Annotated in this window: 50 protein-coding genes, 3 pseudogenes and 1 riboswitch (1 of these 54 running past the window's edge); of the genes and pseudogenes, 28 read left to right on the top strand and 25 right to left on the bottom strand. The window is 69.4% G+C overall.

The annotated features are described in order from the left end of the window. Positions 1-382, bottom strand: the 5' portion of a protein-coding gene (locus ABZ396_RS37910) for an ABC transporter substrate-binding protein (RefSeq protein WP_358924484.1). The gene continues 1,409 nt to the left of window position 1, outside the view; the window shows 382 of its 1,791 coding nt (coding positions 1-382); its start codon is at positions 380-382; the stop codon falls past the left edge of the window. A gap of 70 nt (positions 383-452) precedes the next feature. Then, positions 453-1,460: an ABC transporter permease gene (locus ABZ396_RS37905; protein ID WP_358924511.1), complete on the bottom strand. Its 1,008-nt coding sequence runs from the start codon at positions 1,458-1,460 to the stop codon at positions 453-455. Between the two features lie 544 nt (positions 1,461-2,004). Between ABZ396_RS37905 and ABZ396_RS37900 the strand changes: the two genes are divergently transcribed. Further along, positions 2,005-2,196 carry a hypothetical protein gene (locus ABZ396_RS37900; RefSeq protein WP_358924482.1) on the top strand — a complete coding sequence of 64 codons (192 nt, stop codon included), beginning with the start codon at positions 2,005-2,007 and terminating at the stop codon, positions 2,194-2,196. Continuing rightward, positions 2,186-2,374 carry a hypothetical protein gene (locus ABZ396_RS37895; protein WP_358924480.1) on the top strand — a complete coding sequence of 63 codons (189 nt, stop codon included), beginning with the start codon at positions 2,186-2,188 and terminating at the stop codon, positions 2,372-2,374. Before ABZ396_RS37900 ends, ABZ396_RS37895 begins: the two co-directional genes overlap by 11 nt. Positions 2,375-2,442: 68 nt before the next feature. Here ABZ396_RS37895 and ABZ396_RS37890 read toward each other — a convergent pair whose 3' ends face one another. From ABZ396_RS37890 to ABZ396_RS37880, 3 genes are all read right to left on the bottom strand, one after another. Then, positions 2,443-3,240, bottom strand: a complete 798-nt coding sequence (locus tag ABZ396_RS37890) for an enhanced serine sensitivity protein SseB C-terminal domain-containing protein (protein ID WP_358924478.1) — start codon at positions 3,238-3,240, stop codon at positions 2,443-2,445. A gap of 161 nt (positions 3,241-3,401) precedes the next feature. After that, positions 3,402-4,193, bottom strand: coding sequence for an enhanced serine sensitivity protein SseB (locus ABZ396_RS37885; protein ID WP_358924476.1), 792 nt, complete (start codon positions 4,191-4,193; stop codon positions 3,402-3,404). 69 nt (positions 4,194-4,262) lie between these two features. Then, positions 4,263-4,955, bottom strand: a complete 693-nt coding sequence (locus ABZ396_RS37880) for an AAA family ATPase (protein WP_358924510.1) — start codon at positions 4,953-4,955, stop codon at positions 4,263-4,265. A gap of 155 nt (positions 4,956-5,110) precedes the next feature. Further along, positions 5,111-5,208, top strand: a riboswitch (glycine riboswitch). A 157-nt stretch (positions 5,209-5,365) separates the two neighbouring features. On the opposite strand from ABZ396_RS37880, the gene gcvT reads away from it, so the two are divergent. The 4 genes from gcvT to ABZ396_RS37860 all read left to right on the top strand — a co-directional run bounded on the left by gcvT (position 5,366) and on the right by ABZ396_RS37860 (position 9,737). Next, positions 5,366-6,493: a glycine cleavage system aminomethyltransferase GcvT gene (gene gcvT / locus ABZ396_RS37875; RefSeq protein WP_358924474.1), complete on the top strand. Its 1,128-nt coding sequence runs from the start codon at positions 5,366-5,368 to the stop codon at positions 6,491-6,493. Between the two features lie 126 nt (positions 6,494-6,619). Beyond that, a complete protein-coding gene (gene gcvH / locus ABZ396_RS37870) occupies positions 6,620-6,997 on the top strand; it encodes a glycine cleavage system protein GcvH (RefSeq protein WP_358924472.1) in 378 nt (125 codons plus the stop codon). 53 nt (positions 6,998-7,050) lie between these two features. Then, entirely contained in the window at positions 7,051-8,313 is a 1,263-nt protein-coding gene (glyA, locus tag ABZ396_RS37865) for a serine hydroxymethyltransferase (RefSeq protein WP_358924471.1), read from the top strand. Between the two features lie 56 nt (positions 8,314-8,369). Then, positions 8,370-9,737 (top strand): L-serine ammonia-lyase, encoded by a 1,368-nt coding sequence (locus ABZ396_RS37860; RefSeq protein WP_358924469.1) that lies wholly within the window; start codon positions 8,370-8,372, stop codon positions 9,735-9,737. A gap of 789 nt (positions 9,738-10,526) precedes the next feature. Here ABZ396_RS37860 and ABZ396_RS37855 read toward each other — a convergent pair. From ABZ396_RS37855 to ABZ396_RS37830, 6 genes are all read right to left on the bottom strand, one after another. After that, the gene (locus ABZ396_RS37855) at positions 10,527-11,435 is read right to left on the bottom strand and encodes an IS110 family transposase (protein WP_358924467.1); all 909 of its coding nucleotides are present in this window, start codon (positions 11,433-11,435) and stop codon (positions 10,527-10,529) included. Between the two features lie 384 nt (positions 11,436-11,819). Next, the gene (locus ABZ396_RS37850; protein WP_358924465.1) at positions 11,820-12,116 is read right to left on the bottom strand and encodes a hypothetical protein; all 297 of its coding nucleotides are present in this window, start codon (positions 12,114-12,116) and stop codon (positions 11,820-11,822) included. Positions 12,117-12,130: 14 nt separating this feature from the next. After that, positions 12,131-12,316 carry a hypothetical protein gene (locus tag ABZ396_RS37845; RefSeq protein ID WP_358924464.1) on the bottom strand — a complete coding sequence of 62 codons (186 nt, stop codon included), beginning with the start codon at positions 12,314-12,316 and terminating at the stop codon, positions 12,131-12,133. A 74-nt stretch (positions 12,317-12,390) separates the two neighbouring features. Further along, positions 12,391-16,746, bottom strand: coding sequence for a hypothetical protein (locus ABZ396_RS37840; protein ID WP_358924462.1), 4,356 nt, complete (start codon positions 16,744-16,746; stop codon positions 12,391-12,393). A 724-nt stretch (positions 16,747-17,470) separates the two neighbouring features. Further along, on the bottom strand, positions 17,471-18,427 hold the full coding sequence (locus ABZ396_RS37835) for a hypothetical protein (protein WP_358924461.1): 957 nt from the start codon (positions 18,425-18,427) through the stop codon (positions 17,471-17,473). 3 nt (positions 18,428-18,430) lie between these two features. Then, positions 18,431-18,889 (bottom strand): hypothetical protein, encoded by a 459-nt coding sequence (locus tag ABZ396_RS37830; protein ID WP_358924459.1) that lies wholly within the window; start codon positions 18,887-18,889, stop codon positions 18,431-18,433. Between the two features lie 466 nt (positions 18,890-19,355). On the opposite strand from ABZ396_RS37830, the gene ABZ396_RS37825 reads away from it, so the two are divergent. The 3 genes from ABZ396_RS37825 (at position 19,356) to ABZ396_RS37815 (ending at position 20,943) form a co-directional block, all read left to right on the top strand. Then, complete coding sequence (locus ABZ396_RS37825; protein WP_358924458.1) at positions 19,356-19,718, top strand: hypothetical protein; 363 nt, start codon at positions 19,356-19,358, stop codon at positions 19,716-19,718. A gap of 118 nt (positions 19,719-19,836) precedes the next feature. Then, the gene (locus ABZ396_RS37820) at positions 19,837-19,992 is read left to right on the top strand and encodes a hypothetical protein (protein WP_358924457.1); all 156 of its coding nucleotides are present in this window, start codon (positions 19,837-19,839) and stop codon (positions 19,990-19,992) included. A 786-nt stretch (positions 19,993-20,778) separates the two neighbouring features. Next, the gene (locus ABZ396_RS37815) at positions 20,779-20,943 is read left to right on the top strand and encodes a hypothetical protein (RefSeq protein WP_358924513.1); all 165 of its coding nucleotides are present in this window, start codon (positions 20,779-20,781) and stop codon (positions 20,941-20,943) included. 55 nt (positions 20,944-20,998) lie between these two features. Here the strand turns inward: ABZ396_RS37815 and ABZ396_RS37810 are convergent. Both ABZ396_RS37810 and ABZ396_RS37805 read right to left on the bottom strand, forming a co-directional pair. After that, positions 20,999-21,154 (bottom strand): annotated as a pseudogene (locus ABZ396_RS37810) (transposase); the annotation flags it as partial. A 197-nt stretch (positions 21,155-21,351) separates the two neighbouring features. After that, entirely contained in the window at positions 21,352-21,546 is a 195-nt protein-coding gene (locus ABZ396_RS37805; RefSeq protein ID WP_358924455.1) for a DUF2795 domain-containing protein, read from the bottom strand. Between the two features lie 708 nt (positions 21,547-22,254). Between ABZ396_RS37805 and ABZ396_RS37800 the strand changes: the two genes are divergently transcribed. Next, on the top strand, positions 22,255-22,458 hold the full coding sequence (locus ABZ396_RS37800; RefSeq protein WP_358924453.1) for a cold-shock protein: 204 nt from the start codon (positions 22,255-22,257) through the stop codon (positions 22,456-22,458). Positions 22,459-23,263: 805 nt separating this feature from the next. Here the strand turns inward: ABZ396_RS37800 and ABZ396_RS37795 are convergent. After that, positions 23,264-24,151, bottom strand: a complete 888-nt coding sequence (locus tag ABZ396_RS37795; RefSeq protein ID WP_358924452.1) for a polysaccharide pyruvyl transferase family protein — start codon at positions 24,149-24,151, stop codon at positions 23,264-23,266. A 356-nt stretch (positions 24,152-24,507) separates the two neighbouring features. Between ABZ396_RS37795 and ABZ396_RS37790 the strand changes: the two genes are divergently transcribed. The 4 genes and pseudogenes from ABZ396_RS37790 (at position 24,508) to ABZ396_RS37775 (ending at position 26,899) form a co-directional block, all read left to right on the top strand. Beyond that, positions 24,508-24,837 carry a hypothetical protein gene (locus ABZ396_RS37790; protein ID WP_358924451.1) on the top strand — a complete coding sequence of 110 codons (330 nt, stop codon included), beginning with the start codon at positions 24,508-24,510 and terminating at the stop codon, positions 24,835-24,837. Positions 24,838-25,059: 222 nt separating this feature from the next. Beyond that, the gene (locus ABZ396_RS37785) at positions 25,060-25,968 is read left to right on the top strand and encodes a glycosyltransferase (RefSeq protein ID WP_358924449.1); all 909 of its coding nucleotides are present in this window, start codon (positions 25,060-25,062) and stop codon (positions 25,966-25,968) included. A 5-nt stretch (positions 25,969-25,973) separates the two neighbouring features. Beyond that, positions 25,974-26,072: pseudogene (locus ABZ396_RS37780) on the top strand (transcriptional regulator); the annotation flags it as partial. Positions 26,073-26,101: 29 nt separating this feature from the next. After that, positions 26,102-26,899 carry a winged helix DNA-binding domain-containing protein gene (locus tag ABZ396_RS37775; protein ID WP_358924508.1) on the top strand — a complete coding sequence of 266 codons (798 nt, stop codon included), beginning with the start codon at positions 26,102-26,104 and terminating at the stop codon, positions 26,897-26,899. A gap of 17 nt (positions 26,900-26,916) precedes the next feature. Here ABZ396_RS37775 and ABZ396_RS37770 read toward each other — a convergent pair whose 3' ends face one another. Then, on the bottom strand, positions 26,917-27,201 hold the full coding sequence (locus ABZ396_RS37770; RefSeq protein WP_358924448.1) for a nuclear transport factor 2 family protein: 285 nt from the start codon (positions 27,199-27,201) through the stop codon (positions 26,917-26,919). A 4-nt stretch (positions 27,202-27,205) separates the two neighbouring features. On the opposite strand from ABZ396_RS37770, the gene ABZ396_RS37765 reads away from it, so the two are divergent. The 3 genes from ABZ396_RS37765 (at position 27,206) to ABZ396_RS37755 (ending at position 29,055) form a co-directional block, all read left to right on the top strand. After that, positions 27,206-27,571 carry a hypothetical protein gene (locus ABZ396_RS37765; protein ID WP_358924446.1) on the top strand — a complete coding sequence of 122 codons (366 nt, stop codon included), beginning with the start codon at positions 27,206-27,208 and terminating at the stop codon, positions 27,569-27,571. Positions 27,572-28,211: 640 nt separating this feature from the next. Continuing rightward, a complete protein-coding gene (locus ABZ396_RS37760) occupies positions 28,212-28,772 on the top strand; it encodes a glycoside hydrolase family 25 protein (protein WP_358924506.1) in 561 nt (186 codons plus the stop codon). 70 nt (positions 28,773-28,842) lie between these two features. Further along, the gene (locus ABZ396_RS37755) at positions 28,843-29,055 is read left to right on the top strand and encodes a hypothetical protein (RefSeq protein WP_358924445.1); all 213 of its coding nucleotides are present in this window, start codon (positions 28,843-28,845) and stop codon (positions 29,053-29,055) included. Between the two features lie 92 nt (positions 29,056-29,147). Here the strand turns inward: ABZ396_RS37755 and ABZ396_RS37750 are convergent, their stop codons facing one another. The 3 genes from ABZ396_RS37750 to ABZ396_RS37740 all read right to left on the bottom strand — a co-directional run bounded on the left by ABZ396_RS37750 (position 29,148) and on the right by ABZ396_RS37740 (position 31,465). Further along, positions 29,148-29,846, bottom strand: coding sequence for an NAD(P)-binding domain-containing protein (locus ABZ396_RS37750; RefSeq protein ID WP_358924504.1), 699 nt, complete (start codon positions 29,844-29,846; stop codon positions 29,148-29,150). A gap of 402 nt (positions 29,847-30,248) precedes the next feature. Then, positions 30,249-30,461 (bottom strand): EF-hand domain-containing protein, encoded by a 213-nt coding sequence (locus ABZ396_RS37745; protein WP_358924443.1) that lies wholly within the window; start codon positions 30,459-30,461, stop codon positions 30,249-30,251. Positions 30,462-30,520: 59 nt separating this feature from the next. Then, positions 30,521-31,465, bottom strand: coding sequence for a MerR family transcriptional regulator (locus tag ABZ396_RS37740; protein ID WP_358924442.1), 945 nt, complete (start codon positions 31,463-31,465; stop codon positions 30,521-30,523). Positions 31,466-31,518: 53 nt separating this feature from the next. On the opposite strand from ABZ396_RS37740, the gene ABZ396_RS37735 reads away from it, so the two are divergent. Beyond that, positions 31,519-32,151 carry a GNAT family N-acetyltransferase gene (locus ABZ396_RS37735; RefSeq protein ID WP_358924441.1) on the top strand — a complete coding sequence of 211 codons (633 nt, stop codon included), beginning with the start codon at positions 31,519-31,521 and terminating at the stop codon, positions 32,149-32,151. A 159-nt stretch (positions 32,152-32,310) separates the two neighbouring features. On the opposite strand, the gene ABZ396_RS37730 is transcribed toward ABZ396_RS37735, so the two are convergent. From ABZ396_RS37730 to ABZ396_RS37705, 6 genes are all read right to left on the bottom strand, one after another. After that, on the bottom strand, positions 32,311-33,504 hold the full coding sequence (locus ABZ396_RS37730; protein ID WP_358924440.1) for a hypothetical protein: 1,194 nt from the start codon (positions 33,502-33,504) through the stop codon (positions 32,311-32,313). Next, a complete protein-coding gene (locus ABZ396_RS37725) occupies positions 33,504-34,319 on the bottom strand; it encodes a polysaccharide deacetylase family protein (RefSeq protein WP_358924502.1) in 816 nt (271 codons plus the stop codon). The genes ABZ396_RS37730 and ABZ396_RS37725 overlap by 1 nt, the downstream gene beginning before the upstream one ends. Positions 34,320-34,377: 58 nt before the next feature. After that, complete coding sequence (locus ABZ396_RS37720; protein WP_358924439.1) at positions 34,378-34,881, bottom strand: ATP-binding protein; 504 nt, start codon at positions 34,879-34,881, stop codon at positions 34,378-34,380. A 290-nt stretch (positions 34,882-35,171) separates the two neighbouring features. Next, positions 35,172-35,939 (bottom strand): enoyl-CoA hydratase-related protein, encoded by a 768-nt coding sequence (locus ABZ396_RS37715; RefSeq protein WP_358924437.1) that lies wholly within the window; start codon positions 35,937-35,939, stop codon positions 35,172-35,174. A gap of 72 nt (positions 35,940-36,011) precedes the next feature. Beyond that, a complete protein-coding gene (locus ABZ396_RS37710; protein WP_358924436.1) occupies positions 36,012-37,238 on the bottom strand; it encodes an Ig-like domain-containing protein in 1,227 nt (408 codons plus the stop codon). A 178-nt stretch (positions 37,239-37,416) separates the two neighbouring features. After that, complete coding sequence (locus ABZ396_RS37705; RefSeq protein WP_358924434.1) at positions 37,417-38,652, bottom strand: Ig-like domain-containing protein; 1,236 nt, start codon at positions 38,650-38,652, stop codon at positions 37,417-37,419. Between the two features lie 306 nt (positions 38,653-38,958). Between ABZ396_RS37705 and glgX the strand changes: the two genes are divergently transcribed. From glgX to ABZ396_RS37665, 8 genes are all read left to right on the top strand, one after another. Next, entirely contained in the window at positions 38,959-41,127 is a 2,169-nt protein-coding gene (glgX, locus tag ABZ396_RS37700) for a glycogen debranching protein GlgX (RefSeq protein ID WP_358924500.1), read from the top strand. 195 nt (positions 41,128-41,322) lie between these two features. Next, positions 41,323-43,185, top strand: a complete 1,863-nt coding sequence (locus ABZ396_RS37695; protein ID WP_358924432.1) for an ABC transporter ATP-binding protein — start codon at positions 41,323-41,325, stop codon at positions 43,183-43,185. Then, positions 43,182-45,041, top strand: coding sequence for an ABC transporter ATP-binding protein (locus ABZ396_RS37690; RefSeq protein ID WP_358924431.1), 1,860 nt, complete (start codon positions 43,182-43,184; stop codon positions 45,039-45,041). Before ABZ396_RS37695 ends, ABZ396_RS37690 begins: the two co-directional genes overlap by 4 nt. A 225-nt stretch (positions 45,042-45,266) precedes the next feature. Then, a complete protein-coding gene (locus tag ABZ396_RS37685) occupies positions 45,267-47,054 on the top strand; it encodes an ABC transporter ATP-binding protein (protein ID WP_358926709.1) in 1,788 nt (595 codons plus the stop codon). Next, complete coding sequence (locus ABZ396_RS37680; protein ID WP_358926708.1) at positions 47,051-48,799, top strand: ABC transporter ATP-binding protein; 1,749 nt, start codon at positions 47,051-47,053, stop codon at positions 48,797-48,799. The genes ABZ396_RS37685 and ABZ396_RS37680 overlap by 4 nt, the downstream gene beginning before the upstream one ends. Positions 48,800-49,090: 291 nt before the next feature. After that, a complete protein-coding gene (locus tag ABZ396_RS37675; protein WP_358926707.1) occupies positions 49,091-51,124 on the top strand; it encodes a M4 family metallopeptidase in 2,034 nt (677 codons plus the stop codon). Between the two features lie 260 nt (positions 51,125-51,384). Then, on the top strand, positions 51,385-53,028 hold the full coding sequence (locus ABZ396_RS37670) for a M4 family metallopeptidase (protein WP_358926706.1): 1,644 nt from the start codon (positions 51,385-51,387) through the stop codon (positions 53,026-53,028). A gap of 67 nt (positions 53,029-53,095) precedes the next feature. Then, positions 53,096-53,611 (top strand): DUF1990 domain-containing protein, encoded by a 516-nt coding sequence (locus ABZ396_RS37665; RefSeq protein ID WP_358926705.1) that lies wholly within the window; start codon positions 53,096-53,098, stop codon positions 53,609-53,611. A 68-nt stretch (positions 53,612-53,679) separates the two neighbouring features. Here the strand turns inward: ABZ396_RS37665 and ABZ396_RS37660 are convergent, their stop codons facing one another. Then, a complete protein-coding gene (locus tag ABZ396_RS37660) occupies positions 53,680-56,304 on the bottom strand; it encodes a glycosyltransferase family 1 protein (RefSeq protein ID WP_358926715.1) in 2,625 nt (874 codons plus the stop codon). Between the two features lie 132 nt (positions 56,305-56,436). Here ABZ396_RS37660 and ABZ396_RS37655 point away from each other — a divergent pair. Both ABZ396_RS37655 and ABZ396_RS37650 read left to right on the top strand, forming a co-directional pair. Further along, positions 56,437-56,616, top strand: a pseudogene (locus ABZ396_RS37655) (protease inhibitor I9 family protein); the annotation flags it as partial. 363 nt (positions 56,617-56,979) lie between these two features. Next, the coding region (locus ABZ396_RS37650) for a maltotransferase domain-containing protein (RefSeq protein WP_359186865.1) at positions 56,980-57,671 on the top strand (692 nt) is incomplete at its 3' end.

The raw sequence follows: 57,671 nt of genomic DNA, 5'->3' as shown, positions 1-57,671 counted from the left end.
ACGTCTTGCCGTCGGCCGACACCTTGCCCTCGTCCGTGGCGAGGTCCGGCGTGACCTCGGCGCCCTTGGCGCCCGGCTCGGTCTTGTACGTGAGCAGCTGACGGCTGTAGTAGCGCGAGAAGTCCCACATGAAGCCGTAGTAACCACGCGTGGTGTCCCACGAGTCGGCGTCCTGGGTGGTGACGAACTTCAGCTCGCCGCCCTTCTTGACCTGCGAGGCCTGGGCGACCTTGTTGTTCGCCGCGTCGAAGCCGGCCGCGCCGTCCTTCGAACCGCCGTTGTCGTTGCCGCCGCCGCACGCCGCCATGGTCAGCATGCCGGCGACCGCGGCGGCAGCGGCCAAAGCCTGCTTACGCCGCCCTGAGGTGCGTTGGGTAGTCACGATCTCGGATCCTCCGGATTTGATGAGAGACCCCGTGGAGGTGCTCACGGGACGCTTGAGGTACGGCAGTTCAGCGGGCGCCCTTCGGGTCGAGCGCGTCCCGCACGCCGTCGCCGAAGAGATTGAAGGCCAGAACGGTGATGAAGATCGCCACGCCCGGAACCACCATGAACATGGGGTCCGAGTCGTAGTAGTCGATCGCAGTCGAGAGCATCTGCCCCCACGAGGACGTGGGCGGCTTGACGCCCACACCCAGGAAGCTGAGTGCCGCCTCGGTGAGGATGTTGGTCGGGATCATCATCGTCGTGTACACGATGATGGGCGCGACGAGGTTGGGCAGCAGCTCCTTGAACAGGATGTAGAAGCGCCCGCCGCCCAGCGATCGGGCGGCCTCGACGTACTCGCGCTCGCGCAGCGAAAGTGTCTGGCCGCGTACCACGCGTCCGATGTAGGGCCAGCCGAAGAAACCGATGACCAGGATCATCACGAACACGCGCACGCTGGAGCCGGTCAGTCCCAGCATTTCGTTCGGCATGACGGAGACCAGAGCGATGATGAAGAGCAGCTGCGGGAAGGCCAGCAGACCGTCCATCACGCGGCTGATGACCGAATCGACCCAGCCGCCGAAGAAGCCGGCCAGAACGCCCAGGATCGTGCCGAGCACGACGGCGACGATCGCGGACAGGAAGCCGACGAGGAGCGAGATCCGGGCGCCGTAGAGGATGCGCGCGAGGATGTCGCGGCCGTTGACCGGCTCGACGCCCAGCAGGTGGTCGCCGCTGATGCCGCCCAGGGACCCCTTGGGCGTGCCGAAGAGCGGGTCGATCAGGCTCTCGTGGTAGGCGTCGGGATCCTGCCCGATCAGGTTCGTGAGCACCGGTGCCAGCAGGGCGATCACGATGAGGACGAGCACGACGATGCCGCCCGCCAGAGCGAGCCTGTCCCGCTTGAGGCGCTCCCAGGCGATCCGGCCCAGGGAACGTCCCTGAACGGCCTTAGCGCCGGCGGTCGCGGCCGCCGCTTCCTCGGCCGCGCCCGGGGCCGCTTCCGCGGTCGGCTCGTGCAATGGTGCCGTCATCTGGCAGGGACCCCTCTCAACCGGCTGTAGCCGGCTTGCACTTGCCGCTGGTAGCGGCATGATCACTCTCTCCTGGGCAGGGGTGAACACCCCTTGGGGCGCGAGTCTTCAACGGTGTGGCGACCGGTTGCCAGAGTTGACGGTGAATGGATGCGCAACCGTGATATGAGCATGAGATTTCGTTATCCGAACGACGGGTAACATCTGCCGGACAAGGGCAATCCCGACAAGACGTCACATCAGCGGACCAAAGCCTCTGATCTACACGCGGAGACCCGACCGTGGACAGACTCTCACCCCGGGACCATCGAGCGCCGCGTGACCTGGATGGCAGCATGCCGCAGGCTTGTCCCGCCTTGCTCGGCCATGAGCGATTCCGCCCCGTCCCGCAGAAAAGACAATCGCGGCATTCGGCACGCGCAACACCCCTGTCCGTAAACCGAATTGAGGATGCCTTGAGGCTCGGAAATCGGCCCCTTGGAATCCCCTTGAAGCGCACCCACCGCAGCAGTGGCTTCATCCCGTCATCGCAACACCGCCGAAAATGGTGCTGCCCATCCCGGCCACCGCCTCCGAGATCGGCACGAAGAACTGCGACGGGCACTTCTACAACGTCGACCCGGTGGGCGGCCGGTACTACCAGTCGTCAGGCGGCACCGTGGGTGAGTACAACGACAGCACGAAGGCCGCGACGCTCGGGAATTTCGGTAGAGCACGACCTCAATGTGCCCGGTAAGCGTTACGGCTGCGTGACACCCAAGGTGGAATTCCAGAGATTCCACATCGACAAGGCATACTACGGCGCCCACTGCACGGTGGTCGTCGACAAGGAATACGGCGTATGCCACGCTGTCACCGCGAAGCTCTTCTACTCCACGTGCATGGCGAAGCACCAGGGCAGCCCGAAGCCGTAACCCTGTAACAGCCGCAGCATGACAGCGCTGTGTCCGCCTCTCCTCGGCGAGAGGCGGACACAGCGCTGTCAGTAGCCGCCGGGCGCGGGCGGATACCCATACCCCGCCGCCGGCGCCGGAGGCAGCGCCGCGTGCGCCTCCCGGTCGTAGAACGGCCGCGCGGTCGCCCGCATCCACATCACCACCGGGTCGTACTCGTCGGTCATGGCCACCGTCGACACCGGCAACCCGTCCGGCACCGCCCCGATCGACTGCTGCATCATCGCCCGCACCGAGTCCACGGCCGGCGGCGAGGTGTCGTACACGTCGAGCCCGATCGCGAGATACGGCGCCCCGAGCGCCGGCTGCACCCAGGCGCGCCGCAGTGAGCGGATCGCGGGCGTGCGGTGGGCGTTCTGCGACAGCAGGGCGTAGAACTGCGGGATCTCGATGGCCGGTTCGGACAGGCTCAGCGGCCCCGCGGGCTGGCGGTCCAGGCCGGTCGCGATCCGGCGCAGATCCAGCCAGGGAACGCCGACGCCGCCGCCCGGGGCATGCGGGTTGAGCCACAGGCCGTAGTGGTCGGGATAGAGCGTGCGGGCCACGTCGAGGCCGTCGACCACTTCGTACGAACGGTTCCAGCCGCTCGCCGACAGCTCCTGGGCCGAGGTCACGCAGGGGGCGTAGCCGTGACCGTCGACCTCCATGTTCCCGTACTGGGCGTCGGGGGAGCCGGCCTGGCCGTGCCAGAGCAGCATCCAGATCTGGCCGGAGGAGGGCGCGGCGAGGGCGCGGAGGAGTGCCTCGTAGGCGTCGTAGCGCCCGGGGGTTACCTGGCGCAGCATGTGCTCGACCTGTCCGGTCGCCGCGGTGCCGCTGGCGCTCACGTGTTACCGCCCCTTCATTGAGTTGCCCCGCGTATGGAGGTCGCCCCGCGTTTGGAGACAGCTTAAGCGCCAAGGGGGGTGGCGCCGATTGTCCGTCAGCGAGTGCGGGTTCGCGGTGGCCGCCGCGGCCTCGGCTGCCTCGGCTGCCTCCGCGTCGGCTTCTAGTGGCCGTACTGATAGAAGGGGCGGACGTTCTCCCTCATCCAGTGGCCCACCGGGTCGTCGGCCACGTCCAGCAGGACCAGGTTCACCGGCCACTTCACCGGGACCCTGCCGAGGGCCTTGCCCAGCGCCTCCAGGGGCAGCGCCCTGATGTCGCCCTCCCACTGGGAGAGTTCGACGCCCACGAACATCACCGGGTCCGCCGTCTCGATCGCGGCCAGGCAGCGGCGGGCCGTGGCGACCACACCGATCTGCGCGAACTCGGCGGAGGCCGCGGCCAGGAAGTCCATCGGGTCGTCCTGCCAGTCCGGCTCGAAGAGGCGCACCCGGCCGCCCGAGCCAGGGCCGTCCAGTTCGGAGTGGCCGGACCTGCACAGCTCGGCGACCGCCTCCGGCGGCAGCGGGACGCCCACCACTCCCCCGGGGTTCACGGCGATGCCGACCTGCGGGGGCAGGCCGCGGGCGAACTCGACGGCCGGGGCGATCGTGTACGACAGATGGGCGCCGACGACCTGACGGAACTGCTCCTCGGAGCTGAAGACCGGGACGTACACCTGGCCCTCGATCTCCGTGGTGGGCAGGTCCAGCGGACCGCTGTGCGGGCCGCCGCCCTCCGGCAGCGGGATCCACAGGAGACTCCGGCCCAGTACCTCAAGGAGCCGGCCCGCCGCCGCGGGGACGCCGAGGGAGGCCGACAGGACCTCCTCCAGCTCGTTGCCGGGCCATCCCCCGTGCGGGTGGGGGTGCGCCTGTGCCGGGAAGTCCGCGGGAATGTCCGCCGGGAAGTCCATCTGCCTACCGCCTGCTGGAAACCGCTGCTGTTGAGGCTGAAAAGGCTAGCGGGTGACTGTGACAAAGCCTCATCCCGTGAGCCGCTCCGCCTTCTCGAAGGCGATCCGGCACAGCACGTCCGCCGCGTCCCGGTCGAGGAGCACCGCCGAGCCGACGCCCTGCGGCACCGCACCCTTCTCCACCGCGCGCACCAGGCGGGCGGCGGCGTGGCGGTGGCGCAGGAAGGCGTACCGGGAGACGCCCCGGCCGCGCTCGCGCTGGCCGTCCAGTGCCGTGCCGGGCGTGACGTCCAGGAGCAGCAGGTGCAAGGTGCCGCCGCGGCGGCGGGCCTCGCGGGCCAGCCAGTCGCGCACCCAGGCCTGGGTGCCGCAGTCGTGCACGACCACGCCCTCGCCGGTGCGCAGCGCGCGGCGCAGTCCGGCGTAGTGGGCGAGGCGGACCAGCGGGCGGTAGAGGGCGTACGGCAGGAAGCGGGCCAGCCGGGCGTCCCAGCGGTCGCGGGTGTCCTGGGAGTCGACCCTTATGCCCTGGACGGTGCGGTGCATCAGGGTGGACTTGCCGCTGCCGGGCAGACCGGTGACCACGACCAGGTCACGGGGGCCGAAGAGCAGACCGTGCGGGCTGTGGCCGGCCCGGTCGCGCAGATCGCGGACGACCGGCGCTGGGCGCTCGCCGCACCGCTCGCGGGCCGGGGCCGTCGGCTGCTCGGGCAGGGCGATGCCCGTCGTCGTCGCGTATGCCGTGGTCCTTGTCACCGTGATCGTCCTCCCTGGGGTTCAGGAAAGTTTCTCCCCACTTAACGTAAAGAGAAGGTAATGCACGATGTCTCGCGGTAGCGTCCGCTCCCCGCCACAGCCCTGTTACAAAGCTCCGCCCGGCATGCAATGATGAGCCCGCCAACTGCATACCGGCCGCTTGAATCCGCGCGGGAGAGTCCCCGGCAGTCTTCGCCGGGGCGCCGAAGGAGCAAGTCCCTCCCTTGAATCTCTCAGGCCCCCTTACCGCGCGGGCGAGGCACATCTGAAAAGCGGGCCGCTGTGTCAGTGGCTCCACCCAAGGTGCAAGCCGTGATCACTCGGTGGTCAGGGCGAACCTCTCAGGTTCCGATGACAGATGGGGAGGACAGACCTCGCCTGTCATGCCCTTGGGACCTTTGGGAGACGACCGACCGATGAGCAGTACCGATTCCGCTGGACTCCGCCGTACCGCGCTCGATGCCCGGCATCGCTCGCTCGGCGCGACCATGACCGACTTCGCCGGCTGGGACATGCCCCTGCGCTACGGATCCGAGCGCGACGAGCATGTCGCCGTACGGTCCAGGGCCGGGCTCTTCGACCTCTCCCACATGGGCGAGCTCACCGTGACCGGCACCCAGGCCGCCGCCCTGCTGAACTACGCCCTGGTCGGCAACATCGCCTCCGTCGGCGTCGGGCGCGCCCGCTACACCATGATCTGCAGGGCCGACGGCGGCATCCTCGACGACCTGATCGTCTACCGGCTGGCCGACACCGAGTACATGGTCGTGGCCAATGCCTCCAACGCCCAGGTGGTCCTCGGCGCGCTGACGGAGCGTTCCGCCGGGTTCGACGCCGAGGTACGCGACGACCGGGACGCCTACGCGCTGATCGCCGTCCAGGGACCCGAGTCCCCCGGGATCCTGAAGTCGCTGACCGACGCCGACCTGGACGGCCTGAAGTACTACGCCGGGCTGCCCGGCACCGTCGCCGGGGTCCCGGCGCTGATCGCGCGCACCGGCTACACCGGCGAGGACGGCTTCGAGCTGTTCGTGAAGCCGGAGCACGCGGTGGAGCTGTGGCAGGCGCTGACCGGGGCGGGCGAGCCGGTGGGGCTGGTCCCGTGCGGGCTGTCCTGCCGGGACACCCTGCGTCTGGAGGCCGGCATGCCGCTCTACGGGCATGAGCTGACCACCTCGCTCACCCCCTTCGACGCCGGGCTCGGCCGGGTGGTGAAGTTCGAGAAGGAGGGCGACTTCGTGGGACGCGAGGCGCTCCAGGAGGCCGCCGACCGTGCCGCCGCCCGGCCGCCGCGGGTGCTCGTCGGCCTGGTCGCCGAGGGCCGCCGGGTGCCGCGCGCCGGGTACCCGGTGGTCGCCGGCGGCGAGGTGATCGGCGAGGTCACCTCCGGTGCCCCCTCCCCCACGCTGGGCAGGCCGATCGCCATGGCGTACGTCGACGCGGCGCACTCGGCGCCGGGCACGGCGGGCGTCGGCGTGGACATCCGGGGCAGCCACGAACCGTACGAGGTCGTGGCGCTGCCGTTCTACAAGCGCCAGAAGTAGACCCACAATCAGACCCGGAATCGGACACTGAGCGCGGTGCGCGCGTGACCCTGCGCACCGCGCTCACGCCCCCTTCCAGCAGTCCTCTTTCACCAGCACTTCCCCGCGTACAGGAGAATTCAGGCCATGAGCAACCCCCAGCAGCTGCGTTACAGCAAGGAGCACGAGTGGCTGTCGGCCGCCGCGGACGGCGTCTCGACGGTCGGCATCACGGAGCACGCGGCCAACGCGCTCGGTGATGTCGTCTTCGTCCAGCTCCCGGAGGTCGGCGACACGGTGACCGCGGGCGAGTCCTGCGGCGAACTGGAGTCGACCAAGTCGGTGTCCGACCTGTACTCGCCGGTCACGGGTGAGGTCACCGAGGTCAACGAGGACGTCTCGAACGACCCGTCCCTGGTGAACTCGGCCCCCTTCGAAGGCGGCTGGCTGTTCAAGGTGCGCGTCGCGGACGAGCCGGCCGACCTGCTCTCCGCCGACGAGTACACCGCCTTCACCGCCGGCTGAGAGCCGTGGAGATACCGGCCGCAGAGACATCGGCTTAGGAGTCGTAGAAACAGATGTCCGTTCTGAACACCCCCCTGCACGAGCTCGACCCGGAGGTCGCCGCCGCGGTCGACGCCGAGCTGGAGCGCCAGCAGTCCACCCTGGAGATGATCGCCTCGGAGAACTTCGCTCCGGTCGCGGTCATGGAGGCGCAGGGCTCGGTACTCACCAACAAGTACGCCGAGGGCTACCCGGGCCGCCGCTACTACGGCGGCTGCGAGCACGTCGACGTCACCGAGCAGATCGCCATCGACCGGGTGAAGGAGCTGTTCGGCGCCGAGTACGCCAACGTGCAGCCGCACTCCGGTGCCTCCGCCAACCAGGCGGCCCTGTTCGCGCTGGCCCAGCCCGGCGACACCATCCTGGGTCTCGACCTGGCCCACGGCGGCCACCTGACCCACGGCATGCGCCTGAACTTCTCCGGCAAGCAGTTCGACGTCGTGGCCTACCACGTCGACGACTCCGGTCTCGTCGACATGGCCGAGGTGGAGCGGCTCGCCAAGGAGCACCGGCCGAAGGTGATCATCGCCGGCTGGTCGGCGTACCCGCGCCAGCTGGACTTCGCGGAGTTCCGGCGGATCGCCGACGAGGTCGAGGCGTACCTGTGGGTCGACATGGCCCACTTCGCCGGCCTGGTCGCGGCGGGCCTGCACGAGAACCCGGTGCCGTACGCCGATGTGGTCACCTCCACCACGCACAAGACGCTGGGCGGCCCCCGCGGCGGGATCATCCTCGCCAAGAAGGACTTCGCGAAGAAGCTGAACTCGTCCGTCTTCCCGGGCTTCCAGGGCGGTCCCCTGGAGCATGTGATCGCGGCGAAGGCGGTCTCCTTCAAGGTCGCGGCCTCGGAGGACTTCAAGGAGCGCCAGCGTCGTACGGTGGAGGGCGCGCGCATCCTCGCTGAGCGGCTCACCGCGCCCGACGCCCGCGAGGCCGGCGTGAACGTCCTGTCCGGAGGTACGGACGTCCACCTGATCCTCGTCGACCTGCGCGAGTCCGAGCTGGACGGGCAGCAGGCCGAGGACCGCCTCCACGAGGTCGGCATCACGGTCAACCGGAACGCCGTCCCGAACGACCCGCGACCGCCGATGGTCACCTCGGGTCTGCGGATCGGCACCCCGGCGCTGGCCACGCGCGGCTTCACGGCCGAGGACTTCACCGAGGTCGCGGACGTGATCGCCGAGACGCTGAAGCCGTTGTACGACGCGGGAACGCTGAAGGCCCGGGTCAAGGCCCTGACCGACAAGCACCCGCTGTACCCCGGCCTGAACAAGTAGTTCCCCGGTGGGGGCACCCGACGGCGTGTGCCCCCACCCTCCTAGGAGGAGTTCCCGTGGCCATCTCGGTCTTCGACCTGTTCTCGATCGGCATCGGCCCGTCGAGCTCCCACACCGTCGGGCCGATGCGCGCGGCCGGCCTGTTCGCACGACGCCTGCGCAACGAGGGGCTGCTGGAGTCCGTCGCGTCGATACGCTCCGAGCTGTACGGGTCGCTCGGTGCGACCGGCCACGGCCACGGCACCCCGAAGGCGGTGCTGCTCGGTCTGGAGGGCGCCTCGCCGCGCACGGTCGACGTGGAGACGGCGGACGACCGGGTCGAGGCGATCAAGGCCACGAAGCGCCTGTCGCTCCTTGGCGAGCACGAGATCGCGTTCTCCTTCGACGACGACCTGAAACTGCACCGCCGCAAAGCGCTCCCGTACCACGCGAACGGCATGACCCTCTGGGCGTACGACGCGTCCGGGGCGGAGCTGCTGAACAGGACGTACTACTCGGTCGGCGGCGGGTTCGTCGTCGACGAGGAGGCGGTCGGCGCCGACCGCATCAAGCTGGACGACACGGTCCTGAAGTACCCCTTCCGCACGGGCGACGAGCTGCTGCGGCTGACGAAGGAGACGGGTCTGTCGATCTCCGCGCTGATGCTGGAGAACGAGCGGGCCTGGCGCACCGAGGAGGAGATCCGCGAGGGTCTGCTGGACATCTGGCGGGTGATGCGGGCGTGTGTCTCGAGCGGGATGTCACGGGAGGGCATCCTGCCGGGCGGCCTGCGCGTACGCCGCCGTGCCGCTGTCTCCGCGCGCCAACTGCGCGCCGAGGGCGACCCGTTGGCGCACGCGATGGAGTGGATCACGCTCTACGCGATGGCCGTGAACGAGGAGAACGCGGCAGGCGGCCGGGTCGTGACCGCGCCCACGAACGGCGCGGCGGGCATCATCCCGGCCGTCCTGCACTACTACATCAATTTCGTCCCGGGCGCCGACGAGGACGGAGTCGTCCGCTTCCTCCTCGCCGCCGGCGCGATCGGCATGCTCTTCAAGGAGAACGCGTCCATCTCCGGCGCCGAGGTCGGCTGCCAGGGCGAGGTCGGCTCCGCCTGCTCGATGGCGGCGGGCGCGCTGGCCGAGGTCCTGGGCGGCTCCCCGGAACAGGTCGAGAACGCGGCCGAGATCGGCATGGAGCACAACCTCGGGCTCACCTGTGACCCGGTCGGCGGGCTGGTCCAGATCCCCTGCATCGAACGCAACGGCATGGCCGCGGTCAAGGCGGTCACCGCGGCCCGCATGGCCATGCGCGGCGACGGCTCCCACAAGGTGTCCCTGGACAAGGTCATCAAGACCATGAAGGACACGGGCGCCGACATGAGCGTGAAGTACAAGGAGACGGCCCGGGGCGGGCTGGCGGTGAACATCATCGAGTGCTGAGGGGGTGGGCCCTGACCTGCGCGTTCGTATCTTTCAGCGGTTTCGGGGCCTTCCCTGCTTACGCGGCGGAAAGTCCCCGGAATGTCCCTGAGACAGACTTGAAAGTCCCCGAAAAGTCCCCGGTAAGTCCCCATGGAGGGGGCTCTTGACCTGCGGATTCGCGGCACATGGTCAACACTGTGTACGCCGCTCGCCCCCCACTGGATGTATCAAATCGGTCCCCTGAGCCCGCCCGAGGGGTGCCATTCGAGATATGGACGCGGCGGAAGACTCGCGCTTGGAGCAGCGGCTGGCCTGCCTCTCCCCCACATTCACGACGGCGCAGGCACGTCAGGCCCTGCTTTCCCCTCGCGATCTGGCGCGCTTGGTCACGGAAGCGAAGACGAACGAACTGTCCCGCGGGGTGTACCGGCGGGCAGACGCCCCGGAGACGGCGCACGCGGATCTGCTGGCCGTGTGCACACGGGCTCCTGGCGCCGTCCTGTGCGGTGGATCCGCCCTGGCCTTGCATGAGCTGATCGACGACATCCTCGCAGCAGTACACATCACCGTGCCGCTCGGTACACGCCGCCCGACGATTTCCTACCGCCGACCGTGGTGGCGCAGTACGCCGCGAAGACCTTCGACCTCGGTATCGAACGGCAGCCCCGGGAGAGACCATCCCCATGTACAACGCAGCCCGCAGCGTCGTCGACGCGATGCGCCACCGCAGCCGCATCGGCGAGACCCTCGCCCTGTCCGCGCTCGGCCGCTACCTGCGCCGGAGCGGACGCGGCGGGGTCGGCGAACTCAGGCGGACTCGTTGTTTCCCGGGCACATCCCCGCCCAGGAGGCGAGGTGGCCGGCGGTAGCGAACCTGCTCATGTCCACCCCGATCTCCGCGATGATCACCTGAGCCAGGACCAGGCTGACGCCGGGGATCGCGGTCAGCAGCTCGGCCTGGCGCTGCAGCGGCTGCAGTTGACGAGCGATCTCCTGGCTCAGTTGAGCGATCAGGGCGTCTGCCTGGTCGATCGCCCGCAGCATCGCCGCGACCATGAACGCGTGGTGGTCGGTGAAGCTGTTGGTCAGCGCGCGGTTCAGCAGCGGCACCTTCTCCAGCATGCGGCCCAGCACCATCCCCGCCAGCACTTGCGGATCACGCTCCCCGGCGACCAGGGCATCGAGCATGCTCCGGGCGGACCGGCCGGTGATGTCGGAGACCACCGCGCTGAGCTTGATGCCTGCGTCTTCCAGGAACATCGCCAGCCGGTTGACGTCCCTGGCACGGTCCCGGACGGTCTCGGTGCGATAGCGGGTCAGATCCCGCAACTGCCGGATGTCGCACGGCGGTACGAAACTGGGCCTCACCAGCCCGTGCTCGACCAGGCGGCAGATCAACTCGCAGTCCCTGACGTCGGTCTTGCGCCCCGGTACGGTCTTGATGTGCTGGGCGTTCAGCAGCCACGGCTCGATGCCTTCAGTGGCTTCGAGCAGGTAGTACAGAGGCTTCCAGTACGACGCGGTGGCCTCCATGCCCACCCTGGTGATCTCGTTCGCCAGCAGCCAGTCCCGCAGTTCCGGCAGGCCGTCGCACATCGTCGAGAACGTACGCACCTCGCGACGGCTCCGCTTTCCCTTCCCCGGAACCCGGATGCATACCTTGCACTCGATCTTGCCCAGGTCGACCCGGGCGCAGCGTTCCTCGAACACGTCCATAGCCGCCTCCTGACGACCGGTTCGGTCGGCTGGCGGTGCCCGCCCTTCCGAGGCCACAGGATTCGAAGAAGCTCTCTTGCGTGCTCATGGCAACATCACCGGACTCCTACACACGGTCCCTGCGTCCGACTTCGTTTCGGGCTCAAGACTCGGCGCCAAGCTCCATCGACGTCCTCCGGACGAGCACCACCCGAATTTCCCGGCCACGGGGCGGGCCCGCCAGGGACCGGGGCGACTTCGTTGCGTGCGTGGCGGCCCGCCACCCCATCGTCACGATGCCGTGACCAGCACGGATCGTCGATCGGCAAGACTTTGAAACCGCCTTGCCAAGGAACCACCGAACTGAAAGCTACGAGTTAAACATCTGCACGCCCTCATCAGCGTTCACTCCACTGGTGCTGTGTGCCGCTTCCGCCACGCGTTGCGAGGCTTCTCCAATATGCCCGCGGCTTCGGCGATTACTCGAACGAAGGAGGTGAGTATGGCCGCTTCGAAGAATGCTCCGATATTGAAATGCGAGTAGTGTGGTCCGATTCCGAAGAACACTCCGACGGCGCAACAGTAGAGTGCTGCCCACAAGCCGCGCCGCCGGTTCATCGGGTAGATGAGCAGCGGAATCGCGGGCCATGCGTAGGCTGCACACAGGAATACCGTGGACAGTGTGATGATGAGGATCTTCATCTTCTCCCTGCCCCTTACAAGGCGCCGGCATCGTACATGCCGGCGACGGTGAGGACACCAGCGGGCAGAAAAATGAGAACCGTCGCGAACAGCAACCCCATTTTCCAGGAGTTTTTCTCTGCGATTTTCACACACAGCAGTGCGACCAGCGTAACATAGAAGAACAGCGGGATGAATATAAATGTGATACCCGACCCCATGCGTTTTCTCCGTTGTCGTGACCCAGGGGCCGCCCCCGCACGGGAACGGCTCCTGGGAATTCAATGACCCACTGTCAGGGCGTCAGGCTATCAGTGAACTTCGTACCCGAGTCATCGCAGTGAACGACGCTCGTGGGCCGGTTGCCGGGGCCGTCCCCGATGAAAGGAACCGGCGGCGCGACGTCCCAGGGATTCCCACCGCTGCCCCGGTCACTTGTGTCGCACGAACCGTAGGCATGGCCCTTCGTGGGCGGGATAGGGAGGTTCGAGAAGTTCCTCCAGTCTCCTCCCCTGATTCTGGTGCTCGAAGGGTGGCCCAGATTGTCGGTCATTTTGTCGTCGACGTAGAGGTACAGATCGGGCATGTAACTCTGGAAGACGATGCCGTTGGAAGGTGTGGCGTCACGGTCGTCCTGCAGATGTGTCGACTTGACCGTGCCGTCCGCGCAGAATGCAGCCGCGATGTCCTGCCAGATCGGCGGGGCATTGCCGATCAAAGTGCCCCACATGTTGTTGTTCCAGTCACCGGAGTTCTTGAAGAACATCGAGTAGACATCTCCGGCGAAGTTGCGCACGGAGTAGTTGGTGTCGGGGCTGGCATTGATCTTGTCAACCCACGCCTTGACGTTGTCGTTGATGTACTTGTTGGCGATCATGGCTCTGTAGCCGTGCACCCCGCCGCCGATCGCCCGGAAATCCACGCACGTGCGGTCCGCGTTGAGGCGTGCGCCGCGGAAGTGCGGGAGGTAGGCCTGCCCCGGTGTGTCCCCGTCCGTGTACGGGTGGGAGGTGATCTCGTTGCCGTATTCGAGGGCGTCTTGAGTGGTGTAGTCGAGGTCCGGCTTCGGAATGCCGTAGTCGGCTTCGATGCCCTTCATGATGCTGGTCAGGAAGTAGGGGAGATGGGCATTGCCGACGCGAACCTTGTAGTTCGCTCCTTCACTGCCCGGGATGATCTTTCCGCTGCCGTCGGTGACGAACGTGACGACGACATCGCTCTTGATCTTGTAGCTGTTGTCCCCCTTGTACGCCGTGCTCGCGGGCTGTGACGGATCGGGGCGCCGGTTGGACATGCCCATCCACACCGGAATCGACATGGACGGTGCCGAGCCGTCGGCGTTCGGTGTGAAACCGCCGACCTTGATGTCGTCGGCCCACTTCTTGGCCGCGTCGTACGTCTGGGGGCCGGTGCACTCCTCGTGTCCCACCGGGTTGCACCGGTTCCAGCCGGTGAGGCCTGTGGTCATCACCGACGGGTCGGCGCCCCACAGGTGGCCTCCCTCGGCGAGACCCAGGGCCCACTCGTACAGGTTCTTCATCGAGCGCAGCGGGGTGTTGACCTCGGTGGACACCGGCCAGTTCTGGTTGAGCTCCTGGTTCGGGTCGAAGACCGAGGCCGCGGTCAGGGTACGGCGGACGAACGTGCCGGAGACGGGCTGGAAGGCGACCGCGCCGAAGGCGATGTCCTTGTCGGCCGTTCCGTCGGGCGTGTAGTTCGTCAGGCCGACACTGGGTGTGTCGGTGAACTTGTAGGCGCCCAGGGACACCCACTTGCCGGTGTTGGCGTTCTGGTCGACGTACCGGTCGTACGGGCCGCCTTGGGCTCCGCGGACCACGTAGTGCGCCCGTGTGGTCTGCGCCCCGGTGTCGGGTATGTGCACCCACACCTGGGCCAGGTCCATTTTCTCGCCGAGCGTCCATGTGCCGTCGATGTCCATCAGGCCGCCCGGGCCGCCCAGATGGTCTTCGTTGCGGGTGTGGGTGTACCAGAAGTGACCGCCGTAGCCGCCGCCGACCTGGTGCAGGTCGGCTTTCGCCTCGTAGTGGGTACCCGTGGTGGACGGGTAGAACGTGAACTCGAAGCTGCCGGAGGAGGTGGCCTGTCCGCAGTCGCCCCACGTTTCCGTGCCGTTGGGCACCGAAGCGACTACGTGCGCGCCGGCCGGTTGGCCGACACAGACGGGCGTGCCGTTCTTGAGGCGGTAGCCGCGCCCTGGTTCCGGGATCAGTGTCTGGTACTTGATCAGCTCGTGCCCGCACTGGGTGGCACAGTCCGTCTTCCACTTGGCGTTGGGCTTGTTGTACCAGTACTTCGCGTAGCAGGCTTCCGTGCCGCAGTCGGGCGGTGCCGCCGAGTTGCAGTTGTTGTCGGGGTTGCAGAAGGTGACGAGCGGCGGCGAGACCTGGCTGCGCGCGGCCGTGGTGTTCCACCAGGCCGGCCGGAAGCCCGCCGAGGAGAAGCCGGACTCGCCCTTCCAGTCCTGTCGGCCGGTGGTGGCGTAGGAGTATCCGGTGTCTATGGACCAGGCGGACCAGCCCATCACCTTCTCCTCGTAGGGCCAGTCCTGCGGGTGTGCGGCGTCGTGGTTGGCTTCGCTGCCGTCCACGTCCGTGTCCATGAACGGGTGGTTCCAGCTGTTCTTGTAAATGGGGTTGGCCGGGTTGTTGTACCAGCCGAGCCCCCAGTAGCCGTCGTGCTTCGAGGCCTCCGAGGGCGGGTTGAAACCGAGGTTGTAGTTCCAGACCGCGGTGAACCAGTTCTCCACGTAGGAGGGGTCGTCGTTGTTGACGGTGATCGTCTGGCCAGCCTTGTGGACCTCGTTCCACTTGTCGGCGAGGATCTTCATAGAGGCGGCGATGTTGGTCGTGTAGTCGATGGCGACGGCCTTCTGCAGGGTCGGCGACAGGCTCGTCTCCCCGGACTTCTCGTGACCGGCCATGCGCATGCCGTCGGTGACCTGTCCGACGCCGTAACCGCAGTCGGACTTGTCCCAGTTGATGTTCCAGTACGAGTCCGGGTTGCCCGGGTCGATCTGGTGCCCGTAGTAGCCGTCGACCGCCGCGAGGGGGCTGCCCATCTGGCCGGGGATGGAACCGGATTCGGCCTGCCACAGGTTGGATTCCTGGGCCATGATGCCGAGCATCACGTTGGCGGGAATACGACCGTTGCCGGTCAGGGTGGGCGGCTTGAACAGACCTTGCGGGTCGATGCTGCCCATCCCGGTCTGGTTGCGATAGCCGCCCTGATTGAGGTAACTGGCGCGCAGATCACCGCGTACGGCCATGTCGACCGCCCACTCGACCTGGTTCGGTGTCGGCTGGAGCGCCTGTGCGCCCACGTCGTTCCGGGAGACGGAGCACCAGCGGTCGGGATCGGTCGGGTCGTGCGACACGATCGCCGCGGTCCGCGCCTGGGTCGGGGACTTGCCCGCGGCTGCGCCGGCTGCGGCAGACGCCTTGTGGACCGAGGCTAGGGCGGGAGACAACTGGTTCTCCGTGGTGGCCTGCGGTGTGGGCGTGAGCTGTTGGCTGGTCTTCGTGCCAGTGCCCGTGGCGGTGGCGGTCACCGTCATGGGCGAGACGGCCGTCAGCATGCCCGGGGCCTGAGCGGCCGGCTGCGTGTCGGGCTCGGTCTTCGTGAAGCCCTTTCCGGCGTTCTTGATGTGGTCGACGCCCGCCCGCACACCTGGGGTGAGGACCGGGTTGACGGCGAGTCGGCCCAGGCTGGAGATGTCCGTGTCCACCGGGGCGTCGACCCGGGTGATGCCGCTGCCCCGGGTGTGCACGGCGCCGGACGGGTGCCCGACCAGGAACAGTTCGGAGGAACCGCCCCGTGCCAGGTCGAGGTCACCGAGCTTGCCGTCGGCGACAACAGCAGCCTTGCCCTTCGCAGTCCACACCCGGGCACGCGCGCGCTTGCTGCCGTCGCCTTCGACGAAGGCGATCGTCTCGCCGTTCACCAGGTGGATGTCGAACGGCACGCCACCCGTCGTGAGCAGGTCCTTGGTCCTGCCCTTGCGGTCTAGGTGGACCAGATGACTGCCGAGCGCGCCGATCACACCGTCCTTGACGGGCACAGCGCTGGTGACCTCGCCCTTGGTGGCCGAAGTGCTCAGTGTCTTGCCGGCGATGTCCACGGTCACGACACGGGTGCGGGTCGCGGCCGGGTCGTTCATGTCACGGAACGCGGTGAACGCGGCCGTGTGCGTCTGCGGGTTGCAGGACGGATCGAAGTACGCCAGCGACGCCGTGAACGGCAGCTTCGTCACATTCCCGGAGCCCAGGTCCACGATCGCCGCGAACGCACCGCCCTGCATCAGGTCCGGCTTGTTCGTGAAGGTACGCGGTGCGTAGACGACAGCGGCGTGGTCGTGGTCGATCACGCACCGGTTACCGATCCAGGAGTCCGCCGGCATGCCCGGCTCGCTCAGACTCGCGACCGACTTCCATGCGTACGCCTTGGCGCTGTCGGCGACGAGGATCCTCAGCCCACCGCTGTCCGCGGCCGCTGTCACGGCGCGGTCCTTGCTGGTTTTCCAGCCCGTGCCGAGCTTCTTGTCCGGGTCCGCGACCCGTCCGGACGGTGCCGGTTTGCCGTGGCCCGGTGGGGTGTTGGCGTGCGGAGCCGCGAGGGCTGTGGTGGATTGCAAGAGGCCACTGGTCAGCGCGGCGCAGGTCACCAGGGCGGCCCAGCGCGCGTGTATTCGTCTTCTGGGTCTCAAGAGAGGTTCGTCCCGCTTCTCGTCAAGGTTCCCGTGCCCATTTGGGCACGACTCGGCCCGCCCACGGCCATCACGAAGAAATGAGGGCCGCGCGGTAGCTTTTCCCGGGGGTGTCAGCAGGTGGCGTCGAGGGCTGCGCAGACGACGGCCTCAGAGGCCTCCGGCCGGTGTGACTTCTCGGCAACGGTGACCGTTATGGCCAGGTCGCAGCGGTGGGTGGTGAACCAGCCCATCGGCTTTTCATCTTCAATATCCCGAAAGGGAATCCCCACCTCTGTGGTCTCGTGCCCGGATTGGGCACGGCTGTGCCCGCCTACCCCCCGGCCGGAACGACCTGAAGGGCAGGCGGGAACTTGGGTGTTCAAGCCGGCGTCAAAGACCCCAGCGACGACAGTTCTGCGCCCCTAGGACCGGATGCTTGCTAGGGCGCGCGGAGGGCTGGCCGAGTCCCAGCCCTGGCCGGCCGTGATGGTCAGAGCACAGCTGGCCAAATGGGTGGAGCGCCGGTGGCAATACGCACGACATGCGAGGCGTGCGTGGCAGGTGACAGGTCATTGGGTATCGCCGAACGGGTCGTACGTGACGACCTTCAAGCTGATCTTCGAGTCATTCGCCCCGGCCTTGGAGCCGGAGGCCGTGATGGGGGAACAGCCTACTTTCGGGCGGCCAGGACAGCCCGCGCCTGCTCGATCAACTTCCCGTTGCGGGCCTTCTCCGCCTCCAACTCATGCTTGTGGGAGGAGATCTGCTTGTGCTGGTAGGCGGTCTCCGCCTGGTACCAGGTGCCGACGAGGTTGCTGGTCTGCTTGCAGTCGACATCGTCGGTGGCCAACGACACCTCCGCTTTACCCGGCTTCAGGCCGGGCACCTTCGGTGTGGCAAACCGGCCCTCGGTGTCGTCGAGCGATTCCACCCGGTGGCCGTCGCCGGCCATGCAGGATGACCACGTGGCGACAGCGTTCCTGACGGGCGTCTGCTTGGCAGTGGCACCGTAGGACACCGAGGCGAGGTCTCCCGCCAGGTCGGTCTCGTACAGGACGCCGACTTTCGCGTTCGCCTCGGGGATACACGTCTGGTTCATGGCCTCGTCCCAGCCGGAAACAGACGACTCGGCGTCCTCCCTGGCCAGTTCGGCGTCCTCTGCTGCTGTGCCGTCGTCATCGGTGGCCGCCCGGGGCGGGGCGAAGCCGTGCGTGGCGGCCTCCGTGCGGTCGGTGATGCCGTAGCGGCGCTTCATGTTCATCGCGTCGTAGGCAGTACTCGGATGCAGGCCAGACGGTTCGGGCGCGAACTGGAAGCTGAGGCGCTGCATGCACTCCTGCTTCACCAGGTCCCTGGCGTTCTCCACATCCACGACGTCGGCATAACCGAGCATGTAGTCCTGGAGCGGGAGCCGCATTCCCTTGGCCAGCCCCTGTTCCACCCGCGCCTTCGGCCAAGTGGCCCGGATTTTGGCATCGGGCAGCGGCATGGCCTGCGCAACCAGTTGCCGACCCTTCCCGCTGCCCGAAGTGTCGTGCGGAGCGCCACATGCCGAGGTGAACACAGTGGCTGCCATGGCAGCGGCGAGGGCGAGCGCAGCGGCCCGGACTCGGGGCGTCGACATCACCGATCAACTCCTCTTGTGCGAGCCGTTGTGGTTTTTCAGGCCACTGCTCAGGTTGCGGGCGATGCCGTCGGCCTTCGGGTAGTACTTGCTCGTGCCGCTGTAGCCGGTGTTGGCATACACCGTGTATCCGGCGTACGGGTCCTGGTTCCACGCAGAAGCGGCGTTGTGATACACGGCCTGCCCCGATCCTCTGCTGTCGCAGGGGGTCGGCATGCCGCCATAGGCATCGGACGGGAAAGCGCCGAACACGAACGTGATGAACGTGGCGCCGTTGGGCGAGTAGCCGTCCTCGTTGGACCGGGAGTGCCGGGTGGCCACACAGGCGCTGTCGGACTGTTGCGTCGTCTCGGAGCGCGAGTTGAAGTGAATGCGGAAGCAGTGCGTCGGATGGCTGGTGTCACTCGCCGTGCAGTCGTTGTGAACATAGGAAGTAGCGGCCGATGCCGGCGGGGCCACCGTCATGGTGGCCACCACAGCAGCCGCGGCTGCGGCGGTAGTGACGGCGGCTCGTGTGAGACGCAAGGAACCCTCCCCCTTGGTAGCTGTGTGTGCAGGCAGGGGAGAGCACATGACTGGACACGATCCCCCGCTTGCCGTTCCCAGCCTGCGTACGGGCGGACTGGTCTGGTCCATTCGCCGCAAGCAGGACACTCTAAGCACACGCACACCGTGAGCAGCAGGACATTTCATGGGCATGACGAGAAACTGGCATCCAGTGCGGAATCCGCTGCCACACACCTCTACCTGTGCGTCTTCCATGAATGTGGGACGCGCAGTACTCCCGATGGGCGTTTCAGAGATGGCGAGAACCCGCCGATCATGCGCCGGCTCATAGCTGGCGCATCACTCCACCCTCAACTCGCATCGTCCAGACGAACCGATGAAAGTCCTTGCCCGCCAGCAGTACCGCCCTTAACCTTCCGGCGTCATGCGCACACGAACCGCTGCCTGCGTCGCAGCCCTCCTCGCCACCCTCGCTGCGTGCAACAGTCACGCTCCCACCCCTGCTCCCGCCAAGCCGGTCGAAGTGAACCAGTACGGAACCGAAATGAGCCACGGTCACCTCGTCTTCTCCGCCCAGTACACGATCCGCAACATCAGCCGGTCACCCATCGAATACAAGATCGCGTTCAAGTTCGAGGGAGACGGCACCGGTGCAGTAAATCCGAAATGGGTCACCCGGACCGTCGGCGCCCAAAAGACCTACGACGGAACCGTGTCTGTCCCCTGGGAACGCGACGCGGCATCAACAGGAGTAGAAATCAGCCAAGTGCAACAGATTCCGCTCTGAATGGGCGGTATGTGAACACGTAGGTGCTACACGCACACGCCGACGGCCACTGTGCACTCCGCGTCCTTCTCCTCAGGCTCCAGCCCTGACGCGGGCTCGCCGCCTGTAGAAGCCATCGATGTACTCGAAGAACGAGGTCGACACCGGCGCAGGCATGCTCAACGCCGTCCAGCGGTTCTCCGGCGCCATCGGCATCACCGCTCTCGGCACCGTCTTCTTCGAAGCGTCAACCATGGCGGAACGACAGCCTTCGACCACACCGACGACCTCCTGATCGGGCTTGCCACCGTGCTGCGCTGATCACCTTCGCCCTGGTCTGGCTCTCACCGAAGCACGCCCAGCACGCAGCAAGCTGATCCCGGGCCCGCGATCGTCCGCCGAGGCTGCTTGACGAAGTTGGCCATTGGTCTGGTTGTCGAAACTCTACAAGGCATCGATCAATACTGAGTCCAGAAATGCCGCTCCTGATGGCCATCCCGGCACTGTGGCTGCACGCGTGGCCGCACATTGGCCGCACCTAGCCCTTGACAGAGCATCAGCTGACGTCAACATTTCCACAAAGGCCCAGCTCAGGGGCCATGGACCTAGGAATCACTACAGAGATCGCACCTGCGACCTACGCATTAGGACGCACAGACTGTACGTGTCCGTTTGTGATCTCAAGGTCAACAGAAACAAGAAACCCCAGGTCAGAGGCCTGACCTGGGGTTCACCATGGAGCCGCCTTCGGGATTCGAACCCGAGACCTACGCATTACGAGTGCGGGGCTCGCCGAAGCCATCGCATGCCGCCCGAGCATCAACTGCCCAACTCCGCAGGCGTCTGACGCAGCATGGGATACGTTGTAATCAGCTCTCGACAAGAAGTCCCCAAAAAGTCCCCGGCGTGACTCAAGGCAAGCCTAAGCATGCTTAAAATCGCAGGTCAACGCCCTGATCAATAGCCGTCCACAGGTACGTCAAGTACAAGGAGACGGCCCGGGGCGGGCTGGCGGTGAACATCATCGAGTGCTGAGCGAATAGTCCACCCATACCGTTTTGCCCGGCCCGTCGGGACGCGGGTGCCAGTCCCAGCGAGCGGCGAGGCCCGCCACGACAAGCAGCCCGCGGCCGGTTTCCTCCGTGTCGGCGGCATAGAGGCTGGCGGGGCGGAGCGGGAGGCGTTCGGCGCGGGTGTCGCTGACCTCTACGCGTACGAGCCGAGCATCGGCCGGGGCGTGCAGTAGTCGTATCCATTGTCTGCGTGGAGCTTGGCAGGCCGTCATCGACGCTGACCGCGCCGGGAACGAACGGGTGGATGCCCCGCACCAGCGGCTGAAGACCGAGGCTGTCGTGCATGTTGGCGCCGGAGATGCCGAGCGACAGGGGCAGTCCGTTCGTGTCCGTGATCAGGTGGATTTTCGATCCCGGTTTGCCGCGGTCGGTCGGATTCGGTCCTGTCAGTGGCCCCCTTTTGCCGCTCGCACACTGACGGAGTCGATCGCACATCGCGACCAGTCCAGCCCCGTGCTCACCACGTCTCGGCGAAGGACCTTGGCACCGGCAATTAGCACAAGATGACGGTGACCGGCTGTTCAGCGCTGCCGGGCAACGGCCGGGGCGGGCTGCTCCGGCCGTCGCCCACCGATGGCCCGTCACTCGTTCCGGAAGACGGCCTTGCTCACCTCGGCCGGATTTTGAAACTTCTTCTTCCCGAGGTGGGAGATGCGCTCGGTTACCTCTTTGGGCGCGTGATTCTTCTCGGCGACCTTCCGAAGCTGCTCGGAGTCGGCCGGGTACTCCGCGCCGGACAGGGCTTTCTGCAGATCAGGTGGGGCGATGTCCGCCATGGTTCCTCCAGGCGGTGAGATGGCGCTTGCTCGGTCTGTACGCCGGCGCCGCATGCTGCGCCGGGACCCGTCGGGTACCCCCGCCCCGACAGGGGATTCACGAATTCTCCTCGGCCAGGGGTTGCAGGTGAGCCGACGCCCGCCTCGGCCGGCTGCTCGCTGGCGGCACGCTGCGCGTCGCGGGCGGCGAACACCAGGCACGCCCGATACATGGCCGGACGCTCTACGCGACGCGGACTTCTCAAAAAGAGCGGCGCCGAGCGGATTCGGACACGGGAAGGAAGGAGGATCGCCCAAAACGCGAGGCTATTGGGCACGGGTGGGTGCCGTCACTTCCCTTTCTTCCGGAGCGGGTCGGCCGGTTTCGCCGGAGGCATCTCTTCGGGCTGAATCTCCGCGGTCCCCAGCGGCACACACGATGCCGGGCCCTCGGGCTCCGGGCCGGAAGCACACAGCGATCACGACCGATCAGTCCTCTGCACTACCGCACGTCCCCGGCGAGGCGGAAGGCAATCACCGAGGCCGGCATGTTCGCGTAGCGGCAGCCATCACGCGGGTGTAGCGTCGAACTTGAGCAGTCGTGGTTCCGAAGGTCGTTCGCCCGTGATCGCAAACACGGGCGTTCTTGCTGTTCAGCGTCTCTCCGGGCCAAGGCGGCTACTGCCGGGCGCCGAGGACGCGGGCCCGGTTCGCTCGAAGGAGAGAGTCATGGCCAGGGGCACGGTCAAGTGGTTCAACAGCGAGAAGGGCTTCGGCTTCATCGAGCAGGAGGGCGGCGGTCCTGACGTGTTCGCCCACTACTCGAACATCGCCAGCCAGGGCTACCGCGAACTGCAGGAGGGCCAGAAGGTCGAGTTCGACATCACCCAGGGGCAGAAAGGTCCTCAGGCGGAGAACATCCGCCCCGTCTGACCCAGTCGGCTCGGCAAGGGGTGCCGACTTCGCGGTTCAGGGTCCGTCGCAGCCCGTGGCCGGTCCAGTGGATCATGCCGCGAGTGTGGCTCGGCGGACCTCTTCCCTTGGGCGTCACACGCTTCCGGGCGCCTGATGGGTCACGTGCCGTCCGGCGCCGGCCGCACATGGAATCCGTTGCGGCCGTCGAACCGTACTCCCAGGACGGCGTCCCCGTCCGCCGGCGACGGACGGCGCAATCGCTTCCCGGTGGCGTGGATACCGATGTCAGGGACCCGATCACGCCCCGGCCGAAGCGCATTGCCCAGTACGCGGTGACTGTCGCGCAATGGGCGCGCCCGGAAGCGATGAGCGGCCTCCACTCGTCGGGAGAGGGATTGGTGTTGTCGATCGCCACCGATCTCCCCGCGTCCAGTGCACCCCAACCAGGCGCATCTGCCGTTCCTGCTTGTGCCGGGCGCTTCGCCGGAAAAGGTCCTTGCTGACCTGCTCGTAGAGCCCGCGCAGACGCTGCTCGGAGAACGTTGACTTGCCGGACGCCTGAAGCCCCACGAGTACGGCAACGTGCAGCGCTTTTACGCTAGCCCTGGCCCTCCCGGTCGCTCGGCAGCCGGTGTCGTTGTCGTTCCGCCCGGCTCGCTCCGGGTTCCGGGCCCACCTCGGCGACCGAGTGGCCCACCAGCTCGATCGTTACCTGGTCGGCCAGGTCCTTACGCTTCTTGGAGCGCCGCGCGACAGCGTCTCGGTACGGCCGAAGAACTCCTCGACCTCACAGTGATCGGTCGTCAGCTCCTCGATGAACGGTTCAGCGCATCGAGTGGCAGGCTGCGGCCATCCGGCCCGACTCGGACAGCGCCCACCGCCACCAGTGGTCCAGCACCTCTTCGCTCAGCGTCCGTGCCTCCACCAGCGCCGGCCAGCCCACCACCCGCGCCTGGGCGGTCACCTTGGCGCCGCTCGCGACCGGGTCCACGGCGATCACCGGTGTACCGGTACGCAGGGCCAGCACGAGACCGTGCAGCCGGGTGGTGACGACCACGTCGAAGCGGGAGACAAGAGCGAGGAACTGCTCCGCCGTGGCGCACAACCGCCAGTCGTCCGTGGCCAGCCGGGTCTCGGCCGGCACCCGCACACAGTCCTTGCCGGCCAGCCAGCCGGTGATCCGCGCGTTCACCTCCTCGTGCCGGCGGCGCTTGCCGTACTCGCCCTGCCCGTGGGAGAGCACCACCCCGGCCACGGGCGGCGGCGGGCCCACCGGGGCCGAGGCCGCCAGGTCGTGCCGGGCCGGAGCCGGGGTGCCATCCCGGGCGATGATCTCGTGGAAACCGGTGGCCGCCGGATCGTCCGGATCGACGACGGAGACACCGGCGGCCAGTCGTCGACAGGTCCTGAACCTGGCATGCAACAAGGTGACTTGGGGCCCGTGCACCGGTCCGCACACGAAGAGCAGGGTGTCGTACGCCTCCGGGCGCGCCGTCTCCAGGGACAGCGCGCCGGGACGGAAGCCGGGACTCCACGCCGTGTCGTGCCGGATGCCCGCGCGGCTGAGCGCGGCCGTCATGTGTTGCTGGGCGAGTACGTCACCGGCCGTGGCCTCGCCGTCACGGAAGCTGAACCAGCCGGACAGCAGCAGCCGCCCCCGGTGAACCGGGCCGAGTGCACTCAGCACGGCCGCCGCGGTGTCGTCGTGCATGGCCCTCTCCCTCGTGGAGTCGCCGGTCGTGGAGTCGCGCGAGTACCCGGCTGAGTCGACAATAAGAATCCAAGGTGTGAAGACAACCCGCAGGGGAATTCCGCTGCCGATGTCGTCCAGCCACCGGCGGCCGACCAGGGCGGTCCTTCGGCACAGCGGGACCGTAGCCCTGTGCTTGATTCCGAGCGGGCCGACGAGATCGGCCCCGGCGACACGGCATGCGCCGAACGCCCAGGCAGGGGCGTGGCAGAGCGCGAAGACGTGGACGAAGGAACAGCCTTCATGACTGGTGACTCACCGATCCCCTGTCGGCACGCCCTCGTGACCGGCGGCGCCGGCTTCCTCGACTCCCACCTGTGCGAACCCCTGCTGGATCCGGGGGCCGAGTCAACCGTGCCGACAACCTGGTCTGCGGGCGGCGCGAGAAGGCGGTCCAGCTGGAGGACCGGCCCGATTTCCGGTACATGCACTGCGACGTCTCCGACCCCGAGGGCGTGGAACAGCTGCCGGGCCCGTACGACCCGGCGCTGCACTTCGTCGGCCCGGCCTCGCCCGCCGATTACCTGCCCCTGCCTCCGGAGACCCTTGGGGTCGGCAGCCTGGGCACCCGCAGCGCGCTGGGGATCGCCGAACGCGACGGCGCCCGCTTCCTGCTCGCCTCCACCTCCGAGGGAACCACGTGCTGACCACCTGTCCGCACAGGCCCTGGCCCATCGCCCGCGCGCCACCGGCGGCCTCACTCCGGCCGCCCCGGCCGCCCCGGCCGGCGCCCGCCGCGCCCTGAAGGAGACCCTGCTGCGGCTCCCCGCCACCCTGGCCCGCCGCCGCACCCCGCCCCCGCACGTCGAACACGCCGTCCGCCTGCTCGACCGGCAGGCGGCCGCACGACCGGAGGAAGAGCCCACGCGATGACCCTGACCGGCCCCGACGACCGTACGACCGTCGTCGTGATCACCCACAACCGGCGTGACGAACTGCTGCGCACCCTCGACCGGCTGCGCCTGCTGCCCGAGCGTCCCCGCGTGATCGTCACCGACAACGCCTCGGCCGACGGCACCGCCGAAGCGGTCGCCCGCGACTTCCCCGAGGTGACCCTGCTGCGCCCGGGCCGCAACCTGGGCGCCATCGGCCGCAATCTCGCCGTCCGCCATGTGACCACGCCGTACGTCGCCTTCTGCGACGACGACTCCTGGTGGGAGCCCGGCAGCGTGCGGCACGCGGCCGACCTGCTCGACCCACGGCCCCGGCTCGCGGGCGTCACCGCGCGGATCGTCGTGGAACCGGATGGTACTGAGGACCCGGTCGTCCGCGAGCTGCGCGAGTCCCCACTGAGCGGACCCGGCTGGCTCCCCGGGCCCGCCCTCGGCTCCTTCCTCGCCGCCGCCACCGTGCTGCGTACCGAGGCCTTCCGGGCCGCCGGCGGCTTCCACCCCGGCCTGTGGCTCGGAGGCGAGGAGGAACTGCTCGCCTGCGACCTGCTGCGCCAGGGCTGGTGGCTCACCTACGCCGAGGACCTCACCGTCCACCACCAGGCCTCCCCGCTGCGCGACAGCACCGCCCGACGCGTCCTCGGCATCCGCAACACCCTGTGGTTCACCTGGCTGCGCCGCCCCCTGCCCTCCGCCCTACGCCGCACCGGGCATCTGATCCGCACCGTGCCCCGGGACACCGCCTCCGCGCGCGCCTTCGCCCACGCCACCGCCGGCCTGCCCTGGGTGCTGCGCCAGCGCGACCCGGTACCACCGGACCTGGAACGCCGGCTCGCCGCGCTCGAACGCGCCCGCCGGACCTCACCCGCACGGCGGTACGTCGGCTGACCGTCGGGCCGGTGGCCGGTATCGGCGAAGCCTCACTGCGGGCCCTGACCAAGCTGCGGCAGGTCATGCCGTCCCGGCTGCGGAACCGGCTGGACGCCCTCCAGGTCGACATCATGGACCGCCCGCAGGCCGCATCGGCGGTGGGCGCTCAGGCCTTGGCCGCCGTCGGGCGGCCCGCGAAGTCGGCGACCCGGCGCTGGTCGCCCAGCACGCCCTGGAACTGCTGACGAAGGGGCCGATGACTCAGAAGGAACTGGGCGAGGCACTCGCCGAGCGCGTGCCGGGCGCGCCGCCGCGCCAACTCGCGGACGTCGCCCGGGCCCGGCTGGCACTGGTCCAGCTGCCGCCACGCGCGGTCTGGGGGGCGGGCGGGGCGACCCGCTACGCCACCGCCGAGTCCTGGCTCGGCGCACCGGCCAAGGCCACCGCGCTGCCCGCCATGATCCGCCGTTACCTGGCCGCTTTCGGACCCGCGACGGTCGCCGACGTGCAGGCATGGTGCGGGCTGACCAGGCTGCGGGAGGTGACCGACACGATGACCGACCTGGTACGGCTGCGCGGCACAGGCGGCGCCGACCTGCTGGACCTGCCCGACGCGCCCCGTGCCGACCCCGGCCTGCCGGCGCCGGCGCGCTTTCTGCCGGACTTCGACAACGTCGTCCTCTCGTACGCCGACCGCAGCCGGATCGTGCCCGAACCGTTCCGCAAGAAGCTGTTCCTGCGGAACGGCATCGTGCCCGGATCGATCCTGGTCGACGGCATGGTGGCCGGCCTCTGGCGAGCCGACGGCGGGCTGGTCACCATCTCCCCGTTCCGGCCGCTGACTTCGGCGGAGATCGCCGAACTGGACTCGGAGGGAAGGGAGTTGGCCTGTTTCCTGGCGGCTGCCGGTGAGCGCCCGGACGTCCGCTTCGTCGCACCGGTCGACTGACCGGTTCAAGGCCGCCGCTACTGCGCGGGCGCGTCCGTGACGACGAGCCGGGTCTTGATCAGCCAGGAGTCGCCGTCCGGGACGAGGACGTCCTTGCAGGTCGTGCTGGACCGCAGTGCGGGACCGTCCGCCGCGGTGATCTGGAAGACCAGCGCGTAGCTGCGCACCCGCAGGGCGCCTTCTGCCCCGTTCCCGCTCTCTGCGGAGATGTCCGCCATGCCGAGCCAGTGCCGCCGCGCGATGCCTTGCGCCCGCAACTGCTCGACGGTTTTGGTGGCCTGGTCCGGATTTACGCCGTACATCCTGATGGGGTCGGTCGACGGCTCGTTGCGTGCGCTGGAGCGGTTGCGGGCGCTGGGTCCGGGTACGGTCGTCGCCGGGCACGGCGCGGTCGGCGGCCCGGAGGTGCTCGACGCCACGGAGGCGTATCTGCGCTGGCTGCGGCAGCTGGCCCGGGACGGCATGGCCGCCGGGGTGTCCACGCTGGGGGCCGCACGTTCGGCCGACCTCGGGGAGTTCGCCCAGCTGATCGACGCCGAACGGCTGGTGGGCAATCTGCATCGGGCGTACGCCGAGTTGCGGGGCCTGCCACCGGGCGCCCGGATCGACGTGGCCTCGTCCGTCGTGGAGATGTTCGAGTTCAACGGCGGACGGCCGGAGTGTCACGCCTGAGCGTGACGATCCCCGTCCCGGACACACCCGATGGAGGCACCGCGCATGCAGTACGGAATCCGCGGCACCGGCTCGTACCTTCCCCCGTACAGGTCACCAACGAGCAGGTGCCGTTGGCGGCGGGGTGACGGCCGACTGGATCGAGCGCAAGACCGGCATAGTCGAGCGTCGGCACGCCCGTCCCGACCAGGCGTCCTCCGACCTGGCCGCGCAAGCGGCCCGGCACGCCCTGGAACAGGCAGGGGTCAGCCCTTCCGAGGTCGGCTGCATCGTGGTGGCGACCTCGACCCGCGACCACCCGCAGCCGGCCACCGCCAACCTGGTGCAGTACCTGATCGGCGCACCCAGGGTGGGCGACGGCGCGATCGGCTTCTGGAAGGCCCCGCGGTCGTTCACTCGGCTGCTGCCGCGCCGTGCCGTCACCTCGCCGCACACAGAGAGCCTGGCCAACGACGGCAGCGCGCTGGTCACTCACGGCCTCGCCGTCGGGGTCGTGGCCGCGTCGGAGCTGAACTCGCCCGCAGCTGACAATTCACGCGCCCACGCGGGTCTCCCGTGCCGATCCGGGGAATACGGAATACGCAGTTGCAATTCCTGCCCCCACCCCTGCCTCCCCCCACCGGCACCAGGGAGCCCCCACATGCTGCACGGAATCGACGTGAGCGCGTACCAGTCCTCCGCCTACGACACGGGCGGCCTCTCCTTCGTCTTCATCAAGGCGACGGAGGGGCGTTCGTACGTCAATCCCAAGCTCGCCGCCCAGACCAAGACCGGACGCGACGCCGGACTGGTCGTCGGCTACTACCACTTCCTCTGGCCCGGGAACCTCACCGCCCAGGCCGAGTACTTCGTCAAGCACGCCCCCGAGAAGGCGGGCGAGATCCTCGCCGTCGACTGGGAGACCACCGGCGACGGCACCCACGCGAGCAACGCCGAGAAGGACCGATTCATCCGAACTGTGAAGGAACTGCGGCCCAGCTACCGGGTGGTGCTGTACACCAACCGGAACTTCTGGCTGAACATCGACAACACCTCGTACGCGGGCGACGGCCTCTGGATCGCCGACTACGTCAGCGCCGGCCACCCCCGCATCAAGGCCAAGTGGCGTTTCCACCAGTACACCAGCGACCCGCACGACAAGAACGTGGCGGACTTCGCCGACAAGGCGGCTCTCAAGTCATGGGCGAAGAAGGAGAGTTGAGCCGCCGCTTGCCACTCTCCGGCGGATCCTGCAGGTTTCGGGGCGGTGCGCCGGGGCCACACTGTGAGTCGTGGTGACCAGCCCCGCCCCCTTCTGGGAGACCCTCGACGCAGCGGACCGGGCGGCGCTGCTGCGGGCGGCGACGCGGGTCCCGCTCCCCGCCGACCGGCAGTTCCTCCCCCAGGGCGAGGGCTCCGACCATCTTTTCGTGCTGGTGTACGGCTGGGTCAAGGTGGTCGCCCGGTCGCACGCCGGCTACCGCGCCCTGCTCGCTCTGAGATAGAAGCTGCCGGCGGCAGTGTCCACGCCATGTGGCGCACAGCGCCCCGATCCCGGTCCGGCTGCACACAGACCCCGGGCCCGCGCTCCGCCGCCCTACCCCCGGAAGGCCTCCGGGCGCTCCGGAGACGCCTCCGCCAGGGCCTTCCGTACCCCCTCGGCGTTCGCCCGCAGGCCGTACACCGGCGTGCCCGGCTGCTGGCGCCAGGAGTCGTCGATGCCGCCGTTGTCGACCGTGTCGAAGCCGAGTTCGTCGATCAGGTCGCGGACGACCCGCTTGGCCGCCTCGTCGTCACCGGAGACCGGGAGGGCCTGGCGGCCGGGTTCGCCGGCGGGGCGGTGGCGGTCCAGGATGTCCTGGGCGTACGTGCCGTTGAACGCCTTGATCACGGGGTGGCCGATCCGGCGCTCGGTCCAGCGGCTCTCCGTGATGCCCTCGTCCTCGATCTCGCCGATACGGCCGTCCCGCTCGCGCGGGTAGTAGTTGCCGGTGTCGATCACGGCGACGTTCTCCGCCGCGCCGTCCAGCAGGCCCGCCGGCAGGTTGGGGACCGCCTTCACCGGGACCGCGACGACCACGACCTCGGCGCCGCGCGCGGCTTCCTCGGCCGGTACGGCCGTCGCTCCCGTCTCGTCGGCCAGTTCGCGGAGTGTCTCGGGGCCGCGCGAGTTCGCCACGGACACGTCGTGACCGAGGGCGGTGAGCCGCCGGGTGAGGTTGCCGCCGATGTTGCCCGCGCCGATGATGCCGATCTTCATGACACGCCTTTCGGGAGTAGATGCACATGCATTGATTCGCTGCTGTCCGGCATCAACCCCGGGCGTACGGGACCTATTCCACAGCTGAGCCGAACGGGTGCGCTGCGGGTCGCGGGCCTCAGATCCGTACGACGATCTTGCCCAGGTGCGCGTTGGACTCCATCAGCCGGTGCGCGTCCCGGATGCGGTTCAGGCCCTCCGACTCCCCCGTGACGATCACCTCCGCCGCACCCAGTTTCCAGCACCGCTTCCGATTGACCTCGGTGCGGGTGGTGACGATCGGACTCGCACCGATGCGGCGGGCGCCCTGGATCGCGGCGGTTCCGAGTCAGCCCGCGCGGCCGCCGGTGGACCATGGCGACTCTCGCCGCCCACCGGCCGCGCGCACGAGAAAGGGGGTCCGGGATCCGGGCCCCCTTCGCTCCTCGCTCCTGGTGCCTACTTGCTCAGGTGGGCCCAGAACTCGTCGAACGACAGAACCTTGTCGCCGTCCAGGTCGCGGCTGTCGATGATCGCCTGGGCGACCGTTTCGGTGACGTTCCAGTCGCCCCCCTGCGCGAGAGCGGTCTTGAACTCGGCGGCGGTGATGAGACCGTCACCGTCCGCATCGATCCGCTGGAAGTGAGTGCGCGCTTCTTCGATGTCCGCCACCGATCCGCCCCTTTTTGTTCGTATTACTTGTGCCGTGCCGGCGTCTGTCGCAGGTCAGATTAACGGTCCACGCGAGCACGCAGAGCGGCGGCCGCCCAGGCGAACTCCTCCGCGTACACGGTGAAGGGCTGTCCCTTCAGCACGGAGAGCAGCTCGCGGTAACGGGCGAGCCGGTCGTCGAAGGCGGTGTCCAGCCGTTTCAGCACGGCGGCCGGGTCCGCGTCGCCCAGCAGTTCCCGCAGTACCTCGTCGGCCTCCGGCGCCTCGGGCGCGATGCCCCGCCGGCGTGCGTCGCCCACCAGGTCGATGAGCCGCTTCACGAACCACAGGGAGGTCCCGGCCGGCACCTCGGGCCCCCGGTCGGCCGCGTTGAGCTCGGTCGCCCTGCGCATCTGGGCCCGGAATTCGGGGTCCTGGACCATCTCGGCCAGCTCTACCCAGGCGTCGACCTGCTCGGGCGTCGGCTCCTCCGGCAGGTCCGCCACGGTGGCGAGCATCCGCTTGCGGATCTCCGGGTCGACGGTGTCCAGCCCGTGCAGCGTCTCCTCGACGAACTCCTCGAGGATCCGCCGCCGCTCCGCCGCCGACAACCGCGCCAGCTTGTTCATCAGGGTCATCTCCTCCGCACTCGAACCGCGTCGGGCCACGGTCGACAGCACTGCCCGGGTCACCTTCAGGGACCGGATCTGCGCGTCCAGCGCCGCCACATGCGCCGCCGCCACCTCCGCCACGGTCTGCTCGCCGGAGAGCACCGCACGCACATGCGCCAGCCCGAGGCCCAGTTCGCGCAGGGTACGGATCAGCTCCAGCCGGGCGAAGGACTCGGCGTCGTACAGCCGGTAGCCGCCGGACGACCGGCGCACCGGGGTGAGCACGCCCTCGTCGGACCAGTAGCGGATGGTGCGCACGGTCAGCCCGGTGGCCTTCGCCAGCTCACCGATGGTGAAAAGTCCGGTGCTGTCGTACGGGGGGTCTGGGGGGTCGCCCCCCGGATAGCCCAGCATGTCTGCGAGTGTGGACCTTCCAGTGGGTGGAGACTCAAGGAGCGGGCACGGCCATGGAGACCTTGCGGGACATTCTCGACGCGGCGGCCCGCGGTGTCTTCCCACCGCCCGACGGCCGTACGACGGTCGTCCCGCAGCCGTCCGCCCGGGACGCGGGGGTCCTCTCCTTCACCGCGCACTCGGTCGTCTTCACCGACGAGGATCCCGAGTGGGTGTACGACACCCTGCGCGCGACCCCCTGCGACGCGCTGTGCGCGACCATGAACGCGCGCTTCCTCACCGCCCTGATGGACCGCACGGGCCGGGAGCAGGAGACCATCGACACGTTGCTGGTCGCCGGCCCGCTGCCGGGCCGCCCGGACCTCCCGCTCACGGAGCTCACCGGACCCGGTCACTCCCGGGTCGCCTATGCCCGCGCCCGCCGTGACGAGGTGCGCGCCTGGGCGGCGGAGGGCGGAGTGGTCGTCCTGGGCCGGGGGGTCGCGGGACGCCTTGAGGCCTCGGTGGAGGTGGACGAGGGGGTGCGGCGGCCGGGGCTGGGCCGGGCCCTGGTGACCGCCGCCCGGCAGCTGGCCGAGGAGCCCCTGTGGGCGCAGGTCGCCCCGGGGAACGCCCGCAGTGTGCGGGCGTTCCAGGCGGCGGGCTGTCTGCCGGTCGGCGCCGAGGCGCTGCTGCTCAGGAAGTGAACCTCAGTGCCTGGACTGGTAGTTGGGGTTGCTCTGGCAGTCGTCCATGATCTCGGTCTTTTCTTCTTGTCGACTGGTGATCAGGGGCAGCACGGTGTCGGGTCGGTGACGGCGTGCCGGGATCGTCACTCGATCGGCGGCGTGTCCAGCCGGCGTGCGTCAGCGGAAGATGCCGGTGTGGCCGAGGGAGTAGCGGCCCGGCTGCGGATAGACGGCCAGGCCGTGCGGGCCGCTGCCGACGTGGATGCGGGCCAGTTCGGTGCCGGTGCGGGTGTCGATGGCGTACACCTCGGAGTTGTAACGACCGGACAGCCACAGGACCTTGCCGTCCGCCGACACCCCGCCCATGTCCGGGCTGCCGCCGCCCGGCAGCCGCCACTTCTTCGTCAGCCGGTTCTGGGCGAAGTCGTAGACGGAGATCGTGCCCTCGCCCCGGTTGGAGATGTACATCTCGCGGGAGTCCCGGCTGACGTACAGCCCGTGGGCGCCCTTGCCGGTGGCCAGGAAGGTGGGCACGGTGAACTTGTCGCCGTTCAGGATCCACACACCGTTGGCCATCATGTCGGCGATGTAGAACAACTTGCCGTCGGGCGAGACCTTGACGTCCTGCGGCATGGCGCCGTGGAACGGCAGCTTCTCCTGCCGGAGCACCTTCATCTTCTCGGTGTCCACCTTGAGCAGCTCACCGCTGAACTCGCAGGAGACGATGAAGTACCGGCCGTCCAGGGAGAAGTCGGCGTGATTGACGCCGTAGCAGCTGACCGGGACGGACTTGACGGTCTTCATGGTGTGCGCGTCCCGGAACACCAGCTGCCGGTCCATGGAGGCCATCACGATCGCGTACTTGCCGTTGGGCGTGAAGTACAGGTTGTACGGGTCGTGCACGGCGACCGGCTTGCCGACCCGGCCGGTCCTCGGGTCGATGGGGGTGAGGCTGTTGCCCAGGTCGTTGTTCACCCACAGGGTCTTCAGGTCCCAGGACGGTACGACGTGCTGGGGCTGCCGGCCGACCCGGATGGTCTGGATCACCCGGTGCGTCTTCGGGTCGATGACCGAGACCGTGTCGGAGTTGGTGTTGGGGACGTAGATCCGGGACGGGAAGTCCTTGACGACGGGAGAGAGCTTGTTGGGGCGGTCGGCGGAGTACACGTCCGTTGGGTCGAGGACCGGGGGCATTCCCGGCAGCACGTCGACGACCGGCTCCGCCTTCTGCGCCTGCGGCCGCACGGGAGCGGTGCTGCTGGCGGCCGGCGTATCGGGGTTTCCGGATCCGCTGCTGCACGCGGGCAGCAGCGCCAGGGCGGCGAGGGCGGCGCCGACGGCCGGCAGCCGGGCGGCTTTCATGGTTCGCATCAGCTCAGCAGCTCCGTGGTGGTGACCGCGCGCAGTCCGCGGCGGTCGAGTTCTTGGAGTACGGCAGGGAGGGCGGCGACCGTGTCCGGGTACCCGAAGTGCATGCTCACCACCGAGCCGCCCTTGACCTCCGCGAGCACCTTGCGGGTGATGGCCGCCGCGCCGGGCCGGGTGTAGTCGAGCGAGTCGACGTCGTACGACAGCACGTGCGGGTAGCCCGCTTCGGTCGCGAGCCGGGCGACGAGCGGCGATGCGGTGGACGCCCTGGACGGGCGGAACCAGCTGCCGATCGACCCGGTGAGCCGCCTGAGGCGGTCCGCGCACTTGGTGATCTCCTCGCGGGCGTCGGCCTCGGCCATGGCGTTGATGGAGATGTGCCGCTGGGTGTGGTTGCCGAGGTCGTGGCCGCCGTCGAGGATGCGGCGGGCCATGGCGGGGTGCGCGTCGAGCCAGCTGCCCACGGCCAGCACCGTGAGGTGGGCGCCGTGCTTCTCGGCGGTGGCGAGGAGCTGGGTGGCGAGAGTGGGGTCGCCCTGGCCGTGGAAAGTGAACGCGACGGATGTGCTCGCGCTGGGGCCGTGGGTGATCTGGAGCGGTTGTCGGGGGAAGGCGCGGGGGGAGGGGGCGACGGGGGTGGGGGTGGCCGTGGTGGGGCCGGCCGACGTGGGGTTGGCCGACGTGGGGTTGGCGGCAGGGTGCGGGGGCGGCGCGTCTTTACCGGTGGTGCCGCAACCGGTGGCGAGCGTGCCTCCGGCGATGAGGCCGGCGCCTGCTCGGAGGACGTCGCGTCGGTTGGTGGTGGTCACCCGTCCTATTTAAGGGGCGCGGGGTAAGAAAACGGTTGATTGACCTGACAGGGGGCCAGCGAGCCCCTCATCGATCAGCCACCCGCATCTCGAACCACGTCGTCTTGCCCCGGGGCAGCAGATCGACGCCCCACCTGTCCGACAACTTCTCCACCAGGAACAAGCCCCGCCCGCTGACGTCCATCTCCTGAACCGGCATCAGACACGGCAGCCCCCGCGACGGATCGCGCACCTCCACCCGGATCCATCCCGGGCGGCGGCGCATCCGCAGGCCGAAGACGCGGGCGCCGGTGTGCCGTACGGCGTTGCCCACGAGTTCGGAGACGAGTAGGACCGCGTCCTCGGTCATCTTGGGGCCGAGCCGCCACTGGCGCAGGATGACGACCTGGGCGAGCCGGCGGGCGGTCGCCGCGGACTCGGGGCGGGACGGCAGCGGAACCTCTGCTTCCGTCGGGTTGCCGAACAGTTCGATCGCCTTGAGCGCACGCTCGTCCTCGGCCGCAGGCGACCACCGCGCCGCGGCCGCACGGCTGTGTCCCCGCGGCTGTTCGATGCCCTCCAGCCCCGCCATGCCCCCATCATGGCCGCCCAGTTGGCCCTCCGGGGCCGTTCCGGAGGAATACGCCTCCGCGAAACTGCCACCCCGTGCTGGCCGACTGGCATATGCCGTCGGCATTTCGGGGGTTCTGACAGGCCGTCCGACCTGCGATGACGGCTCATCTCCGGGCAAGCGACAGACCCCCTCGACAAGGCAGACCTAAGGTTGCCCTAAGGCTCCCATAAACCGCCCCATCGAGGGACCCAGGAATCAGACATCACGTCAATTGCAAGCGGTTCGCGGCTTTCACAACTAGGCGAAGATCACAGGAACTTCGCCTTGCCCGGCCCCTCCTCCACGAAGCTGCGCATCCCCCGCTCACGGTCCTCGGTCGCGAACAGCCCGGCGAACCAGTTCCGTTCGACGGCGAGCCCCGTCTCCAGGTCGGTCTCGACGCCGGTGTCGATCGCCTCCTTGGCGGCACGGAGAGCGATCGCCGGCCCCTGGGCGAGCCTGGCCGCCCAGGCGTGCGCCTCGGTGTAGACGTCGGCGGCGGGTACGACCCGGTCGACGAGGCCGATGGCGAGGGCTTCGTCCGCCTTGACCATACGGCCCGTGAAGATCAGGTCCTTGGCCTTGGAGGGCCCGACCAGACGGGGCAGCCGCTGGGTGCCGCCGGCCCCCGGGATGAGCCCGAGCAGGATCTCCGGCTGACCGAGCTTGGCGTTGTCGGCGGCGATCCGGTAGTCGGCGCAGAGGGCGAGCTCGCAACCACCGCCGAGGGCGTACCCGGTGACGGCGGCGACGACCGGCTTGGGAATCCGGGCGACGGCGGTGAAGGAGTCCTGGAGGTCACGGGCGCGCAGAATCATGGCGGTGTGGTCCATGTTCTGCATTTCCTTGATGTCGGCACCGGCCGCGAAGACCTTCTCGCCGCCGTAGATGACGACGGCTCGGACATCCTCGCGGCGGGTGGCCTCTTCCGCCAGTTCCTTGAGCCGGTCCTGGGTGCCGACGTCAAGGGCGTTCATCGGGGGCCGGTCGAGGCGGAGGGTCCCGACACCTTCGGCGACTTCGAGGGTCACAGTCATGCCCAGCAGGTTAACGCTGGTTCATCCGCGCAGCCCAGGGGGCCGGTTCCGACGCGGCGGCAGCCCGAACGACTACTTGGTCCATTCCTTCCAGGACATGTTCCATCCGTTCAAGCCGTTGTCCGGAGCGACCGTCTCGTCGTTCGAGTTCTTCACGGTCACCACGTCCCCGACGACCGAGTGGTCGTAGAACCAGGCGGCCGGCGTTCCCCGGTCACCCCCGCCCCGGATGTCCCGGAGTCCCACGCACCCATGGCTGGCGTTGTAGTTGCCGAAGGCGCCCCCGCCCCAGTAGTTGCCGTGGATGAACGTGCCGGACGTCGTCAGGCGCATCGCGTCCGGCACGTCCTTGATGTCGTACTCGCCGCCGTAGCCGACCGTCTCGCCGTTCATCCGGGTCACCCGCAGCTTCTCGCTGATGACCATCTGGCCGTTCCACGTGTCGTAGCCGGGCTTGCCGGTCGTGACGGCGAGGGTCTTCACAACCTTGCCGTCCTGCATGACCTTCATCGTGTGCTTCCTGGCGTCGACGACGGACACCTGGTTGCGGCCGATCGTGAACTTCACGGTCTTGGCCTGCTGTCCGTACACCCCGTCACGGCCCTCGACGCCGTTGAGGTTGAGGGTGACGGAGACCTTCGTGCCGGACTTCCAGTACTTCTCGGGGCGGAAGTCGAGGCGGTCGTTGCCGAACCAGTGACCCTCGACGTCGACCGCCGGCTCGGTCTTGACGGTGATCGCCTTCTCGACGGCGGCCGGGTCGGTGATGCCCCGGGTGAACCGTATGGAGAACGGCATGCCGACGCCGACCCTGGAGCCGTCCTCCGGCGTGAAGTAGCCGGTGAACGTGTTCTTCGGGGTGAGGGTGGTGAACGCGGAGTCCTCGGCGGACTCACGCCCCTCGGCGTCCTTCGCGACCGCGTGCACCGTGTACTTCGTGGAGTTGGCGAGGTGACCCGACGGCGTCCAGCTGGCGCCGCCGGCCGCGATCACGCCGTCGACCGCGTTGCCCTTGGAGTCCTTGACCTCCACCTCGGTCAGCTTGCCCTTGGCAGCGCTGACCCTGAGCGTTCCCTTGGTGTCCACACCGGTCGCCCCGGACTTGGGGCTGATGCTCACGGTGGCGACGGACTGCTTGCTCGCCTGTGCCGTGGAGTCCTTCTGCTTGCCGTCCCCGCTCCCCTTGTCGGTGGAGCCGCCACCGCACGCGGTGACGGCCATGAGCAGAACACCGGCCGCGACGGCCAGGCCCTTCCCCCGAGCCCGAACCGCCGCCCCCGATATCGGCCGTACGTTCAAAGTCGTTCTCCCCTCCCAGGGCCTGGTCAGGCCCACCCCGGCGCGTCCCGCACGCGCATTGGCGCATAGTAACCGGACGGTTTTGAGCTTGGTGTTGGGCGAATGTCACCGTTGCGTCGCAACTTCTGTCGCCTCGCACGGGCGCGCCCCCGCCCCTCGCCGAACCGCTCCCCACCGGTTACTTGACCGCGCCGCCCGCCTTCCAGTCCTTCCACCCCATGTTCCACCCTCCGAGGCCGTTGTCGGGAGCGACCGTTTTGTCGTTGCTGTGCACGACTTCGACCACGTCTCCGATCAGGGTGCGGTCGTAGAACCAGCCCGCGGGCGTGTCCGCGCTGCCGCCCTTCACATCGCGCAGGCCCACGCAGCCGTGGCTGACATTGACGCGCCCGGGGGCGTCCGGCGCCCAGTAGTTGCCGTGCAGGAAGGTGCCGGAGTCGGTGAGTTTGAGGGCGTGCGGGACGTCGGGGATGTCGTACTCGCCGCCGAAGCCGACCGTGCGGCTGTTCATGCGGGTCACCTCGTGCATCTCCATCACCACCATCTTCCCGTTGTAGGTGGTGTGCGCGGGCGCGCCCGCGGTGATCGGGACGGTGGCGAGCAGGTCGCCGTCGCGGCGGACCTCCATCGTGTGTTCGGACGCGTCGACGAGGGAGACCTGGCTGCGGCCGACGGTGAAGGTGAACGTCTTGTGCTGGAGGCCGTAGACCCCGCGGGCCCCTTCGACGTCGCGGAGTTCGAGGCCGACGGTGACGACCGTGCCGGGCTGCCAGTAGTGCTCGGGGCGGAAGTCGAGACGGTTCTTGCCGAACCAGTGCGGGCGGATCTCGACCGCGGGACTGGCGGTGACCTGGACGGCGCGCTCGACGGCGGCGCGGTTCTCGATCTCGCGGCTGAAAGCGAGGGAGACGATCATTCCGGTGCCGACGGTGGCGCGGTTCTCGGGGGTGACGTATCCGATGAAGCGTTCGTCGGGGACCAGTGTGGTGAAGGTGGTGTGGCGGGCGGAGCGGCGGCCGTGGCCGTCGAGGGCGACCACGTCGACGGTGTACTTGGCGGCGAGCGCGAGTTTGGGGTCGTCCGGCCGCCAGGTCATTCCGTCCGCGGCGATGTGGCCGGGGACCGGGGAGTCCTGGGCGTCCTGGGACTTGATGACGCTGACGGATTCCAGGCGGCCGCTGGGCAGCCGTACCATCAGCCGGTCGCCGGGCCGTACGGCCTTGGAGCCGTCGTCCGGGGAGATGCGGATGACGTCCTCGGGGGCCGGGGGCGCGCCCCCTAGGACGTGGTCGATGCCGAGCCCGTCCGTGTCGTCCGAGGAGCAGCCGACGGCTCCCGCCAGCAGCCCCGCCCATGTCAGTACCGCGGCCAACGCGGCCCCCGCGCGCCGTGCGCGCCGTTGTGGATGCCTCACGTGGGACTCAACGACCGGGCCCGCCCCGGGGAAACGTGAGTGCGACGCCGGCACTGGGCAGAACAGAGGGAAGGACGACGAGCTGGGGAGCCGCCGCGCCCGTGCGAGAGCCGTCGCGGGCGCGTCCGTAGCGAGCCGCCGACCGTGCCCGGGACCGGGAGTCCGGGCACGGCCGGCTGCCCGGACGCGGGTCGGGTGCACCCCGGAGGTCGGCGAGCCGCGGAACAAAAAAGGGGCCGACAGGTGACGAGCGCAGCCGAGCAGCAGGGGGCACGGGCGCGGGCCCCGAGGGCGGAGGCCCCCGCGGTGAACGGGACGGCCCTCCCCGTCCCGGCCGCATGGCCGGGGTCGTCGACACCGCTGGGTGCCCGGTTCCGGGTCGGCCCGGACGGGGTGGCCGGCACCAACTTCGCCCTGTGGGCGGCCGGGGCCGAGGCGGTCCGGCTCTGTCTCTTCGACGAGCACGGCCGGGAGACCAGGATCCCGCTGACCGAACTGACGCACGAGATCTGGCACGGGTTCGTCGCGGGTGTGCTGCCCGGGCAGCGGTACGGCTACCGGGTCGACGGCCGCTGGGACCCGTGGACGGGCGCCCGCTGGAATCCGGCGAAGCTGCTCCTCGACCCGTACGCCCGTGCGGTGGACGGCGAGTTCGGTCTGCCGCCCGAGGTGTACGGGCATGTGCGGGACTGGCCGGACCAGCAGGTCGCCGACACCGTCCGCGACGACCGGGACTCGGCGCCGTACGTCCCGAAGGGCGTGGTCGTCCACGATGACGACGACTGGTCCGACGACCACCGCCCGAAGACACCGTGGGCGGACTCCGTCATCTACGAGCTGCATGTGCGCGGCTTCACCAGACTGCACCCCGGGATACCGGAGGAACTGCGCGGCACCTACGCGGGTCTGGCCCACCCGGCCGCCGTCGAGCACCTGGTGAACCTCGGCGTGACGGCCGTGGAACTCCTCCCCGTCCACCAGTTCGCCCACGAGGACCACCTGTTGAAGCGCGGCCTCAAGAACTACTGGGGCTACAACTCGATCGGCTACTTCGCCCCGCACGCGGCCTATGCCGCCTCCGGTACGACGGGACAGCAGGTCGGCGAGTTCAAGCGGATGGTGCGGGCGCTGCACACGGCCGGGATCGAGGTCATCCTCGACGTGGTCTACAACCACACGGCGGAGGCGGGGGAGCTGGGGCCGACGCTGTCCTTGAAGGGCATCGACAACCGGGGCTACTACCGGCTCCAGGACGACGCCCGGCGCTTCGCCGACTACACCGGCTGCGGCAACACCCTGCACGTGGTCCAGCCGCATGTGCTGCGCCTGATCACGGACTCGCTGCGGTACTGGGTGACCGAGATGGGCGTGGACGGCTTCCGCTTCGACCTCGCGGCCGCGCTGGCCCGCTCGATGCACGACGTCGACATGCTCTCCCCCTTCCTCGCGGTCATCGCCCAGGATCCGGTGCTGCGCCGGGTGAAGCTGATCGCCGAACCGTGGGACGTGGGCTCCGGCGGCTACCAGGTGGGCGCCTTCCCACCGCTGTGGACGGAGTGGAACGACCGCTACCGGGACGCCGTCCGGGACTTCTGGCGCGGTGCCCTCCCGGACGTCCGCGACCTCGGCTACCGCCTCTCCGGCTCAAGTGACCTCTACGCCTGGGGCGGCCGCCGCCCCTACGCATCCGTCAACTTCATCACCGCGCACGACGGTTACACACTGCGCGACCTGGTGTCGTACCAGGCGAAGCACAACGAGGCCAACGGCGAGAACAACCGCGACGGCTCGAGCGACAACCGGTCCTGGAACTGCGGGGTGGAGGGCGAGACGGACGACGAGGGCGTACGGGCGCTGCGCAGGCAGCAGTTGAGGAACCTCCTGACGACCCTGCTGCTGTCGACGGGCGTTCCGATGCTGGTCGCCGGTGACGAGCTGGGCCGCACGCAGCGCGGCAACAACAACGCCTACTGCCAGGACAACGAGATCAGCTGGCTGGACTGGAAGTTGCTGGACGACCCGGGCTGGCGGCCGCTGTTCGACCTCACCTCCCGGCTCATCGCGCTGCGCCACCGCCATCCGGTGCTGCGCCGCCGCGCCTTCTTCTCGGGCCGCGCCCATTCGGTGGACGGGCTGCGTGACCTGGCGTGGTTCACGGCGCACGGCGAGGAGATGACCGAGGGCGACTGGTACGCGCCGGCCGCCACCCTCGGCATGTATCTCTCCGGGCGGGACATCCCCGGCCGCGATGAGCGCGGGGCGCCGGTCCTGGACGACAGCTTCCTGATGGTCCTGCACGCCGGCGACCGCCCGGCGGAGTTCCTGCTGCCGGGCCCGCCGTGGGCGGAACGCTATGAGGTGCTCGTGGACACCTCAGGGGAGGAGCAGGGCGAGGCACCGGGCGTGGTGCACGCGGCCGGCACGGCGATCACGGTGCCCGCCCGGGCGGTGCTGCTGCTGAAGGTGGCCGGCTGACATGCTCCGAGGGTCCCGTCCGGGCCGGGTCCGTCACATCGCCCGCCCCGCTGAAGGGGCATCAACCGATCGGCTGATGGGGCGTATCCAGTTGTACCGACCGCTCGAACCCGCTGGTCCTAGGTCCAGCGACGGATTCCGGTCCGGCCGAAACTCGGTAGGCGTTGTCAGTGCCGATCCGTAGGCTCGCCCCTGATGCCTCCGACACGTGCAACCACCAAGCAACGCTCCGGCGTCCGTACCCTGCTGCGCCTGTGGCCGTACGTACGGCCGGTGCGGGTGCGGCTGTCCACCGCCGCGTTCGTGGCGGTGATCGCCTCCTGTACGGGGCTCGTCATCCCGCTCGTTCTCAAGTGGATGGTGGACGGCCCGGTGGCCCACCGCGACCCCGGCGGGGTCTGGCTCGGTGCGCTGTACCTGCTGCTGCTCGGGATCGCGGAAGCGCTGCTGTTCGGGCTGCGGCGCTGGCTGGTGGCCAGACCTCTCTCCCATGTCGAGGCGGAGATGCGGGCTGACCTCTACGGCCATCTGCAGCGTCTGCCGGTCGCCTTCCACGACCGCTGGGCCTCCGGTCAGCTGCTCTCCCGGGCCACGACCGACCTGATGCTGCTCCGGATGTTCCTGGCCTTTCCGCTGACCTTCCTGCTGGTCAACGGGGTGACCATCCTCGTCGGCGTGATCATCATGCTGCTCCAGGACTGGACGCTGGGCCTGGTCATCCTCGTCCCCACCATCCCCGTGATGTGGACGTGCCTGATCTTCGAGAAGCGGTACGCGGCGGTGGCGCGGCTCGCCCAGGACCAGGTGGGCGACCTGACGACGGTGGTCGAGGAGAGCGTGCTCGGCATCCGCATCATCAAGGGGTTCGGCCGGCACCGCAGCCAGGCGCGCGCGTTCCGCGAGCTGGTGCGGACCCTGCGGGGCACGGAGCTGCGCAAGGCGCGGATGCTGGCGACGATCTGGGGCGTCATCGTCACCCTGCCGGAGGTGGCCATCGGGGCGGCGCTGCTGTGGGGGTCGATCCAGGTCGCGGAGGGCGAGCTGAGCGCGGGGACGCTGGTGGCGTTCCTGTCGACGGCACTGGCGCTGCGCTGGCCGGTGGAGTCGATCGGCTTCCTGCTGGCGATGAGTCAGGAGGCGGCGACAGCGACAGAGCGGTACTTCGAGGTGCGGGACGCGTTGCCGGAGGGCGGGGACGCTTACCGGCGCCTGCCGGGTGCCTCTCCCACTCTCGACTTCGCTCGAGCGGGGGGACCCCCGTCGCCCACCCGTGCCGCCCATGCGCCACGGCTCCCCGCCGCCACGTCGGCCGACAACGATGGCATCCGCTTCCACTCGGTCTCCTTCCGCTACCCGGACGCCTCCCCCGACTCACCCCCCACCCTCACCCACATCGACCTCCACATCCGCCCCGGCGAGTCCATGGCCCTGGTCGGTGCCACCGGCAGTGGGAAGACCACCCTCACCGCCCTGATCCCCCGCCTGCACGAGACGACCTCCGGACGGATCACCCTCGACGGCCGGGACATCACCGCCATGCCCCGCGAGGAGCTCCGCGCCCTCGTCGCCGTGGCCTTCGAGGAGCCCACCCTCTTCTCCGCCTCCGTCGGCGAGAACGTCCTGATGGGAGCCGAAGACGGCGCCGGCGAACCGGAAGTGGCGCGCGCCCTTGCCGTCGCGCAGGCGGACTTCGCACACGCCCTGCCCCAGGGCACCGCGACCCAGGTCGGCGAGCAGGGCCTCAGCCTCTCCGGCGGCCAGCGCCAGCGCCTCGCGCTGGCGCGGGCGGTCGTCGGCCAGCCCCGCTTCCTCGTGCTGGACGACCCGCTCTCCGCCCTGGACGTCCACACGGAGGCCGCCGTGGAGGCAGCCCTGCGCGACGTACTCGCCGACACCACCGCCCTGATCGTCGCCCACCGCCCCTCCACCGTCCTGCTCGCCGACCGCGTCGCCCTGCTCTCCGACGGCCGTGTCACCGCCGTCGGCACCCACCAGGAACTGCTCCGCACCAACGCCGAGTACACCCGTCTGATGTCCGGGGAGGATCACCGCCGATGACCGCCGCCACCTCCCTGCCCGCCCCCGACGAGGACGACGAACTCTCGCGCCCCAAGCCCGCCGGCGGCGACCCCTTCGACCGGGACGTCCTGCCCACCCCGCCCGGCGCCACAGCCACCCTGCTGCGCTCGCTGCTCGCGCCGATGAAGGCGCGGGTCACCGTGACCACGCTCCTGCTGCTGCTCCAGCAGGCGGCCGTGCAGGCGGGCCCGCTGCTGGTGGCGTACGCCATCGACCGTGCCGTACCGGCGTTCCGCCACCACGACCACGGCCCGCTGGTCGCGGTGGCGGTCGGCTACGGTCTGAGCGCCCTGCTCTCCGGCGGACTCCAGTACGCGTTCATCGAGGCGTCCGCGCGCGTGAATCAGGACGTGCTGCTCGACCTGCGCGGCCGTATCTTCCGGCACGCGCAGGCGCTGAGCATCGACTTCCACGAGCGCTATACGTCCGGCCGGCTCATCTCCCGCTCCACCACGGACGTCGAGTCGTTGCGCGAGCTGCTGAGCGAGGGCCTCCAGGAGCTGGTCACGGTCATCCTCTCCTTCCTGTACATCTCGGCGATGCTGCTCTGGCTGGATCTGGGCCTCGGCGCGGTGGCGGTGGCCTCGTTCGTGCCTCTGTATCTGCTGGTGCGGGTGTACCAGCGGCGGGCGGTACGGGTGTACAAGGCGCGGTCCACGGCGATCGCGGCGGTGATCGTGAAGTTCGTGGAGACGATGAACGGCATCCGCCCGGTGCGCGCGTTCCGCCGGGAGGCCGCCAACGACGCCGAGTTCGCCGTACTGAACCGCCGCCACGAACGCACCAACGGCGACGCGCTCCTCGAAATGGCGCGGTATGTCATCGGCTCCCGGCTGGTCGCCAACACCTCGGTCGCGGTGATCGTGCTGTGGGGCGCCTCCCGGGTGGCGTCCGGGTCGCTGGAGCTGGGCGTCCTGGCCGCGGCCGTCCTCTATCTGCGCCGGCTGTACGACCCGATCGACCGCCTCGGCATGTTCCTCAACTCCTACCAGTCGGCGGCCGCCTCGCTGGAGAAGATCGCGGGCCTGCTGGCCCAGACGCCGTCCGTGCCGGAGCCCTCGGTTCCCAGGGAACTCCCTCCCCTGGAGAGCGAACTGCCCGGCCGCGAGGTCGTCTTCGACGGGGTCCGCTTCGCCTACCGCACCGGCGGTGAGGTGCTGCCCCGCTTCGACCTCGCCCTTCCGGCCGGCCAGACGGTCGCGGTGGTCGGCTCCACCGGCGCCGGCAAGTCGACGCTGGCGAAACTGCTCGCCCGCTTCTACGACCCGACCGACGGCCGGGTCCTGCTGGACGGCGTGGACCTGCGCGAACTGACCGTGCCCGAACTGCGGCGCGGGGTGGTGATGGTCACCCAGGAGGCGTTCCTGTTCTCCGGCACGGTCGCCGAGAACATCGCCGTCGGCCGGCCGGACGCCACCCGCGAGGAGATCGAGCAGGCGGCGAAGGCGATCGGCGCGCACGAGTTCATCACCGCCCTGCCCGACGGCTACGACACGGACGTCCGCAAGCGCGGCGGGCGCATTTCGGCCGGACAGCGCCAACTGGTCGCGTTCGCACGCGCCTTGCTCGCCGACCCGGCGGTGCTGATCCTCGACGAAGCAACCAGTTCCCTGGACATCCCCGGTGAACGGGCCGTGCAGCGGGCCATGTCGACGGTGCTGAAGGGCCGTACGGCGGTGGTGATCGCGCACCGGCTGTCCACCGTGGAGATCGCCGACCGGGTGCTGGTGATGGAGCACGGCCGGATCGTCGAGGACGGCCGCCCGGCCGAACTCATCGCCGGCACAGGCCGGTTCGCGGACCTGCACCGGGCGTGGCGGGACAGTCTGGCCTAGGGCCTGTGGCGAAAGTCCCGCCTGCCCCGCGACGCCCGGCACGCACTCTCGCCGCACCGGGCACAAACCCAAGTACGTCCAGTACGACGGCTTGCACCCGGCACTCCCCCAGCCTCCGGCCGGGGGGACCCCCAGAGCACGCACCGGACGCCGCGGGGCCCGCCCTCCGGGCGGACGACGGGACTTTCGCAACAGGCCCTAACGGAGAGAACGGGGGGGCGCAGGGTGATCGACGCGTACGAGGATCCGGGCACGCCCGACACGCGCGGCGGCTGGTACTACCTGTGGTGGCTGGTGCACCGCCAGCCGGGCCGCTCGCTGGCCGGGGCGCTGCTGGGCAGCGTGTGGCTGACGCTGATGGCCGGGACGCCGTACATGATGGCGCGGGCCGTCGACGACGGGCTGGTGCCGGGGCACATGGCGGTGCTGGCCGGGTGGACCGCGGCGATCTTCGTGCTCGGGGCGGTCAACGCGTGGATCAGCATCATGCGTCACCGCACGATGACCCGGGTGCGCATGGACGCCTACTTCCGCACGGTCAAGGTGGTCGTCGGCCACGCGGTACGACTCGGTGCCCAACTGCCGCGCCGGGCCGGGGCCGGCGAGGTCGTCACGATCGGTGTCGGTGATGTGCACACCATCGCCCAGGCGCTGACCGTGGTCGGCCCCGGGGTGGGCGCGGTCGTCGTGTACGCGGTGGTGGCCGGCCTCCTGGTGACGATCTCGCCCCTGCTGACCGGCGTGGTCCTGCTCGGGGTGCCGGTGGTGGCGCTGCTCGCGGGCCCGCTGGCCCGGCGGCTCCAGGGCAGGGAGACCGAGTACCGGGAACGCCAGAGCGTCCTCACGGCCCGCATCGGTGACCTCGCGGGCGGCCTCCGCGTCCTCAACGGCCTCGGCGGCAAGGGCCTGTTCGCGGACGCCTTCCGCAAGGACTCACAGCATCTGCGGGCCCAGGGCTACCGGGTGGGCTCGGTCGCCAGCTGGGTCCAGGCGCTGGGCGTCGGCCTGCCCACGGTGTACCTGGCGGTGGTGACCTGGATCGCCGCCCGGATGGCCGCCCGCGGGGAGATCACGGTGGGCCAGCTGGTGTCGGTGTACGGCTATGTCGCGGTCCTGGTGGGCCCGGTGGCGTTCTTCCTGGACATGGGCTACCAGCTCAGCCGGGGCGTGGTGGCCGCACGCAGGGTGGTACGACTGCTGCGCCTGGAGCCGGAGCCGGACGAGGGCACCCAACCGGCCCCCGCCGACCCCGCCGTACTGCACGACCCTGAGTCGGGCGTACGGGTCCGCCCCGGCCGGCTGCAAGCCCTGGTAGGCGCCAGCCCGACGGAAACAGCCACGGTGATCGACCGGTTGGGCCGCTACACCCCGTCGAACGTGACTTGGGGAGAGGCTCGACTGGACGCCGTACCGCTGCCGGAGGTACGGGCCCGCATCCTGGTCGCCGACAACGAGGCCCACTTCTTCGCCGACACGCTCCGCAACGCCCTAAGGGGCGCGGGGCGGTATCAAATGTGCGGCTACCGCCGCGTGGGCGCGACCAGCCCCCACGCACCCGCAGCCGCCGCTCAACCCGTAGACGCACCCCCTGATGCGCACATCCCCCAAGCCCTCCACGCAGCCGCAGCCACCGACATCCTCCACGCCCTCCCGAACGGCCTCGGCTCCGAACTTTCCGCCCAGGCCCGCAACCTCTCCGGCGGCCAACGCCAACGCATCCGCCTGGCCCGCGCCCTCCTCACCGACCCCGAGGTCCTCCTCGCCGTAGAACCGACCTCCGCCCTGGACGCCCACACCGAGTCCCTCGTAGCGGAACGCCTCCGCACCGCACGCGACGGCCGCACCACCCTCCTCACCACCACCTCCCCCCTGCTGCTGGCCCGCGCCGACGAGGTGATCTACCTGGTCGACGGCAAGGTCGCGGCGACCGGCACCCACGAGGACCTGCTGGAGGACGAGCCCGGATACCGCGCCCTGGTGGCCCGGGACGCGGAAGAGGAGGTCGTCCGGTGACGACGAGCACGAGCCAACTCCCCGTCGCAGGACGGGCCGACGTACGCCGGGCCCTGCTCCGCCTGGTGCGGGCCGACCGCGCGGCCTTCTCCGCCGCGCTGCTGCTGAACGCGCTCGCCGCCGCCGCCGGGCTGGTCGGCCCGTGGCTGGTGGGCCGGATCGTGGACGCGGTGCGGGCCGGCCGTGGCGTCGGCGCCGTGGACCGCCTCGCCCTGTGGATCCTGCTCTGCTCACTCGCCCAGCTGCTGCTCGCCCGCTCCGCCCGCTATCTCGGCCACCGCTTCGGCGAGCGGACCCTGGCCCGGGTGCGCGAGGAGTTGGTGGACCGGGCGCTCGCGCTGCCCGCGTCGGTCGTGGAGCGGGCCGGTACCGGGGACCTGACCGCGCGCGGCACCTCCGACGTGAGTGCCGTCGGCACCACGCTGCGGGACATCGGACCCGAGCTGCTGGTCAACATGGTGCAGGCGCTGTTCGTGATGAGCGCGGTCTTCGTACTGGATCCGACTCTCGGAGTGTTCGGGGTGCTCGGGCTGACCCCGATCTGGATCGCCCTGCGCTGGTATCTGCGCCGGGCCCGGGACGGCTATCTCTCGGAGGGCGCGTCGACCTCCGGGGTTGCGGAGATCGTCACGGCGACGGTGGCGGGCGCGCGCACGGTGGAGGCGTTCCGGCTCCAGGAGCAGCGGATCGCGGCCAACCGGGACGCGCTGGAGGCCAACCGGAAGGCCCGTTTCCACACGCTGTACCTGCGGACCGTGTTCTTCCCGGCGGTCGAGGTGTCGTACTCCGTGCCGGTGGCCGGGGTGCTGCTGATCGGCGGGCTGCTGCATGTCGGTGTCGGCGTGGTGGTGTCGGCGGCGCTGTATCTGAAGCAGTTCACGGAACCGCTGGACCAGATCCTTATGCGGGTGGAACAACTCCAGTCGAGCAGTGCCTCGTTCGCCCGGGTGGAGGGGCTGGCGCAGGCCCCGCGGGCGGAGGCGGACGGCGGGTCGCCGGCTCCGGCGGACGACCGGATCGATGTGCGCGAGGTGCGGTACGCCTATGAGCGCGGCGGCGAGGTGCTGCGCGGGGTGGATCTCACGGTGCGGCCCGGGGAGCGGCTCGCGGTGGTCGGGCCGTCCGGCGCCGGGAAGACGACACTGAGCCGGCTGCTGGCGGGTGTCGACGCGCCCGGGTCGGGCACGGTGACCGTGGGCGGGGTGCCGATCGCCGGTCTGGAGCCGGAGCGGCTGCGACGCCAGGTCGTCCTCGTCACCCAGGAACACCATGTCTTCCTCGGTACGGTCCGGGCCAACCTGCTGATCGCCGAACCGGCCGCGAGCGACGCCGACCTGTGGACGGCGCTGACGGCTGTCGGCGCCGACGGCTGGGTCCGCGGCCTCCCCGGCGGCCTCGACACCCCGCTCGGTACGGGCGGTTGTGCCACGGACGGCTCCCAGGCCCAGCAACTCGCGCTCGCCCGCGTGGTGCTGGCGGACCCGCACACGCTGATCCTGGACGAGGCGACGGCACTGCTGGACCCGGCGACCGCCCGGCACGCCGAGCGTGCCCTGGCAGCGGTGCTGGAGGGCCGTACGGTCATCGCCATCGCCCACCGGCTGCACACCGCGCACGACGCCGACCGGGTGGCCGTGATGGAGGACGGCCTGGTCACCGAACTCGGCACCCACGAAGAGCTGGTGGCGGCGGGCGGGGCGTACGCGGCGCTGTGGGCGACCTGGCACGGCGACAAGACGCGCTGAGATCCCCCGGCCAGAACAAACGGTCCGCATACCGGACTTGAACATCCGGTCAACGAACCATTTCCGGCCAAATTTCTGACGCGGTCCTGACAGATCGCGTTTTCTGGTGCCACTCTTCCCACGGCCGACTCACAGCAACCCCACAGAGTCACCGCGTCGCTGCCGGGTCCGGCACTGCACCCGCACGTGGTTCCGCGTTCCGCCTGTTCCGCATGTTCTGCCCGGACGGCCCAACCGCCGTCCGGATCTCCCCTGGCCGTGTGACCCGCGGCCACGCAGAAGGAGTCAGTGTTGAGAAGCAGTTCCTCTCGCAGACGCACCCCCCGCCGCACCGCAGTAGTGGCCCTCGCCGGCGTCACCGCCCTGATCGCCGCGGCCGTCCAGTCGGGCGCCGCCAGCGCCACGCCGGCCGCGCCGCAGGCCGGCGAGATCAACCCCGCTCACGCCGCCGTCAAGCTCTCGCCCTCGCAGCGCGCGGAGCTGCTGCGTGACGCGAGTGCCGAGAAGGCCGCCACCGCCAAGGCGATAGGCCTCGGCACTCAGGAGAAGCTGGTCGTCAAGGACGTCGTCAAGGACACCGACGGCACGCTGCACACGCGCTACGAGCGCACCTACGCGGGCCTGCCGGTCCTCGGCGGCGACCTGATCGTCGACACCGCCAAGTCGGGCGCCACCGAGCGCGTCGTCAAGGCGAACAACGCCGGCATCAAGGTCGCCGGCCTCACCGCGGCCGTGAGCGCGGCGAGCGCCGAGAAGCAGGCCGTCTCCCGCGCCAAGGCCCTCGGTTCCACCAAGCCGGCCGCGGACGGCGCCCGCAAGGTGATCTGGGCCGGTTCCGGCAAGCCCGTCCTCGCCTACGAGACGGTCGTCGGCGGCTTCCAGGACGACGGCACCCCGAACCAGCTGCACGTCATCACCGACGCGGCCACCGGCAAGAAGCTCTTCGAGTACCAGGGCATCGAGAACGCCGCCGGCACCGGCAACACCCAGTACAGCGGATCGGTCTCGCTGACGACGACCCAGTCGGGCTCGACGTACAACCTGACCGATGGGGACCGCGGCAACCACAAGACGTACAACCTGAACCACGGCACGTCGGGCACCGGCACGCTGTTCTCGCAGTCGAGCAACACCTGGGGCAACGGCACCACGTCGAACGCGGCCACCGCCGGCGCCGACGCGCACTACGGCGCCGCCCAGACCTGGGACTTCTACAAGAACTCGTTCGGCCGCAGCGGCATCAAGAACAACGGCGTCGCCGCCTACTCCCGGGTCCACTACGGCAACGCGTACGTCAACGCGTTCTGGGACGACGGCTGCTTCTGCATGACCTACGGCGACGGCACCGGCAACGCGGACCCGCTGACCTCGCTGGACGTGGCCGGCCACGAGATGAGCCACGGTGTCACCTCGAACACCGCGGGCCTCAACTACAGCGGTGAATCGGGCGGCCTGAACGAGGCCACGTCGGACATCATGGGCACCGGAGTGGAGTTCTACGCCGCCAACTCCTCCGACGTCGGCGACTACCTCATCGGCGAGAAGATCGACATCAACGGCAACGGCACCCCGCTGCGCTACATGGACAAGCCGAGCAAGGACGGCGCCTCCAAGGACAGCTGGTACTCGGGGCTCGGCGGCCTCGACGTGCACTACTCGTCCGGCCCCGCGAACCACTGGTTCTACCTGCTGAGCGAGGGCAGCGGCGCCAAGGTCATCAACGGCGTCAGCTACAACTCGCCCACGGCGGACGGCCTTCCGGTCACCGGCATCGGCCGGGACAAGGCCCTGCAGATCTGGTACCGCGCGCTCACCACCAAGTTCACCTCGACGACCAACTACGCCGCCGCCCGCACCGGCACCCTCGCGGCGGCGGGTGAGCTGTACGGCACGACGGGCACCGAGTACAAGGCGGTGCAGGACGCCTGGGCGGCCATCGCGGTCGGCGCCCGCTCGGGCGGTGGCGGCGGTACGGGCACCTCGTACGAGAGCACCACAGCGGTGTCGATTCCGGACAACGGACCCGCGGTCACCTCGTCGATCACGGTCTCGGGCAGGACCGGAAACGCGCCGAGCAACCTCCAGGTGACGCCGAATATCAGCCACACCTGGCGCGGTGACCTGGTGATCGACCTCGTCGGTCCGTCCGGGACCTCGTACCGCCTGAAGAGCTTCAGCTCGTCCGACTCCGCGGACAACGTGACGGACACCTACACGGTGAACGCCTCGTCGGAACCGGCCAACGGGACCTGGACGCTGAAGGTGCAGGACCAGGCCGCCCAGGACACAGGCAAGATCAACAGCTGGAAGCTGACCTTCCCGTAAACCGCAGGACACGGGCGTGAGCCGCGGGCGCCGTCCGGGGGGTTCGACTCCCCCCGGACGGCGCCCGTTTCACCTGCCCGCAATGTTCACCCAACACCTGCTTTTCGGCCAACATCACTTCAAGGTCCTGACATGTACGCGACCTTGATGTCACTCTTCCCTCACCCGTCGCACAGCACAGCACAACAACTTCACAACCCCACAGCCGGGTTCGGTAACCCCACACCGTCCCGGACTCCCCACATCCTGAAGGAGCTTGAGTGAGCCCCCTCTACGCGCGTCACCAGCGCACCACTCTGGCCATCGCCACCGCTGTCGCCGCCGGCGCCCTGCTCACCACGGGTCTGACCGCCAACGCCTCCGCCGCCGGCAAGCAGCCGTTGGCCGGCGCCCCGACCCTGCTGTCCAACTCCGTTCGCACCGCCCTCATCCAGAAGGCGCAGGCGGACGTCGCCGAGACCGCCCAGCAGATAGGCCTCGGCGCCAAGGAGAAGCTGGTCGTCAAGGACGTCGTGAAGGACGTCGACGGCACGGTCCACACGCGCTACGAGCGCACCTACGCGGGCCTGCCGGTGCTCGGCGGCGACCTGGTCGTGCACACGGCCAAGTCCGGCAGGACCGAGGCTGTCACCAAGGCGACGAAGACGGTCATCAAGGTGGCCTCCCTCAAGCCGCAGATCACCACCGCCAAGGCCGAGAAGCAGGCGCTGACCGCCGCCAGGACGCTGGGCTCCACCAAGTCCGCGGCCGACGGTGCCCGCAAGGTCGTCTGGGCCGGCTCCGGCAAGCCCGTCCTCGCCTACGAGACGGTCGTCGGCGGCTTCCAGGACGACGGCACCCCGAACCAGCTGCACGTCATCACCGACGCGGCCACCGGCAAGAAGCTCTTCGAGTACCAGGGCATCGAGACCGGCACCGGCAAGAGCCTGTACTCCGGCACCGTCAGCCTGAACACGACCCTCTCGGGCTCGACGTACCAGCTGTACGACACCACGCGCGGCGGCCACAAGACGTACAACAAGTCGCACACCACCAGCTCCTCGACGGGCACGCTGTTCACCGACGCGGACGACACGTGGGGCACCGGAGCGGCGTCCTCGTCGACCACCGACCAGACGGCGGCCGTCGACGCCGCCTACGGCGCCCAGAAGACCTGGGACTTCTACAAGAACGTCTTCGGCCGCAGCGGCATCAAGAACAACGGCGTCGCGGCCTACTCCCGGGTGCACTACGGCAACGCGTACGTCAACGCGTTCTGGGACGACAGCTGCTTCTGCATGACCTACGGCGACGGCACCGGCAACACCCACCCGCTGACCTCGCTGGACGTGGCCGGCCACGAGATGAGCCACGGTGTCACATCCAACACCGCGGGCCTCAACTACAGCGGTGAGTCCGGCGGCCTCAACGAGGCGACCTCCGACATCATGGGCACCGGCGTCGAGTTCTACGCCGCCAACAGCAACGACGTCGGCGACTACCTCATCGGCGAGAAGATCAACATCAACGGCGACGGCTCCCCGCTGCGCTACATGGACCAGCCCAGCAAGGACGGCGGCTCCGCCAACTACTGGTCCTCGACGGTCGGCAACCTCGACGTGCACTACTCGTCGGGCGTCGCGAACCACTTCTTCTACCTGCTGAGCGAGGGCAGCGGCAGCAAGACCGTCAACGGGGTCTCGTACAACTCGCCCACATACAACGGCTCCACGGTCACCGGCATCGGCCGGGACAAGGCGCTGCAGATCTGGTACAAGGCGCTGACCACGTACTTCACGTCGACCACCAACTACAGGTCGGCCCGCACCGGCACGCTCTCGGCGGCGGCCGCCCTGTACGGCTCCGGCAGCACCGAGTACAACGCGGTGGCGGCGGCCTGGACGGCGGTCAACGTCACCGGCTGATCCGTCGGTCATCAAGGGCGACCCCCGGGACGAAGGCATCCTCGGGGGTCGCCCTACGCTCTCTCCCATGTCCTTCACGTACGAGGCGGTCGGCGCGACCCGCGAGGACCTCGCCGCCTGCCCGCCCGGCTTCCACCCCCTCCATGTGCGCACGCGTATAGGCGAGGGCGACGAGGTCTTCCGCCATGCCGCCGAGGCGGTCCTCACCTGGGAACTCCACCGCGCCCTGGGCGTGGGCATCGAGGCCTCCGCCGACCGCGCGGCCCCCGGCGTGGACGTCACCATCACGCTCGGGGGCCTCATCAAGGCCCCATGCCGGATCGTCTGGACGGCGGAGGAGTCCCGCCGGGTGGGCTGGGCCTACGGCACCCTCCCCGGCCACCCGGAGTGCGGCGAGGAGGCCTTCGTGGTCACCCGCACCGGCGACGGCACGGTCTGGCTGACGGTCGCGGCCTTCAGCAAGGCCGTCAAGTGGTACACCCGCGCGGGCGGGGCGGCGAGCCGGGGGTTGCAGAACGCGTACGCCCGCCGCTGCGGGGCGGTGCTACGGAGGCTGTGCGCGCCGTACGACGACCAGGGCTGAGCGGCTACGTCACTGCCCCAAACGGGGCGGGGCAGCCGTGCGACCGCCCCGCCCCGACGCCCCGACGGCTACCGCATCAGCAACCCCGCCCCGTCCACCGCGCCCTCCGAAGGAGCCGTCACCAGGCCCAGCTCCGCGCCGGACGCCAGCAGGCGGTGGGACGGAAGGATGCGGACCGTGTAGCCGTAGGGCCCGGTGCGGTCCAGGGAGAGGGGGCCCTCGTAGGTCCAGTGGCCCTCCAGGTCCGGGCCTCCGGTCGGCTTCAGCGGCACCGTCGTCGCGTCCGTGATGCGGTCCTCGGAATCGACCCGGCCGGAGACCGCCTGGACCTCCACGTCGTCGGGGGCGAGGTCGCCCAGGCGGACGCGGACCCGCAGGGCGAGGGTGGCGCCCAGCTCGGCGGTGGCCGTGGCCGCGGTGGTCGCCACATGGTCGACCGACACCCCGTGCCAGGCGGCCCGCACCCTGCCCTTCCAGGCGGACAGTTCGCGGGCCGTGCCGGAGGTCATGGACCGGTGTGCGTGGGCCGCCGGGGTGTACAGACGCTCCACGTACTCACGGACCATGCGGCCCGCCAGTACCTTCGGGCCCAGCAGGGTCAGCGTCTGGCGGACCATCTCGATCCAGCGGTCCGGGAACCCGGTCTGGCCGCGCTCGTAGAAGCGGGGGGTGACCCGTTGTTCGAGGAGGTCGTAGAGGGCGGCCGCCTCGATGTCGTCCCGGCGCTCGGGATCCGTGCCGGCGCCGTCCGCCGTCGGGATCGCCCAGCCGAAGTCCGGCTGGAACCACTCGTCCCACCAGCCGTCCAGGACGGAGAGGTTGAGGCCGCCGTTCAGCGCCGCCTTCATCCCGCTGGTCCCGCACGCCTCCAACGGGCGCAGCGGGTTGTTCAGCCAGATGTCGCAGCCGGGCAGCAGCTTCTGCGCCATCGCCATGCCGTAGTCGGGCAGGAAGACGATCCGGTGCCGGACACGCGGGTCGTCGGCGAACCGGACCAGCTCCTGGACCAGCCGCTTGCCTCCGTCGTCCGCCGGGTGCGCCTTTCCGGCCACCACGACCTGGATCGGCCGCTCGGAGTGCAGCAGGAGATCCATCAGACGGTCGCGGTCGCGCAGCATGAGCGTGAGCCGCTTGTACGACGGGACGCGGCGGGCGAATCCGATGGTCAGCACGTCCGGGTCGAGGGCGCTGTCGATCCAGCCCAGCTCAGCCGTCCCCGCACCCCGTTGCCGCCAGGACGCGCGCAGCCGCTCCCGCACCTCAAGGACCATCTGCTCCCGCAGATTCCGGCGCAGGTCCCAGATCTCCTGGTCGGTGACATCGGCGACCGTGTCCCAGCGCTCGGTGCCACCGACGGTCAGCGCCTCCTCGCTACGGCGGTCACCGAGCTGCCTCGCCCCCAGCCTGACCACCTCCGGCGCCACCCAGGTCGGGGCGTGCACCCCGTTGGTCACGGAGGTGATCGGCACCTCGTCGGGGTCGAATCCCGGCCACAGTCCGGAGAACATCTCCCGGCTGACATTGCCGTGCAGCAAGGAGACCCCGTTGGCGCGCTGGGCGAGCCGCAGCCCCATCACGGCCATGTTGAAGAGGTTGGGCTCGCCGCCCGGGTAGGTCTCCATGCCGAGCCGCAGGATGTGCTCGACATCGATGCCGGGGAGTTCGGCGTCGGAACCGAAGTGGTGGGCGACCAGCTCACGGTCGAAGCGGTCGATGCCCGCCGGGACGGGGGTGTGGGTGGTGAAGACGGTACCGGCGCGCACCGCTTCCAGCGCGGAGTCGAAGTCCAGCCCCTGGGCGCAGAGTTCGGCGATCCGCTCCAGGCCCAGGAAGCCCGCGTGACCCTCGTTGGTGTGGAAGACCTCCGGCTCGGGGTGACCGGTCAGCCGGCAGTACGTCCGTACGGCGCGCACACCCCCTATCCCGAGCAGCATCTCCTGGAGCAGCCGGTGTTCGCTGCCGCCGCCGTAGAGCCGGTCGGTGACCCCGCGTTCGCCGAGGTCGTTCTCCTCCACGTCCGAGTCCAGCATCAGCAGGGGCACCCGGCCCACCTGGGCCAGCCAGATCCGGGCGCGCAGCAGCCGGCCGCCGGGCAGGGCGAGGGAGACATGCGCAGGGGTGCCGTCGGCTTCCTTCAGCGGCACCACCGGGAGTTCGTTCGGGTCCAGGACGGGATAGTGCTCCTGCTGCCAGCCGTCCCGGGACAGGGTCTGCCGGAAGTACCCGTGCCGGTACAGGAGGCCGACGCCGATCAGCGGTACGCCGAGGTCGCTGGCCGACTTGAGGTGGTCGCCGGCCAGGATGCCGAGGCCGCCCGAGTACTGGGGCAGGGCGGCCGTGATGCCGAACTCGGGCGAGAAGTAGGCGACGGCCGCCGGGAGTTCGCCGGCCTGCGGCCGGGTCTGGTACCAGCGGTCACCGGTCACATAGTCGTTGAGATCGTCGGCGGCCGCCGTCAGCCTGCGCAGGAAACGGCGGTCACCGGCCAGCTCGGCGAGCCGCGCCGGCGGCACACTGCCGAGCAGCCGCACCGGATCGCCCTCCGAGGCGGCCCAGCGCTCGGGGTCGACGGCCTGGAAGAGGTCACGTGTCTCGGCATGCCAGGACCAGCGCAGATTACGGGCCAGGTCACTGAGGGGACGGAGGGGGTCGGGGAGAACGGGACGGACGGTGAACCGGCGGATCGCCTTCACATTCCACTCCACGCGTTCGTGGTGAGAGCCGTACGGCGGTGTGCGGCTCGGCGTTCCTCAGACGGTACCGGTGTCGAGGGGGCCATTGCCGGGGGCTCGGCTCCCAGACCCCCGTTCGGTCCGAAAGACCCCGTCGCCAGCCGCTATGGGGTGAAAATAAGCCATACTTACGACACCGTGCTGAACGGCTACACCGTCCGGGCAAGCGCTGCCCAGGCCCGGCGGCTCGCCACGGACTCGCGGGTCGCCTCCGTCGTCCAGGACAGCCGCGTACGGCTTGAGCGCACCCAGAAGAACCCGCCAACCGAAGGCCCGGCCCCGCCCGGATCGCCAAGGCCCTGATTGCGGAGGCGGCGAGCGGGAAGGTGACCGGTACGGGGCCCGGGTCGCCGAACAGACTCCTCCGGGTACCGAAACCGTAAAGCGTTTTCTCCTATGCGAACACGCCACCGGCCCCGTTCGTGCGGAACGGGGCCGGTCTTGTGCGTAGACGTACGGCTGAGAAGTTAACAAAGTGCCGGATTGCCCACCCGAATAGGGTGGGAAGGCTCCTCCGGTACACCCCGAAGACACAGCACTGATACCCGGCACAGGTAGACCCTCAGGTGAACCCGCAGGACTCCCCTCCCCACCATCCATCCGCCCACACCCACGTCGCCGCGGACAGGAGCGGTCATGCCCGCCACGCACCAGTCGTCAGCACCTCCGACACAGCGCACCTCACCCGGCGCCACACCCCCCGCGGACGAGGCCACCGCCGTCGGCCGCATACCCGTCCTCGACGTCCGTCCGCTGGTCCAGCAGGGGCGCCGGCCCGCAAAAGCGGTGACCGGGGAGTCGTTCGAGGTCTCCGCCACCGTCTTCCGCGAGGGCCATGACGCCGTCGCCGCCAATGTCGTACTCAAGGACGCGAAGGGCCGCCCGGGTCCCTGGACCCCGATGCGGGAGCTCGCCCCCGGCACCGACCGGTGGGGCGCCACGGTCACCGTCGAGGGAAAACCGGGGCGTTGGACCTATCAGGTCGAGGCCTGGGGAGATCCGGTCACCACCTGGCGCCACCACGCCCAGATCAAGATCCCGGCGGGCATCGACACCGATCTGGTCCTGGAGGAGGGCGCACGGCTCTACGAACGGGCCGCCGCCGGCGTCCCGAAGTCCAGGAAGCGGGAGATCCTGCTGGCCGCCGCGGCCGCCCTGCGCGACGAGGAACGGCCCGCCCCCTGGCGCCTGGCCGCCGCCCTCACGCCGGAGGTCGACAAGGTCCTGGCCCGGCATCCGCTGCGGGAGCTGGTCACCGCGTCCGAGCCGCTGCCGCTGCTGGTCGAGCGCGAGCGGGCCCTTTTCGGCTCCTGGTACGAGTTCTTCCC

It is taken from the genome of Streptomyces sp. NPDC005866 (assembly GCF_040629895.1).
Lineage (GTDB): Bacteria > Actinomycetota > Actinomycetes > Streptomycetales > Streptomycetaceae > Streptomyces.
This window is presented reverse-complemented; position numbering and strand designations above follow the sequence as displayed.

Excerpts from the sequence above, each read along its gene's own strand:
- ABZ396_RS37720 (WP_358924439.1), bottom strand. The coding sequence starts at position 34,881 with ATGGCGGGGCTGGAGGGCATCGAACAGCCGCGGGGACACAGCCGTGCG.
- ABZ396_RS37690 (WP_358924431.1), top strand. The coding sequence starts at position 43,182 with ATGACCGCCGCCACCTCCCTGCCCGCCCCCGACGAGGACGACGAACTC.
- ABZ396_RS37850 (WP_358924465.1), bottom strand. The coding sequence starts at position 12,116 with ATGAAGATCCTCATCATCACACTGTCCACGGTATTCCTGTGTGCAGCC.
- ABZ396_RS37900 (WP_358924482.1), top strand. The coding sequence starts at position 2,005 with ATGGTGCTGCCCATCCCGGCCACCGCCTCCGAGATCGGCACGAAGAAC.
- ABZ396_RS37800 (WP_358924453.1), top strand. The coding sequence starts at position 22,255 with ATGGCCAGGGGCACGGTCAAGTGGTTCAACAGCGAGAAGGGCTTCGGC.
- gcvH (WP_358924472.1), top strand. The coding sequence starts at position 6,620 with ATGAGCAACCCCCAGCAGCTGCGTTACAGCAAGGAGCACGAGTGGCTG.
- ABZ396_RS37845 (WP_358924464.1), bottom strand. The coding sequence starts at position 12,316 with ATGGGGTCGGGTATCACATTTATATTCATCCCGCTGTTCTTCTATGTT.
- glyA (WP_358924471.1), top strand. The coding sequence starts at position 7,051 with ATGTCCGTTCTGAACACCCCCCTGCACGAGCTCGACCCGGAGGTCGCC.
- ABZ396_RS37665 (WP_358926705.1), top strand. The coding sequence starts at position 53,096 with ATGTCCTTCACGTACGAGGCGGTCGGCGCGACCCGCGAGGACCTCGCC.
- ABZ396_RS37885 (WP_358924476.1), bottom strand. The coding sequence starts at position 4,193 with ATGGACTTCCCGGCGGACATTCCCGCGGACTTCCCGGCACAGGCGCAC.
- ABZ396_RS37825 (WP_358924458.1), top strand. The coding sequence starts at position 19,356 with ATGCGCACACGAACCGCTGCCTGCGTCGCAGCCCTCCTCGCCACCCTC.
- ABZ396_RS37715 (WP_358924437.1), bottom strand. The coding sequence starts at position 35,939 with ATGACTGTGACCCTCGAAGTCGCCGAAGGTGTCGGGACCCTCCGCCTC.
- ABZ396_RS37730 (WP_358924440.1), bottom strand. The coding sequence starts at position 33,504 with ATGCGAACCATGAAAGCCGCCCGGCTGCCGGCCGTCGGCGCCGCCCTC.
- ABZ396_RS37905 (WP_358924511.1), bottom strand. The coding sequence starts at position 1,460 with ATGACGGCACCATTGCACGAGCCGACCGCGGAAGCGGCCCCGGGCGCG.
- ABZ396_RS37760 (WP_358924506.1), top strand. The coding sequence starts at position 28,212 with ATGCTGCACGGAATCGACGTGAGCGCGTACCAGTCCTCCGCCTACGAC.
- ABZ396_RS37820 (WP_358924457.1), top strand. The coding sequence starts at position 19,837 with ATGTACTCGAAGAACGAGGTCGACACCGGCGCAGGCATGCTCAACGCC.
- ABZ396_RS37695 (WP_358924432.1), top strand. The coding sequence starts at position 41,323 with ATGCCTCCGACACGTGCAACCACCAAGCAACGCTCCGGCGTCCGTACC.
- ABZ396_RS37735 (WP_358924441.1), top strand. The coding sequence starts at position 31,519 with ATGGAGACCTTGCGGGACATTCTCGACGCGGCGGCCCGCGGTGTCTTC.
- ABZ396_RS37770 (WP_358924448.1), bottom strand. The coding sequence starts at position 27,201 with ATGTACGGCGTAAATCCGGACCAGGCCACCAAAACCGTCGAGCAGTTG.
- ABZ396_RS37795 (WP_358924452.1), bottom strand. The coding sequence starts at position 24,151 with ATGCACGACGACACCGCGGCGGCCGTGCTGAGTGCACTCGGCCCGGTT.
- ABZ396_RS37740 (WP_358924442.1), bottom strand. The coding sequence starts at position 31,465 with ATGCTGGGCTATCCGGGGGGCGACCCCCCAGACCCCCCGTACGACAGC.
- ABZ396_RS37805 (WP_358924455.1), bottom strand. The coding sequence starts at position 21,546 with ATGGCGGACATCGCCCCACCTGATCTGCAGAAAGCCCTGTCCGGCGCG.
- ABZ396_RS37830 (WP_358924459.1), bottom strand. The coding sequence starts at position 18,889 with ATGACGGTGGCCCCGCCGGCATCGGCCGCTACTTCCTATGTTCACAAC.
- ABZ396_RS37855 (WP_358924467.1), bottom strand. The coding sequence starts at position 11,435 with ATGGACGTGTTCGAGGAACGCTGCGCCCGGGTCGACCTGGGCAAGATC.
- gcvT (WP_358924474.1), top strand. The coding sequence starts at position 5,366 with ATGAGCAGTACCGATTCCGCTGGACTCCGCCGTACCGCGCTCGATGCC.
- ABZ396_RS37785 (WP_358924449.1), top strand. The coding sequence starts at position 25,060 with ATGACCCTGACCGGCCCCGACGACCGTACGACCGTCGTCGTGATCACC.
- ABZ396_RS37765 (WP_358924446.1), top strand. The coding sequence starts at position 27,206 with ATGGGGTCGGTCGACGGCTCGTTGCGTGCGCTGGAGCGGTTGCGGGCG.